The 49,532-nt window shown below is 63.4% G+C and carries 43 protein-coding genes; 25 read left to right on the top strand and 18 right to left on the bottom strand.

Annotated features, from left to right (window positions below; translation table 11 throughout):
- Positions 1-224, top strand: a 224-nt coding sequence (locus GSQ89_RS08310) for a hypothetical protein (protein ID WP_158923904.1), incomplete at its 5' end; no start/stop codon positions are given.
- 45 nt (positions 225-269) lie between these two features.
- Here GSQ89_RS08310 and GSQ89_RS08305 read toward each other — a convergent pair.
- Entirely contained in the window at positions 270-986 is a 717-nt protein-coding gene (locus GSQ89_RS08305) for a methyltransferase domain-containing protein (protein WP_216856061.1), read from the bottom strand.
- A 681-nt stretch (positions 987-1,667) separates the two neighbouring features.
- Here GSQ89_RS08305 and GSQ89_RS08300 point away from each other — a divergent pair.
- From GSQ89_RS08300 to GSQ89_RS08275, 6 genes are all read left to right on the top strand, one after another.
- The gene (locus tag GSQ89_RS08300; protein WP_371734233.1) at positions 1,668-2,072 is read left to right on the top strand and encodes a LamB/YcsF family protein; all 405 of its coding nucleotides are present in this window, start codon (positions 1,668-1,670) and stop codon (positions 2,070-2,072) included.
- A gap of 72 nt (positions 2,073-2,144) precedes the next feature.
- Entirely contained in the window at positions 2,145-3,008 is an 864-nt protein-coding gene (locus GSQ89_RS08295) for an oxaloacetate decarboxylase (RefSeq protein WP_158923898.1), read from the top strand.
- A 549-nt stretch (positions 3,009-3,557) separates the two neighbouring features.
- Positions 3,558-3,887: a helix-turn-helix transcriptional regulator gene (locus GSQ89_RS08290; RefSeq protein WP_158923896.1), complete on the top strand. Its 330-nt coding sequence runs from the start codon at positions 3,558-3,560 to the stop codon at positions 3,885-3,887.
- On the top strand, positions 3,884-4,366 hold the full coding sequence (locus tag GSQ89_RS08285; protein WP_158923894.1) for an SRPBCC domain-containing protein: 483 nt from the start codon (positions 3,884-3,886) through the stop codon (positions 4,364-4,366). Before GSQ89_RS08290 ends, GSQ89_RS08285 begins: the two co-directional genes overlap by 4 nt.
- A 78-nt stretch (positions 4,367-4,444) precedes the next feature.
- Complete coding sequence (locus GSQ89_RS08280) at positions 4,445-5,209, top strand: thioredoxin family protein (protein WP_158923892.1); 765 nt, start codon at positions 4,445-4,447, stop codon at positions 5,207-5,209.
- Between the two features lie 150 nt (positions 5,210-5,359).
- Complete coding sequence (locus tag GSQ89_RS08275; protein ID WP_158923890.1) at positions 5,360-5,677, top strand: hypothetical protein; 318 nt, start codon at positions 5,360-5,362, stop codon at positions 5,675-5,677.
- 499 nt (positions 5,678-6,176) lie between these two features.
- On the opposite strand, the gene GSQ89_RS08270 is transcribed toward GSQ89_RS08275, so the two are convergent.
- The 7 genes from GSQ89_RS08270 to GSQ89_RS08240 form a co-directional block, all read right to left on the bottom strand.
- Positions 6,177-7,961: an NAD(P)/FAD-dependent oxidoreductase gene (locus GSQ89_RS08270; protein ID WP_158923888.1), complete on the bottom strand. Its 1,785-nt coding sequence runs from the start codon at positions 7,959-7,961 to the stop codon at positions 6,177-6,179.
- A 65-nt stretch (positions 7,962-8,026) separates the two neighbouring features.
- A complete protein-coding gene (locus GSQ89_RS08265) occupies positions 8,027-8,710 on the bottom strand; it encodes an ABC transporter ATP-binding protein (RefSeq protein ID WP_158923886.1) in 684 nt (227 codons plus the stop codon).
- Positions 8,703-9,470, bottom strand: coding sequence for an ABC transporter ATP-binding protein (locus GSQ89_RS08260; protein ID WP_216856060.1), 768 nt, complete (start codon positions 9,468-9,470; stop codon positions 8,703-8,705). The genes GSQ89_RS08265 and GSQ89_RS08260 overlap by 8 nt, the downstream gene beginning before the upstream one ends.
- Positions 9,467-10,333: a branched-chain amino acid ABC transporter permease gene (locus tag GSQ89_RS08255; RefSeq protein WP_158923884.1), complete on the bottom strand. Its 867-nt coding sequence runs from the start codon at positions 10,331-10,333 to the stop codon at positions 9,467-9,469. The genes GSQ89_RS08260 and GSQ89_RS08255 overlap by 4 nt, the downstream gene beginning before the upstream one ends.
- Before the next feature lie 4 nt (positions 10,334-10,337).
- Complete coding sequence (locus GSQ89_RS08250; protein ID WP_158923882.1) at positions 10,338-11,267, bottom strand: branched-chain amino acid ABC transporter permease; 930 nt, start codon at positions 11,265-11,267, stop codon at positions 10,338-10,340.
- Positions 11,268-11,279: 12 nt separating this feature from the next.
- Positions 11,280-12,422 carry an ABC transporter substrate-binding protein gene (locus GSQ89_RS08245; RefSeq protein ID WP_158923880.1) on the bottom strand — a complete coding sequence of 381 codons (1,143 nt, stop codon included), beginning with the start codon at positions 12,420-12,422 and terminating at the stop codon, positions 11,280-11,282.
- A 163-nt stretch (positions 12,423-12,585) separates the two neighbouring features.
- Positions 12,586-13,785, bottom strand: coding sequence for an amidohydrolase (locus GSQ89_RS08240; RefSeq protein ID WP_158923878.1), 1,200 nt, complete (start codon positions 13,783-13,785; stop codon positions 12,586-12,588).
- A 131-nt stretch (positions 13,786-13,916) separates the two neighbouring features.
- On the opposite strand from GSQ89_RS08240, the gene GSQ89_RS08235 reads away from it, so the two are divergent.
- Complete coding sequence (locus GSQ89_RS08235; protein ID WP_158923876.1) at positions 13,917-14,801, top strand: polysaccharide deacetylase family protein; 885 nt, start codon at positions 13,917-13,919, stop codon at positions 14,799-14,801.
- Here GSQ89_RS08235 and GSQ89_RS08230 read toward each other — a convergent pair.
- A complete protein-coding gene (locus GSQ89_RS08230) occupies positions 14,798-16,180 on the bottom strand; it encodes an amidase (RefSeq protein WP_158923874.1) in 1,383 nt (460 codons plus the stop codon). The genes GSQ89_RS08235 and GSQ89_RS08230 overlap by 4 nt on opposite strands.
- 138 nt (positions 16,181-16,318) lie before the next feature.
- Here GSQ89_RS08230 and GSQ89_RS08225 point away from each other — a divergent pair, with 138 nt between their 5' ends.
- The 4 genes from GSQ89_RS08225 to GSQ89_RS08210 are packed head-to-tail and all read left to right on the top strand — an operon-like array spanning position 16,319 to position 21,378.
- Positions 16,319-17,452, top strand: coding sequence for a substrate-binding domain-containing protein (locus tag GSQ89_RS08225; protein ID WP_158923872.1), 1,134 nt, complete (start codon positions 16,319-16,321; stop codon positions 17,450-17,452).
- Positions 17,453-17,463: 11 nt separating this feature from the next.
- On the top strand, positions 17,464-19,014 hold the full coding sequence (locus GSQ89_RS08220; RefSeq protein ID WP_158923870.1) for a sugar ABC transporter ATP-binding protein: 1,551 nt from the start codon (positions 17,464-17,466) through the stop codon (positions 19,012-19,014).
- The gene (locus GSQ89_RS08215; RefSeq protein ID WP_158923868.1) at positions 18,977-20,008 is read left to right on the top strand and encodes an ABC transporter permease; all 1,032 of its coding nucleotides are present in this window, start codon (positions 18,977-18,979) and stop codon (positions 20,006-20,008) included. Before GSQ89_RS08220 ends, GSQ89_RS08215 begins: the two co-directional genes overlap by 38 nt.
- Before the next feature lie 20 nt (positions 20,009-20,028).
- Positions 20,029-21,378 carry an MmgE/PrpD family protein gene (locus GSQ89_RS08210; RefSeq protein ID WP_158923866.1) on the top strand — a complete coding sequence of 450 codons (1,350 nt, stop codon included), beginning with the start codon at positions 20,029-20,031 and terminating at the stop codon, positions 21,376-21,378.
- Here the strand turns inward: GSQ89_RS08210 and GSQ89_RS08205 are convergent.
- Positions 21,375-21,584 (bottom strand): hypothetical protein, encoded by a 210-nt coding sequence (locus tag GSQ89_RS08205; RefSeq protein WP_158923864.1) that lies wholly within the window; start codon positions 21,582-21,584, stop codon positions 21,375-21,377. The two genes, GSQ89_RS08210 and GSQ89_RS08205, sit on opposite strands and share 4 nt — an antisense overlap.
- 479 nt (positions 21,585-22,063) lie before the next feature.
- Between GSQ89_RS08205 and GSQ89_RS08200 the strand changes: the two genes are divergently transcribed.
- Together GSQ89_RS08200 and GSQ89_RS08195 are read left to right on the top strand one after the other, a co-directional pair.
- Complete coding sequence (locus tag GSQ89_RS08200; protein ID WP_158923862.1) at positions 22,064-22,873, top strand: CmcJ/NvfI family oxidoreductase; 810 nt, start codon at positions 22,064-22,066, stop codon at positions 22,871-22,873.
- Positions 22,874-22,877: 4 nt separating this feature from the next.
- A complete protein-coding gene (locus GSQ89_RS08195) occupies positions 22,878-23,705 on the top strand; it encodes a TauD/TfdA family dioxygenase (protein WP_158923860.1) in 828 nt (275 codons plus the stop codon).
- On the opposite strand, the gene GSQ89_RS40035 is transcribed toward GSQ89_RS08195, so the two are convergent.
- The gene (locus GSQ89_RS40035) at positions 23,699-23,962 is read right to left on the bottom strand and encodes a MetQ/NlpA family ABC transporter substrate-binding protein (RefSeq protein ID WP_158923858.1); all 264 of its coding nucleotides are present in this window, start codon (positions 23,960-23,962) and stop codon (positions 23,699-23,701) included. The two genes, GSQ89_RS08195 and GSQ89_RS40035, sit on opposite strands and share 7 nt — an antisense overlap.
- 294 nt (positions 23,963-24,256) lie before the next feature.
- Here GSQ89_RS40035 and GSQ89_RS08185 point away from each other — a divergent pair, with 294 nt between their 5' ends.
- The 5 genes from GSQ89_RS08185 (at position 24,257) to GSQ89_RS08165 (ending at position 29,510) form a co-directional block, all read left to right on the top strand.
- Complete coding sequence (locus GSQ89_RS08185) at positions 24,257-24,412, top strand: amidase family protein (RefSeq protein ID WP_371734232.1); 156 nt, start codon at positions 24,257-24,259, stop codon at positions 24,410-24,412.
- Positions 24,413-24,939: 527 nt separating this feature from the next.
- Complete coding sequence (locus GSQ89_RS08180) at positions 24,940-26,052, top strand: ABC transporter substrate-binding protein (RefSeq protein WP_158923855.1); 1,113 nt, start codon at positions 24,940-24,942, stop codon at positions 26,050-26,052.
- 4 nt (positions 26,053-26,056) lie between these two features.
- Entirely contained in the window at positions 26,057-26,977 is a 921-nt protein-coding gene (locus GSQ89_RS08175) for a branched-chain amino acid ABC transporter permease (RefSeq protein WP_158923853.1), read from the top strand.
- A complete protein-coding gene (locus GSQ89_RS08170) occupies positions 26,974-28,809 on the top strand; it encodes an ABC transporter permease subunit (RefSeq protein WP_158923851.1) in 1,836 nt (611 codons plus the stop codon). Before GSQ89_RS08175 ends, GSQ89_RS08170 begins: the two co-directional genes overlap by 4 nt.
- The gene (locus GSQ89_RS08165) at positions 28,806-29,510 is read left to right on the top strand and encodes an ABC transporter ATP-binding protein (protein ID WP_158923849.1); all 705 of its coding nucleotides are present in this window, start codon (positions 28,806-28,808) and stop codon (positions 29,508-29,510) included. The genes GSQ89_RS08170 and GSQ89_RS08165 overlap by 4 nt, the downstream gene beginning before the upstream one ends.
- 13 nt (positions 29,511-29,523) lie before the next feature.
- Here the strand turns inward: GSQ89_RS08165 and GSQ89_RS08160 are convergent, their stop codons facing one another.
- Positions 29,524-31,596, bottom strand: coding sequence for a mechanosensitive ion channel family protein (locus tag GSQ89_RS08160; protein ID WP_158923847.1), 2,073 nt, complete (start codon positions 31,594-31,596; stop codon positions 29,524-29,526).
- A 210-nt stretch (positions 31,597-31,806) separates the two neighbouring features.
- On the opposite strand from GSQ89_RS08160, the gene GSQ89_RS08155 reads away from it, so the two are divergent.
- Positions 31,807-32,037 carry an AbrB/MazE/SpoVT family DNA-binding domain-containing protein gene (locus GSQ89_RS08155; RefSeq protein WP_158923845.1) on the top strand — a complete coding sequence of 77 codons (231 nt, stop codon included), beginning with the start codon at positions 31,807-31,809 and terminating at the stop codon, positions 32,035-32,037.
- Positions 32,027-32,236: a PIN domain-containing protein gene (locus GSQ89_RS08150; RefSeq protein ID WP_158923843.1), complete on the top strand. Its 210-nt coding sequence runs from the start codon at positions 32,027-32,029 to the stop codon at positions 32,234-32,236. The genes GSQ89_RS08155 and GSQ89_RS08150 overlap by 11 nt, the downstream gene beginning before the upstream one ends.
- Positions 32,237-32,377: 141 nt before the next feature.
- Here GSQ89_RS08150 and GSQ89_RS08145 read toward each other — a convergent pair whose 3' ends face one another.
- The 3 genes from GSQ89_RS08145 to GSQ89_RS08135 form a co-directional block, all read right to left on the bottom strand.
- Complete coding sequence (locus tag GSQ89_RS08145) at positions 32,378-33,112, bottom strand: DUF2971 domain-containing protein (RefSeq protein WP_158923841.1); 735 nt, start codon at positions 33,110-33,112, stop codon at positions 32,378-32,380.
- 615 nt (positions 33,113-33,727) lie between these two features.
- A complete protein-coding gene (locus tag GSQ89_RS08140) occupies positions 33,728-35,041 on the bottom strand; it encodes an LLM class flavin-dependent oxidoreductase (protein WP_158923839.1) in 1,314 nt (437 codons plus the stop codon).
- Entirely contained in the window at positions 35,041-35,457 is a 417-nt protein-coding gene (locus GSQ89_RS08135; protein ID WP_158923837.1) for an OsmC family protein, read from the bottom strand. The genes GSQ89_RS08140 and GSQ89_RS08135 overlap by 1 nt, the downstream gene beginning before the upstream one ends.
- A gap of 237 nt (positions 35,458-35,694) precedes the next feature.
- On the opposite strand from GSQ89_RS08135, the gene thiM reads away from it, so the two are divergent.
- The gene (gene thiM / locus GSQ89_RS08130) at positions 35,695-36,516 is read left to right on the top strand and encodes a hydroxyethylthiazole kinase (RefSeq protein ID WP_158923927.1); all 822 of its coding nucleotides are present in this window, start codon (positions 35,695-35,697) and stop codon (positions 36,514-36,516) included.
- A gap of 262 nt (positions 36,517-36,778) precedes the next feature.
- Here thiM and GSQ89_RS08125 read toward each other — a convergent pair whose 3' ends face one another.
- Together GSQ89_RS08125 and GSQ89_RS08120 are read right to left on the bottom strand one after the other, a co-directional pair.
- Positions 36,779-37,225: a hypothetical protein gene (locus GSQ89_RS08125; RefSeq protein WP_158923835.1), complete on the bottom strand. Its 447-nt coding sequence runs from the start codon at positions 37,223-37,225 to the stop codon at positions 36,779-36,781.
- A gap of 453 nt (positions 37,226-37,678) precedes the next feature.
- The gene (locus GSQ89_RS08120; protein ID WP_158923833.1) at positions 37,679-40,063 is read right to left on the bottom strand and encodes a Hint domain-containing protein; all 2,385 of its coding nucleotides are present in this window, start codon (positions 40,061-40,063) and stop codon (positions 37,679-37,681) included.
- 395 nt (positions 40,064-40,458) lie between these two features.
- Here GSQ89_RS08120 and GSQ89_RS08115 point away from each other — a divergent pair, with 395 nt between their 5' ends.
- A complete protein-coding gene (locus GSQ89_RS08115) occupies positions 40,459-40,686 on the top strand; it encodes a hypothetical protein (RefSeq protein WP_158923831.1) in 228 nt (75 codons plus the stop codon).
- 169 nt (positions 40,687-40,855) lie between these two features.
- Here GSQ89_RS08115 and GSQ89_RS08110 read toward each other — a convergent pair whose 3' ends face one another.
- Complete coding sequence (locus tag GSQ89_RS08110; RefSeq protein WP_158923829.1) at positions 40,856-41,170, bottom strand: hypothetical protein; 315 nt, start codon at positions 41,168-41,170, stop codon at positions 40,856-40,858.
- Between the two features lie 450 nt (positions 41,171-41,620).
- Here GSQ89_RS08110 and GSQ89_RS08105 point away from each other — a divergent pair, with 450 nt between their 5' ends.
- Both GSQ89_RS08105 and GSQ89_RS08100 read left to right on the top strand, forming a co-directional pair.
- Complete coding sequence (locus tag GSQ89_RS08105; RefSeq protein ID WP_158923826.1) at positions 41,621-43,345, top strand: tetratricopeptide repeat protein; 1,725 nt, start codon at positions 41,621-41,623, stop codon at positions 43,343-43,345.
- Between the two features lie 335 nt (positions 43,346-43,680).
- A partial coding sequence (locus tag GSQ89_RS08100; RefSeq protein ID WP_158923824.1) for a filamentous hemagglutinin N-terminal domain-containing protein occupies positions 43,681-49,532 on the top strand: 5,852 nt, incomplete at its 3' end.

Below are 49,532 nucleotides of genomic sequence, written 5' to 3'. Positions count from 1 at the left end.
CGCAGAGCGAATTGCGGATAATCGGTGCGGACGCCAATGCGAAGCTGGTGCGTGCACATGACCTGCACCAGCCGGTCGGCACCAGTGCCGATGCAGGTGTGTTGTGCGGCGGTGCGGGCCTGATCGAGCAGACTGGCGAGCGACGCGTCCGCTGGCTGGATGGTGGCGGACAGCGTCGAAAAAGATTGACCGAAGACAAGAATGCCGATCAGCAAACCAAATAACAGGGATGGCAGCGGGCACCGGCCTCGAGACAGATTACGACGCATTCATGCGCGACTTTCGGTGCGCCGAAACTCAACGATAGACATTTCCCCGAAACTGCACGGGCCGTACACATGAATTGTGCGGCCTTGCTGCCTCTGTCGGACACTGTCTGTCATGGTGCGGAGCTTTTCCGTTGGAATGTAGACGAGAGAGGGGAGAACGACGCGAAGGGCAAAACCATACCGTGCCGCGAGGTCGCGCGAACAGTCGAGATCGACAAAGGCATTGTGGGTCACCAGCGCCCGTCCCTCCGTCCGGAGGTGCTCCGCGAGGCCCTTGATGAATTCATCAAGGAATTTGCGCCCATCGGGTCCGCCGCAGCTCCAACTGGGCAGCCTGTCGCCGACCGAACCGTTTTCCGTCGGGAAGTGCGGCAAATTGGCAACGATAAGATCGAACCGCCGGCCGGCGACCGGCAACCACATATCGCCTTCGAAAAGCTCGCAGATGGCGGCATAGCCGAGATCGGCGAGCATCCTGGAGGCGGCGTCGGCGGCCTGCTGTTCGATATCGACGCCGCAGAGATGCGCCGCCCCGAGGTCGCCGAGCGCGGCAAGAACGACACCGCTGCCGAACCCAATCTCGAGAGCGCACGCGCCTACGATTGTCTGAGGGTCAGCGCGTAGTGCCTGGATCAGCAGGGTGGTATATTCGCTTGGCCGAAGCTGACTGCTGACGGCATTGGTGGCCCGGGCGGGCATGTCGATGGGTTGCTTCACGATCGGCAGATGGCACGGTACGTTCACGGATAATTTCCTGTGGCTTCTGCGCATAGCGTTTACGCGGTTTGCTACGTCCGGGTAAATAATTCGTGAACACGCGCGGCACAATTGACATATGAAGCGTGGCGCATTTCGTTACGGTTGTAACCGGCCACGCTTTGAGAAGCGGTGTTCGGGAAGACGGTGCCGGCCTGCGTGGCCAAGACGACAGGGGACCCCGGCGCAATGGGTTGTCCCCCCAGGTTGTCTCTCGCCCCTGCATTTCCTGATCCGCGCGCATCGATCCGCAAACCCGCGGCGTGCCCGGGCTGGGCCGGCTCGGCTTTGTCCATCCAGGCGAGGCAAACCGCGGTTTCCGCTACCTGCATGCGGCGCAACGACCGGTGGATTGGTATGTGAAACACGCAGTTTCAGGTTGGGTGCCGCGTTACGATAACGACGATCCTGACCTCGCCTTTCTGCCCGACCACACCGAGCGTTAGCGGAGCGTCGCCCAGGGAATGTTGCAGCTTATTTATAATCTGAAGGTTATGATATGTATTATGCTGTACTGGATAATGGATCGTATGAAGTACATCGAGAAGGGAAGCCTTGTCTTGATCGGTTCTCTCGCAGCAGCGACAAGCACAATGTCGACCCGGTCGTGAACGGAGACAGCCCGACCGAGACACCGCTGGCATCGCCAACCCCGCCCCCGCCAGCCCGGCGCGCCGGATCATCGTCCGCAACCTCATCGTGTTCTCGATGCCGGATACGCAGGTGGAGCGCGCCGCCGATCGGGCCGGCATGCGCGTCCTGACGCTGTTCCTGGCGGACCGAGCCTATACGCCGCGCGGCGAGCTGGTTTCCCGCAAAATGCCGGGATCGGTCATCACCGACGTCGATGCGGTCCGAGCGCGGGTGCGGCAATTCCTCGACGATGGTTCGGTCACCACCGCCGACGGCACGCGCCGGTCGGTCCGCGCACGATCCATCCTGGTGCACAGCGACACCCCCGGTTCGGTCACCCTCGGCAAGGCGGTGCGGCAGGAAGTCGAGTCAGGCGGCGGCCGCGTCGTCGGTGCCGCCGAACTGCTGGCATAAACCACTCCATCTTGAGGCTCGGGAGCAATCATGCTCCTGTCCGCCACGATCACACACCGAGGGAAACGCACCATGACACCGCCCACCCGTCTCAGAGCCTTGCTGGCAGAACCCGGCTTCGTCGTCATGCCGGCCGTCTGGGACGGGCTCAGCGCCAAGCTCGCCTTCGCCGCCGGCTTCAAGACCGCCTTCCTGTCCGGGTCCTGCGTCGCCGCCGCTCGGTTGGGTGGACCTGATCTCGACCTGATCTCCTTCGCCGAGATGTTCGATTCCTTCAACATGGTGCGCGGCGCCGCCCCCGACGCGCTGATCCTGGCCGACGGTGACCACGGCTACGGCAACGCCATGAACGTGCAGCGCACGGTGCGCGCCTACGGCCGAGCCGGGGCCGCCGCCATCCTGATCGAGGACAAGATCACCCCACGCGCCTTGACCGCCGCCGGCAAACCCTGCCTGCCGCGCGAGGAAATGCGCATGAAGATGCGCGCCGCCGTAGAAGCCGCGAAGGACTCCGGCATCCTGATCATGGCCCGCACCGACAGCCGCCCCACCCAGGGCATCGATGAAGCCGTGGCGCGCATCGAAATGTATGTGGAGGAAGGCGCCGATATCCTGTTCCTCGATTCGCCGAAGGACGAGGACGAAATTCGCCGTGCCGTGGCCGCTGCCGCCGGTCGTCCATCCTTCGCCGTCCTGTCCCCCGGCGCTGCCCGCGAGACGCCCACCAATGCTCGTGCGGAAGCACTTGGCCTGAAGATCGGCACCTATCCCACCGGGCTGCTGTCGCCGGCCGCCGCTGGGCTGAAGGCCGGCCTTGCGGCACTGGTGGCCGGCAAGGCCCAGGCGGACAGTGCACTGCCGCATGCCGAATTCCGCACCACGATGGGCTACGGCGATTACGACGCCGTAGCCCAGCGCTTTACGTTGCCGGGCTGACCACGCTTCGACTGCAATCGGATCGATGATCAGGACGCTCGTTGTCCGATCCCAACGCTTGGTTCCCGGGCGTTGGGTGATCCGGTCCACCAACGGCTAGTGGACGTTATTTTTTTTGTAACTACTCGTGACGTAGTCAAAACGGTGGCTTCGAATCGCATCAACCAATTGATGACGAGATCGCTGCAGCATAGTTGCGAATGCAATATGGCGGGTCAATCGCCGCCATAAAGCGCCGAACGGCGATCGGCAGTTGGGCGGCGATGGTCGGGGCGATGATCCTGGCGCGTGTGACCGATGACCCCGCACTGTCCGGCGAGGTGCTCGATCAAACGCATGCCTGGCTGGAGACCCAGCGCAGGGATCGTGGGCAGAACAAAACGAGGAACCGGTCGACCAAGGTGGGCAGACCCGCCTGTTGATGACGCCGTGGCGGATCGCACGGTCCGGCCCCTCCATCAAGGACACACCAATTTATCATCAGAGGGCCGGAGGCATTCGATAAAATTAGTGTTGACTAATGCATTAGTGATAACTATTGAATTAGATATGACCGAAGCCGCCGCCATCAACGCCGTTATGCGAACCCTTGCCGACCCCACGCGGCGGGCCGTGTTCGAGCGGGTCGTCAAATCCAATGAGATCACGGTGGTCGAGCTGACGCGGGGAAGCGGCGTAACGCAAGGTGCCATCTCCCAGCACCTCAAGTCCTTGAAGTTGGCCGGCCTGGTCGCCGAACGTCCCGAGGGTCGCAACGTCTACTATCGCGCCGAGCCGGAAGGCCTCGCACCGCTCGTTGATTGGATGAGCCACTACGGCGTCTTCTGGCGCGAGCGGTTCGCCAACCTCAGAACCCTCTTGAAGGAGATTGATCCATGAATGACGGCGCGTTGAAGTCCGGTACGCAAGACATCGTGGTTGACGAGGTCTTCCCGCATGCGCCGGAGACGATCTGGAAAACGCTGACGACCGGCGAACTTATTGGCCGTTGGCTGATGGCGCCGACAGGATTCGAGGCCGTGCCGGGCAAGCACTTCACGTTCCAGACAACGCCGGCCGGCGCCTGGGACGGTGTCATCCGCTGCCAGGTGTTGGAAGCGGTGCCAAACGAACGCCTCGTCTATTCCTGGAAAGGTGGACATGAGGAAAACGTCGGATACGGCTCGCGGCTGGACACCGTCGTCACGTGGACTCTTTCCAAGGTTGGACGTGGCACGCGGCTTCGCCTTGTCCACACCGGCTTCGTGCTCCCGAAGAATGACACTGCGTTCAGGAGCATGAGCGAAGGTTGGACGAAAGTTGTTCGAAACCTTGACGCCATCGCCGCGGAACAGGGCGCGTCGAACAAGCCGCATTAACGGGTGCCGAAGATCTGAACGTAGGCGTCGACGTCAAAACTGGAAAAAGACAAGAATCTCAACAAACAGGAGGCTACCATGCAACATCAAATCGTTTCGCGTGATGAGTGGCTTGCGGCCCGGATCGGGTTGCTCGAGGAGGAGAAGGCATTAACGCGGCGTAGCGATGAACTGGCACGGCGACGTCAGGAACTGCCGTGGGTCCGGATCGACAAGGAGTACCAGTTCGAGACCGATGGAGGCCGAGCCTCGCTGGCAGACCTGTTCAGTGGGCGCTCGCAGCTTCTCGTCTACCACTTCATGTTTGGGCCCGACTACACGGCGGGGTGCCCGTCCTGTTCGGCGATCGCGGACGGCTTCGACGGATTCGTCGTCCATCTCGCGCAACGCGACGTTACGCTTTCGGCGGTGTCGCGGGCGCCGTTGGCAAAACTTCAGGCGTACAAGCAGCGGATGGGATGGACGTTTCCCTGGGCATCCTCGGTCGGCAGCGACTTCAATTTCGACTTCAACGTCGCGTTTACCGAAGAGCAACAGCGCGAGGGGACTGTCGATTACAACTATCAGTCAGGCGGCCACGCGATGGACACGGCACCGGTCCCGACGCCCGTCGCCCGATTCGCGGCCACATGCGGAACCGACGCACCCACGTACTCACGCGATAGGCCGGGTTTGAATGCATTCGTTCTCGAGGACGGCGTCGTCTACCACACCTATTCCACCTACGCGCGCGGCGTGGATGGTCTATGGGGCGCATATCAGTGGCTCGACCGAGCGCCTAAGGGACGCAACGATACCGGGCTGGGGTTCCGCCGCCATGATGAGTACGCCAAGGGCGGCTAGATCGCCCATGGCGGGCGCTAACACGCGGCGAACAGCAGCAACAACGCGCATGGCCGACACGCTCCGCTCATTCGGGCGAGCGCGGGAATCAGGGGATTCCTCTCCGGGGTTCTTCGCGGTCCAACCGCATTTTATTGCAGGGTAGAAATCATGAGCCAGACTCATACTGGCGGAAGTGCTCGCGGCGTCATCTATCATGAAAGCGGCGACGCGGCCGCCATTGGGATAATCGACTGGCTATGCTTCGCGGCTGCGCCGACCTTCGCGATCATGGCGCTGCTGACCGGTGTTCTCGACGGTGGCGCGCCGGAGACGCTCTGCTCGGCCACGCAAAATACGTCGCCGTTGAGCGGAATGATCCCGATGTACTTGCTGATGAGTGTCTTCCATTCGGTACCTTGGCTGAAGCTGATCTTCAGCCGAAGAAGGGGGTGCCTACCGATCCCGCGATCTCCGCGCCAAGCCTGAGGCAATACACGATCTCGCGATGGGCTTCCCGTTTGGCGCATAACTCCAATGCTGCAGTGCAGCATTATCATCCGGCCCCATCGGTCCATCTATGCACCCATCGAAGGCGGACATTTCGCCCGATAGACGATGGAGAATTCCGATGAAAAAGATGTTTTTTGCCGCCCTGGCCGTTCTGAGCCTCAGCGCCGCGGTCGCCCCGCTGGCCAATGCGCAGTCGTCAGGCCACGGCTGAACGGCTCAGCATTCCGGCCCATACGACAACACCGCCAACAGCCTGAACCGCAACGTCATCGGCGGCCAATAATCCCGCTTCAGTCGGTGGACAGCGGCAGAGGCCGGGATCACTCCCGGTTTCCTGCTGTGCACGGCCACCCGGGCCTCGCTGTTCCCCCGGACGTCATGAGGTCATGCCGGCCGATGTGTTAGGAATAGCTCGGCAATGCCGCGCCCATGCGGCAGCTGCAGTCACGGCTGAGGCGCCAGACTGCAGGCCTGTTCAGAGCGGCCCGAGTTTGCCGAGTTCCATCGCCTTGATCTGAAGGGCCAGGTACTTTGAGTTGATGCGGCACACGCCCAGGCCACCGGCAATGAACCATACGCCTTGTTGCGGTGTACGCCTGAACATGTTGTTGAGCTGACCGTCCGCACCAAGGCCCCAGACCGGGCCGATGCGCTCTGCCGTTTCTTCACCGAGTGCCCGGCGGACAAGTTCTTTTTGCGGGAAGTAGCCGGTGGCGAGAACGATCAGATCGGCCGGCACGGTCGTGCCGTCTTTCAGCAGCGCGCCGTCGGCACTGAAACGCTCGATCCTGTCGTATTGCAGCAGACCGATTTCGCCCTTGATCATCAGCATCGAACTGCCGGCATCGAGATTATAGCCGCCGCCGCGCCGGAAGTACTTCATCTGATGGCCAGCTTCGTCTTCACCCATGTCGTGCTTGAAGCCGATGCCCTTGAGGCCCTCGATGATCTCTTTGTCCAGTTCCACCATCCGCTTCACGACGGCTTTGTAGCCCTTCAGGACCAAGGGCGGTGTCGCAGACGCAACGATAAGGTCGAGGTCCTCCAGCAATCCACCTTCATCCCAGATCGCCTCATTCAACCTGGCGCTCGGGTCGATCGACACGACCGTTGTGGAACCGCGTTGAATGAGCGTCGTGTTCACGCCGTGGCTGTGCAGATCGAGCGCGATGTCGTTGGCGCTGCTGCCGGTGCCCAGGATCAGCGCGTTCTTGCCCTCCCAGCCCGCGCCGCTGTTGAAGCCTTCGGAATGGATGACCTGTCCCTTGAAGTCCTCTAGACCCGGCAGGTCTGGAATCATGGGGTAGGAACTGACGCCATTGGCGAACACCAGATGCTTGGGTCGCACGACGCGTTCAGTGCCGTCGCCGCGTTTCAACCGAGCGGTCCAGCGCTTTTCAGTTTCGTCCCATGTGCCGCCGACGAATTCCGTATCGGTCCAGCAATTGATCTCCATGACGTCGGCGTAGAATTCGAACCAATTCCCCAGCATGTCCTTCGGGATGTATTTCGGCCAGGTCGGCGGAAAATCCATATACGGCAGGTGGTTCAGGTGGATCGAGTTGTGCAGCGCCAGCGAGTGGTAGCGTTGGCGCCAGCTATCGCCGATGCGCGGCCATTTCTCCACGACAAGTGTATCGACGCCCTGCTGGTTGAGGCGGGCCGCGGTCGAAAGGCCCGCCTGGGCGGCCCCGATCACTAGGACCGTGGGTTCCCGGTCTTCATAGGCGGAGGCCTTCCGGCGAACGTCGGCCCAGTTGTCGCCGCCGAAATTCCGCGAATAGGCGGCGCCGGTCGGGCGATTGGCGCCGAGCTTCTCCTCGTGGCCGTCCAGTGATTGCAGTGTTGTGGACAGCAGCCACGCTTTCATCGCACCGGCGTCGGGGGACAGGCGGATGATGCCGGCGCCACGACCCTCGGCGGTCTTGAACTCGAAGATTGCCTCGACGCTGTCGGTCCCGAGGCGCTTGACCCTGCGGGGCGCTCTCCGGCCTGGGGGCAGGTGAAATCCGTGGGCGCCGGTGCGTGCCTGTTCGGCGGCGAGGCGTGCCGCGATGGTGTCCCGGCCAGCGACAGGGGTCAGGTCCCAGGTGAAGGCCAGGACGTCCCGCCAGTGGCTGTCCTGGTGGAACAGCGCGCCAATCCGCACGACGTCGCCGGACACAAGGGCGGTTTCAAAGGCAACCAGCCAGTCCTCGGCGGAGCGCCTTGTCTCTTGTTCAGCTTGAAATTCCAGGAAGGATTGGTCGAAATCGTTCATTTTGGTCCGCTCCGAGGGAGGCTGCTACCGGCCAGTATGCAAACCTTTCCGCCGGTGTCCATGGTTTAGAACCAACTCCACAGATCCTCGTGCCGAGCGAGGTCGGCGCTTTGCCCGTCGAAGATGATGCCGCCGGTCTTCAGCACGATCGCGCGCTCGACGATGCGCAGGGCCGCGGCGACGTTCTGTTCGACCAGCACGATCGCCGTGCCGGTGGTGCGGTTGATCTCCATCAGGCTGCGGAACATGTCCTGCACGATGATCGGCGCCAGCCCAGTCGTCGGTTCGTCCAGCATCAGGGTCGTCGGCTTGGTCATCAACGCCATGCCAACAGCAAGCATCTGCTGCTGCCCACCGGACAGGGACCCGGCGATCTGGGTGCGCCGTACCAGCAGCATGGGAAACAGCCGATAGACTTCGCTGATATAGGCCTGGTCGTGCAGCAGGCCGGCGATCTTCAGGTTCTGCGCGACGCTCAGGTCGCGGAACACGTTGTGCCCTTGCGGCACGAAGCCGAGGCCACGGCGGGCATTGCGGTAGACCGAACCGGGGACGATCGCCTCGTTGTTGTAGGTGATCGTACCGGCGACCTCATCGACGTCACCCAGGCCGCAGCGCAGCAGTGTCGTCTTTCCGGCTCCGTTATGGCCGAAGATCGCCACACGCTCGCCCGGGCGCACGTTGAAAGTGATGTCGCGCAGGGCGGTGAAGCCACCGTAGCGGGCCTCGACGTTGCGGAACTCAAGCATCGGCGGTGCCGAAATAGAGTTCGGTCAGTTCCCGCGAGCGCGTCAGGTCATCGACGGAACCGCGCTTCAGGATCCGGCCGTAGGACATGAATATCGCCTCGGTGCAAAGATCCTTGATGAAGCTGACATTATGCTCGACCACGCAAACCGCTCGGCCCGCGGCAGCCTCGTCACGCACGATCCGCTGCATCGTTTCGTAGTTGGAGCCTTCCACGCCGGCCATCGGTTCGTCGAGCAGCAGGCAAGGCCCGTCGTTCATCAGCGCACGAGCCAAACCGACCAGTTTCTGCTGACCAAAGGGGAGGTCGACGACGATGGTGCTGGCCGTGTTCGTGAGGCCCATGCGTTCCAGCACATGCATCGCCCGGTCGCGCGCGGCGGCTTCGGCGCGGTGGACGGAAGGGGTGCCGATCATGCTGCGCAACAACGACTCGCCGGGATAATTCCGCGGCCCCACAAGCATGTTTTCAAGCACCGTCATGGTGCGGAACAGGCGCATATGCTGCCAGGTGCGGGCGACGCCGGCGCGCGCCCGGCGATGCAGCGGACCAGTCAGCGCGTGCCCCTGCAAATAGATTCGGCCGGCATCTGGTTGGATCAGGCCGGAGATCAGATTGAACAGGGTCGTCTTGCCGGCGCCGTTCGGACCGATCAACCCGAGCACATCGCCGGCATGCAGCGACAGACAGATATCATCTGCGACGACAATACCGCCGAAGCGCTTGCAGACATTCTCCAGCCGGAGGATTTCCTGGGTCAATGCGCTGCCCCCGGCGTGCGTGTTCCGACCAGGCCGTGCGGGCGGAGGAACAGGAACAGGATCACCAATGACGTGAAGATCAGGCCTTGCAGCGGCCCAACCAGGCTGGATGGCAGTTGCAGGAAGGTGATGACCTGCGGCAGCGCCACCAGGACGAAAGCACCCAGCACGGGGCCCCAGATCGTGCCGATGCCGCCCAGCACGACCATCGTCAGGATCGTTGCCGATTGCGCGACGTTGAACTGCTCCGGGCTGATATATTGGAAGTAGTAGGCGTACATCCCGCCGGCGAGGCCGGCGGTGCCGCAGCCAAAGGCGAAGATCACCACTTTCATCGTGAACAGACCGCGTCCCAAGGCGGCACAGGCCACGTCGTCGTCACGCATGGCGCGCACGGCGCGGCCGAACGGGCCAGACATGCCGCGGTGAACCAGCCAGATCACCAGCAGGGCAAGGGCCGCGGTAATCATCAGATACAGCCAGCCTCGCGCCGGTCCACTCAACGTCACCGGAATGTTCGACAGCCCGGACGGACCGCCGGTGAAATCCAGGTTGTTGATCGCCTGCAACAGGCCAAGCTGGAAGCCCAGGCTGGCGATCAGCAGGTAGTCGCCGGAAATGCGCAGCGTCGTAACGGCAAGGAACACCGAGGCAATCACCGCCACGCCGATGCCGGCGGCGATGCAGATCACCGGCGGCAGGCCGGTGCCGATGGCCAGCAGAGCGGTCGTGTAAGCGCCCAAGGCGAAGAAAATCGGATGCGCGATCGTATTGAGGCCGCCGTAGCCGATGATCAGATTATAGCCGGCGGCAAGGATGATGTAGATGCCGATCAACACGCCGGCGCTGGCAAGATAATCCATACCGTCAGCCCTCCGCCTGCACGGGCGCCGCCGGTTTTGGCGCCGGTTGGATACGGCGCGGGCGCCAAGCCGGGATGCCGCGCGGGAACACCAGCAGGGCGAAGAACAGGATGCCGTACAGCAGCAATCCCTGCCATTTGGACGCAATGAACAGGATGCTGAAGCTTTGCAGCAGCGCCAGCCCGACCGCGACCATGCCCGCCGAGAAAACGCGGCCCAATCCGCCGATCAGGGTGGCAATCACCGCCGTCAGGATCAAATCGACCGGCACGTCCGGCGTGACCCCGGCGCGCGTACCATACAGCCAGATGCCGGCGACGATCAGCAGCGCGGAGATAACGCCGGACAGGATGTAGGCTCGGCGCGCGCTGATGCCGTAGATTTCAGACAGTTTCTCGTTGTCCGCCACAGCAAGCATGAACTGGCCATCGCGGGTAAAACGGATCAGCAGGTAAAGCGCGATCAGCAACGCCGCGGTCAGGCCGACCGCCTGCAAATCCCAGTCACTGACGGCGATGCCGCTGACAATACGCACCGGCGACATCACGCTGGGGAAGATGGTTTCCGGTTCGGTACCGAACAGAAGGGTCAACAGGAAGGCGACGAACTGGGAGAAAATCAGGGTGAAGATGAAGAAGATCAGTCCGCTGGAATGACGCCGGCGCAGCACATCGATCGCCCAGATTTCCATGCCGATTGTGACGCCGATGGTCAGCAGGACCGATGCGACGATGCCGGCCCAGGTCGGCCAATGGGCCGCGTTCAACGACCAGAACATGGTATAGAACGCGATGCCCATCAGTCCGGCCTGGGCGAAGTTCCACAGCTTCTCGACCTTCAACGTCAGTGCAAAAGCCACGGTGAACAACACGAAGTATGAGGACATCGCGATCCCGGTCCACAGGATCTGCAACAGGATGACAGGATCGGTCATTGAACGTTGAGGTCAGGCGATCGTGTCAAGCAAGGTGAACTGCCCGTTCTTCACCACATACAGATAGACCGGCTTGTCGACCCGATGGTCGTTGGTGACGACCAGTTTGCCGGTCATCGGCAGGTCGAAGGTTTTGATCTCCAGCAGCGCCTTGCGCATATTCTCGCCTGTCACCGGCAGCTTGTTCTTGTCGACCCAGGCGAACAGGTCCGCGACCACCACGGTGGAATCCCAGGCGTATTGCAGATACGGCAGGCCGTTCGGCGCCCGTCCCACCTGTTTCCACAGGTCCAATAGCTTCGCCACGTTGGGATTGGTACCCGCCGTCGGCGCCAGGGAGGTGACGATCAGTCCCTCGGCCGCCGCACCCAACTGTGCCAGCAACTTGGGATTGTAGCCGGCGGAGTAGCTGGTAATTTGTTGCGGCATGCCCAATTGGCGCATCTGCGCGATCACCTGCGGCAGTTCCGACAGGCCGTGGATATGCACCACGTCCGGGTTGCCGACGCGGGCTTTCAGCAGCACGCCGGTGAAGTCGGTGGCCTTCGGGTCGTACGCCTCGAATGCAACGATCTGCCCGCCGGCGGCGGTGAACACGTCGCGATAGATTTTCGCACCGCCAATACCGGTGTCATTATTGATGTAAAGCACGGCCGCCCGGGATTTGCCGAGTTTCTCGCGCGTGTATTTGGCGAGAGCGGTCACATCGACCTCGGCCAGCGGGAAGACGGTGTAGACGTAATCGCCCAAATGGGCGATGTCGGGCGAATTGGCGCCCATGTTGAGTTCCAGGACGGAGGTCCGGTTGGCGATCGGAGCAACGGCCTTCACCACGGAACTCCAGGCGGTGATCACAACCGCAACCTTATCCACATCGATCAGCTTGTTGGCGCCGCTGATCGCCAATTCGGGCTTCGCCTGGGTATCGAGAACGATCATCTCCAACGGCCGGCCGGCAACGCCGCCTTTGTCGTTGATGTCCTTGACGGCCATTTCGTAGGTCTTGACAAAATCCAGCCCATAGCCGGCCTCGGGGCCGGTGGTGGGCATCAGGGCGCCGAAACGGAAGGGTTCCTTCTGTTGTGCGAACGCCGCGCCAGCCCAAAGGGCGGCGGGTGCCGACAATACCAGCCTGCGGGTCAGTTGCTCGATCATCGTTTTCCCTCCTGTTTTTGGTCAGGTTCGGGGGATCATGCGCCGCCGTCAAGGCGGGTGGGTGCGCGTGCAACGGTCTCGTGCTTCAAAGACCTCCTGACGAAGTCCTTCTCGACGATGAGGATCCCGTATGGCGTGATTGCCTCCCTCTGTGCCGGTCGCGTCAGGGCTGGTTGAAGCCAAGCTCCAGGCTGACGATGTTTGTCCAATAGGCGATGCCGTCGGGGATGATTGCGTCGTTGAAGTCGTATTTCGGGGTGTGCGGGGCGTTGTAGCTGCCATCGGCGGCGACCCCGTTGCCGATCCGCATGAAGGCGCCCGGCCGAAACCGCATCATTTCGGCAAAGTCCTCACCGCCCGTGGTCGGCCGCAACGTGCCATTTACGCGATCAGCGCCCACGCTCGCGGTCGCGGCTGCCAATCCTACCTTCGTTTGCTCGGGCTGGTTAATCAGCGCGCTGGGGCCCAGGTCGTATCTGGCCTCGGCCCGGCAGCCCCACGCCGCGGCGGTGCTTTCGGCCAGTGCGATGATGCGCTGCTCCAGCAGGGTCCGCACCGCGTCCGAGTAGCTGCGCGCGGTGCCGGCTATCACCAGTTCCGCCGGGATGACGTTGGGTGAGTCCACCGAACCAGCCGAAATGTAGCCGACGCTGATGACGGCGGTGTCCAGCGGGGCGACGTTGCGCCCGACAATACCTTGCAGGCCCAGGACAAAATGCGCCTGTGCGTAGGTGATGTCGGTTGACAGATGCGGCGCCAGACCGCCATGGCCACCGACCCCGCGGAAGGTGACGCTCCACGCATCGGCGGCGGCCAGCATGGGGCCGGAGCAACTGGCGAAGGTGCCGACCGGCATGCCGGCGGTGTTGTGCATCCCGTAGATCGCGTCGCACGGGAAACGGTCAAACAGGCCGTCGGCCAGCATGGCGAGCGCACCGCCGCGGCCTTCTTCGGCGGGTTGGAAGATCAGGTGCAGCGTGCCGCCGAAATCGGGGTTTTCGGCGAGGTAACGGGCGGCGCCGAGCAGCATCGTGGTGTGGCCGTCATGGCCGCACGCGTGCATCTTGCCCGGGACGGTGGACGCGTAGGGCGCGCCGGTCTGCTCATGGATCGCCAGGGCGTCCATGTCGGCTCGCAGGCCGACGGCCCGCTGGCCGGGGCGGCGCCCGGTGATCGTGCCCACGACGCCGGTGCCGCCGACGCCCTCGGTGACGGTGACGCCCCATGCGCGAAGCTTTTCCGCGACGAGGGCGGCGGTCCGGGTTTCTTCCAGCCCGAGTTCGGGGTGGGCGTGGATGTCACGCCGGATCGAGGTGAACTCGGAATGATGGCGGTCGAGCCACTGGTGCAGGCTGGGGTTCATAGACGTCTCCACGTTGGCAAGGACGGCTACAGCCTAAGCCGCCGACGTTGGCTGCGCCAACCAGGCGGCTTGTGCCGCCGCACCAGCCCAGCGCAGGATCGCCCTAATCCCCGAACCGAAGGCACAGGCTGATGTCGAACCCCCGTATTCCCTACCAGATGGCGTCGGACCGCGCGCCTCTGCCGCCGCCCAAGCCGAACAAGAGGCTGATCGTACATGTCGTGGTCAACGTCGAGTACTGGCCGTTCGAACAGCCGATGCCACGCAAGCTGCTGCCTGGCCCGCACGGCAACGACAAGATCCCCGACGTACCGAACTACTCCTGGGTCGAATACGGGATGCGCACCGGCTTCCCCCGCATCGTGAGGGCGATGGAACAGCGCGGCTTGCCCGCCTCCACCACGATCAACGCCAGTGTGATCGACGTCTATCCCCGAGCGGCTGAGGTGATGCTGAAAGCAGGCTGGGAGTTCATGGGCCACGGCTGGACCCAGAAAGCGTTGCAAAGCGAACCGGATGAGGAAGCCGTCATCGACAAATGCCTCGACCGAATCCACCGCTTCACCGGCACCAAAGTCCGAGGCTGGCTCGGTGCCGGCCTCAGCGAGACGATGGACACGCCGGATGTGCTGAAGTCACGCGGCGTCGATTACGTCTGCGACTGGGTGATCGACGACCTGCCGACCTGGATGCGAACCAAACACGGACCAATGATCGCGGCACCCTATTCGCTTGACCTGAATGACGGGCCGCTGTGGGCTGGCCTGGGCATGCCCTCGAACGAACAGCACGAGCGGGTGGTGTGGACGCTGGAGACGTTCGAGGAGGAGCTGAAAACAAATTGCCGGGTCATGGTCCTGCCGTTGCATCCGCATCTTGTCGGCGTGCCGCATCGCATGAACTGGTTCAACCGCATCCTGGACATGTTGCTGAAGCGCGACGACACCGTGTTCATGAACGGCGGCCAGATCGCCGACTGGTACGCCTCGGTCGAGCCGCCGCCGGCCGGCTTCTAGCCAATTGCGATGTTTGGCCGCGGGCCCGCACCAAGCAGACTTTCCACGGTCGCCGCGATGGACAGCAGCCGGCGATCCTGGTCCAACGGCGCGACGATTTGCAGGCCTATGGGCAGCCCGTCCGTAGTCATTCCCATCGGCAGGCTGATCGCCGGATAGCCGCCGACATTCGCCAGCACGCAAAACGTCCCGGCGTTGTCAGGTGGTATCGTATCAAACGACGGGGCAGCCTGCGGCGTGGTGGGCGACAGCATCACATCGAACCGATCCCAGCAGGCGTTCAGGGCGCCCGCCGCTTCTTCCATGATCCGGTCAGCTTGCAACAAACGGGTCGCCGAAAGGCGTAGCCCGTAATCGAGGTAGCCGCGCATGGCGGCGGAAAACCGCCCCGGCTCCTGTTGATATAAGGTGCCGTGGACAAATGCTGCCTCCGCTTCGACCCGCACGAAACAGGCGCGGCGGACTTTGACCGGATCGAACGCCGGCAGGGTGATCGTCTCCACGCGCGCGCCGGCGTCGCACAGCCGCGCAAGTGATTGGGCGAAGGCGTCGGTGACTTCTTGCTCCACTGTCTCGACAGCAAAATTCGTCAGTACGGCGATCCGTAGGCCCGACAGGGATGGTTGAGTGGCGTCGCCGGGTGACGCTCGTCGTGACTCAGGACAAAGCGGATCGTAACCGGCCAGAACGTCCAGCAGCAGGGTGGCATCCGCCGCGGTTCGGGTCAGCGGGCCGACATGATCCAGGCGATGACTCAGGGGCACCACGCCGCGCGTGCTGATCAGTCCGTAGCTTGGCTTCAGGCCGACCACGCCGCACCACGATGCTGGGATGCGCACCGAACCGCCTGTGTCCGTGCCCAGGGCCGCGCAGCACAGGCCTGCGGCGACCGCGGCACCTGATCCGCCGCTCGATCCGCCAGGCGAGTGGCCGTGGCGAAAAGGATTATGTGTCCTTCCATGATGCGGGTTATCTGTGGTCGCTCCCAAAGCGCCCTCATGCATCGTCAGTTTGCCCAGAATGACCGCGCCCGCGTCTCGCAGGCGGCGGGTGACGGTGGCGTCCTCGCGGGGAACGCGCAGTGGGCCGCCGCCAAAGCCATTGGTCGTTGGAATGTTGGCGACGTCGATGTTGTCCTTCAGCGCGACGGGGATCCCATCCAGCTTCCCAAGCCGCTGTCCCGTTGCGGAACGGGCGTCGGCGGCACGCGCCTCCGCCAGGGCGGTGTCCGGACACAGCGTGATAAAACAGTTCAGTGACCGTCCCACGCCTTCCGCTCGGGCCAGGCACTGCCGGGTCAGCGCCTCTGCCTCGATCCGGCGCGCATCGAGCAATTCGGACAACGTTCCAATCGACAGAGAGGTCAGATCGTCGGTCATGATCCGGCGGAGTTTAGACCACGTCCCGCAACCCGCAAACAACACCTTGCGTCATTGGTCACGTTGCCAATACCCAACGCGGGCGCAATAGTTGCGGCAGGGATCAATTGGGATCCAGGCCAGCGTGAGGGATCGCACATGATATCGTGGAGACGGACGGGCATCGCATGTGTCGTCGCGTTGCTGATGGGGCTCATCGATATCACGGGCTCGGCCAGGGCAGACGACACGGGGCTGACATCGGTCGCGCGTGCCGATCTGGAGGCCATGCTCGCCGCTCACACGGGAGAGACACGCTTTACGCCGCCCGGGCCGGCGATCGATCCGGCTTCGCTGAAGGATAAACTGATCTTCACCATCCCGACGTCGACGGCGATCCCGTTTTGCGACGTCGTCGACAAGCAGATGGACGAATTCGCCCATAAACTCGGAATCCGGCACGAAGTCTGGCAGACCACCGCGCAATTGGGTCAATGGGTCCAGGGCTTCAACACGGCTTTCGCGCACAAGGCGGACCTGATCAATGTCGCGTGCGGCCTGGACCCCGCGACCGTCGCGCCGCAGATCAAGGAAGCGATCAGCAAAGGCATTCCCGTTGTCGCCGCGCACACCCACGCCAACGGCCAGACTCAGTTGGAGGATCTGACCGGCATCGTTTACGGCGCCTATATCGACGCGGCAAAACTTGAAGCGGCCTATGTGATCCTGAAGACGGATGGCAAGGCCGACGTGCTGGTCATTACCGCACCCAGCACGGCGAACAGTCCCTATATCGAAAAGGCGATCATGGGGATGTTCAAACAATACTGCCCGACCTGCAAAGTGCGGAGCGCCGGCGTCAACGCGGCCGACTGGGCATCCAAAATTGGCCCGACGGTGCAGAGTGCCATCCTGGCCGATCGTTCACTCGACTACGTGATCCCGATCTATGACGGGATGGTCCAGCCTGTGATCCCGGCCATCATCACCACGGGTTCCTCGGCTCGGGTGAAGGTGGCGACGTTCAACAACACCCCCGCGGTGCTGGACATGCTCCGCACCGGGGACATCGTAACGTTTGAGTCCGGCGAAGACACCACATGGCTCGCCGGCGCGATCCTGGATCAGGACATGCGCGTGCTGCTGAAACAGCCGTTGGTGAAAAACTACGTCGTCGGTATACGAGCATTCACGAAGGCGGATGTCGCGGCGGCCGGTGTGCCCGCGAAGTTCGGTGTCGGATACGGCGACGCCGCGCGCAAAGGGTATGAGGCGCTATGGGGCCTGAAATAGAAGGATCGCCGATGCCGCCCGCGATCCCGATCCTGGAAGCGCGGCACTTCAGCAAGCGCTTCGGTGGCACAACCGCTTTGGACGACGTGTCGCTGACGATCGACAGCGGAACGGTTCATGGATTGGTCGGCCATAACGGATCCGGCAAGTCGACGCTGATCAAAATCCTGGGCGGCTATCACGCGCCGGAGCCTGAAGCCGAACTGATCATCGATGGCAAGCCAGTGCGGCTTCCACTGGCACCGGGTCTGTTTCGCGGCCTTGGCATGGCGTTCGTGCACCAGGACCCCGGGCTGATCGGCTCTCTCTCCGTCGTTGAAAACCTGCGGATCGGCGCGATCGCGCAAGAACGCCTGAGGCCGATCCGGTGGGGTGAGGAAGCGCGGCGTTGCGAAGCACTGCTGACCGAGTTCGGTATGGATGTCGATCCGCGTGCCACCGTGGAAACCCTGCGGCCCTGGCAGCGGCCAATGCTGGCGATCGTCCGCGCGGTGGATGAAATCCGGCAATTGCAGGGCGAAACGGGCATCCGCCGCGGGCTGTTGGTGCTGGATGAGCCGACCGCGAATCTGGCCGATTCGAACGTGCATCAGTTGTTCGATGTCGTGCGGCGCGTGCGGGACGCCGGGTTTGGTGTACTGTTTGTCTCGCACGACCTGGACGAGATTCTGTCGGTCACCGACCACGTCACCGTATTGCGTGACGGCCGCGTCGTCGGTAGCGGTCCGACTGCTGGTTTCGTACGGAACGATCTGGTCCGGTTGATCGTGGGGTATGATATACCGCCGGCTACGCCGCGTACCGTCGAGACTCGGCGCACTGATCATCTGGTCGAAGTGCGGGATCTGTCTGGTTCCGGGGCGCGCGACGTGAATCTGTCGATCGCGCCTGGTGAGATTCTGGGAGCGTCGGGCCTGATCGGTTCAGGCTTCGCCGAAATCGGCCCCATGCTGATCGGCGCCCTGCCGGTTCGCAGCGGACAATTGCGTCTTGGCGCCACAACGATGGAACTGTCCGTGATGACACCAGCCGCGGCAATCGCGGCCGGCATCAGTTACGTGCCAGGGGAGCGGCTGCGCGAGGGCTGCATCGGCGAATTGACGGTCGCCGACAACGTCACCTTGCCGGTCTTGCACCGCTTCTTCCGGGGGTGGTTGCGGACACGCGCCATCGACGACCACGCCCGCTCGGAATTGCAACGATTTGGCGTGCGTCCGCCCGACCCGACCTTGCCGCTGGAAGCACTGAGCGGTGGCAACCAGCAGAAGGTCCTGTTGGCGAAATGGCTGCAACTGTCTCCTAAACTGCTGGTACTGCAGGAGCCGACGCAGGGGGTGGACGTCGGCGCGCGCGAACAGATCTTCGCAATTATTCGCGATTTCGCATCGCGTGGCGGGGGTGTGCTGTGCCTGAGCGGCGATCATGAGCAACTGGCGTTGCTGTGCGACCGCGTGCTGATTTTCCGTCGCGGCCGGATCGCCGCGGACCTCGCCGGACCGGATGTGACAAAGGATCGTATCGCGCATGAATGTCTCGGGTCCGACCTCTCCAGCGCCGCGTGAGGTGGCTGCGACACGTCAGAATGCCGTGGCGCGGTTCTGTCACCGGTTCGCCCTGCTGTTCGCCTGGGCGCTGACCATCGTGCTGTTCGGCGTGCTGGAACCCGACAGCTTCCTGCAGTTGCAGAACTTTACCTCGATCTTCAATTCGCAGGCGGTTCTAGTGGTGCTGACCTGCTCGCTGGTCGTTACCCTGACCTCCAGCGAGTATGATCTGTCAGCGGCATCGGTGCTGTCGTTGTCGGCAATGCTGATCGCCATATTGAACACCCAGCAAGCCGTGCCGATCGGTTGGGCCATCGTGGTTGCCCTTTTGGCTGGGTTGGTGGTGGGCGCGATCAATGGCATTCTGGTTGTTGTGATCGGGGTCGAATCGATCATCGCGACGTTAGGTATGGGATCCCTGGTCAGCGGGATCACGCTGTGGATCAGCCACAGCAATCTGGTGTCGGGCATTTCCAATACGCTGGTCGAACTGGTGATCGTGCCGCGATTTTTTGGCATCTCCCTTGGCTTTGTCTATGCGGTGGTGATCGTTGCCGCGCTGTGGTTCTTCCTGACCTATACGCCTTTGGGCCGGCAGTTGCTGTTTGTCGGACGTGGCCGGCGGATCGCACGGTTGTCGGGGTTGCCTGTGGGAAAGCTGAGGTTCGGCGCGTTGATGGCGGGATCGTTCCTGGCCGCGGTCGCTGGCGTGCTGTACGCAGGCACCAGTGCGTCCGCCGATCCGAACTCGGGAGACAGCTTTATGCTGCCGGCGTTTGCGGCGGCGTTCCTGGGTTCGACCGCGATCGTGCCGGGGCGGTTCAACGCCTGGGGTTCCTTCGCGGCGGTGTATTTCCTAGTCACCGGGATTTATGGTCTGTCGCTGATGGGGATTCAGGTCTTCATCCAGAACCTGTTTTACGGCGGGGCCCTGATCATCGCCGTCGCTTTGTCCATCATGGTGCGGCGATCGGAAACGCGGGAGCCTGACATCGCGAAGGAAGGGAACTGATCGGCGGAAGGAAAGTTATCGTGGGACGGCAGATCGAAGAATTGGCAAAATTCGTTGCGACCGTGACGTGGGACGATGTGCCCGACCCGGTGCGGTACCATACCAAAATGGTGCTGCTGGACACGCTGGGTGTTATTCTGGCCGGTTCGGCGCGCCCCGAAGTGAAACAATTGCGCGAGCGGCTCGCAGGTGGTGCTGGGGCGACGGTTTTTGCTTCCGGTTGGCCATCCAGTGACGTGCGAACGGCGGCGTTGTTGAATGGCATCGCCGGCCGGTCAATCGAGTTGTGCGAAGGCCTGCGCTTCGTCTCCGGTCAGGCTGCGATGCAGGTACTGCCAGGCGCACTGGCGGTCGGGGAACAAACGGGCGCCACTGGCCGCGATATGCTGATGGCGCTGCTGCTAGGATACGATGTCGCGGCCCGCCTCGCCGAGGGGTTCACACCGCGGCCACTGGCACATCAAAACGGACAGGTGTCGCTGCTCGCATCCGCGGCGGCAGGTGCTCGTTTGCGAGGGTTGGACGCCGCCGGCATCAATCGTGCTATGGGCATTGCAACGACACTTTTGTTGACACCGAGCTATACAAATGCGGTGGCGGGCGCGACCGCCTTGAACGTTGCTGGCGGAATGAGTGGATTCGCGGCGGCATTGGCGCCCGATCTCGCCCTCGCTGGCTTCGAACCGCAGGAAGATGCGATCGAATTGGCCCTCGGGCAGTTGGTGGGGGACGGTTTCAGGACAGATGGCGTGCTGGATGAACTCGGCAAGACCTGGCACATCACCCAAAATTATTTTCGACTGTATGCATGCTGCAACCCTATTCACCCCGCGCTTGATTGCCTCGTGGCGGCTTTGGCCGAACTGAAAGCGCGACCCGAGGAGATCGTCCGGATCGAGTGCGTGACCTATCGCTTCGCGTCCGTAATGCGCGATCCGAACCCGCGAAACTACTTCGCCTCGAAGTATTCATTTCCACATGCGGCCGCAACGCTGGCGGTGCGAGGCAGTGCCGGGTTCGCGGCACTAGACGATACGGCAGTGCATGATCCCTTCATCACTGCGCTGCGTCAACGGGTGACCGTCGCGGAGGATCCGGCGATGACCGCGCTTGCCCCTCGGCTGCGTCCCGCGCGCGTGACCGTTGAGTTAAAGGACGGCAGGCGTGCGACCCATGACCGTGATAGTCACCGCGGCGATTTTCAGGACCCATTCTCTGAAGCGGAGTTGCGCGAAAAATTCCGTGAACTCGCCGTCGTGGTACTAACGCGTAAAGGCGCTACATTGGTCGAGCAAGCCGTCGATCGATGCGAAGAATGGGATGACGTGGGCGTGCTGACAACGCTCTGTCGTGCCAACGGTCGCGCTTAATAGCTGCACCGCACATGGCAGCTTCCCGGGGGATCGACAACGCAAAGCAATGACCAGGCGTTGAACTCGTTCGGATCCTCGGTGGCGATGTTCGCCCGCACCTCCGGGTCGCGCATCGCCGCGACACGTTGCGGCAACGGCAAATGCGCGATCGAATGACAGGTGCGGGTGCCGGCGAACAGGTTCTGACTGCCAGATAGCCCCAACGATGCACCGGCAGGCCTGCGGATGCGGCCTGGCTGAACGGGCCACCGCCGAAAAGCACGATCTGCTCGCACGTCTTCAGATCGCCTGGAAAAAGCCTTGCTGTGGGGCCGGACAAACGTCAACGCCGATGCTGCCGCCTGGGCGAACGAAGCCGGCCTACCCTACGAAATCTCCCGCCAGACCTTTCCCGTCCGGGGCGTCACACCTGCTCCGATCGATGCGGGGCACGCCGTTGACGTCTATTTCCATGAGGGAGTCCTGTCGGTCCACGGCGATGCGGCTGCCGAGTTTTGCTGCTCATATAACGTGTAAGTATCGTATAACATGATTGACTCACGTGATGATGACGTGTGACCATCGCCACGATCATGAGTGACCGAAAGATCGAGGGATGAAGCGATCGGGATTTCGCGGCATCACGAAACTGGATGTTGATCCCGCGAAATTCGTCCGCCAGTTTAACGCAGGAGGAACAGACGTGAGCGCGACCACCGCCGAACTGAACTACATCGTCCCGACGCAGGAGCGCCCACGCAGCTTTACCTACGATCCCGGTGATGGCTCCCCTCGCACGACCGTGGCGACGGCGCCGCACAGATTGCCGGTGCATGACCTGCGGGAGGAGGAACACGCATTCACTCTGGATGGTGAGGGCTTCGCGGTGGTCGAACATCGATCCGCCGTCACCGATTTCCAGGATGAGGCTCAGGTTCGGGATACATATTACGCGGAAGCACAACGTCTGCTGAAGGACGTGACGGGCGCTGACCGTGTGTTCATTTTCGATCATACGTTGCGTCGCCGTGTCCCTGGCCAGCAGGATTATGGCGATGGTCCGCGCCAGCCCGCGACCCGCGTGCATGTGGATCACACGGCCAGGTCCGGTCCGCAACGGGTGCGCGACCTGCTGCCGGACGAGGCTGATGAACTGCTGAAAGGTCGTGTCCAGGTCATCAACCTGTGGCGCCCGGTCAACCATCCGGTCTATGACGCGCCGCTCGCTGTGGCCGAAGCTCCGTCGGTGCGCTTCGAGGAACTGGTTCCGTCCGATCTGATCTATCCAAATCGGGTGGGGGAAACCTACAATGTCGCGTTTAGTCCCGACCATCGCTGGCACTACATTAAGGAGCAGCGGCCGGACGAGGTGATCCTGATCAAGTGCTATGACTCGCGCACGGATGTCGCCCGCTTCGCCCCGCACACCGCGTTCCTGGTGCCCGACGCGCCAGCCGGTTCGCCAGCGCGGGAAAGCATTGAACTGCGCACTCTCGTTTTCCATAAGGAATAAACCGATGAGCTATGCCACCATACAAGTGAAGCCGGTGACCCCGCAGCTGGGTGCCGAGATTTCCAACATCGACCTGACCGCGGCACTGAGCAACCAACAAGTCGAAGACCTGCACACCGCCCTGGCGGAACACCAGGTCCTGTTCTTCCGCGACCAGAAGATCAACCTGGAGCAGCAGAAAACCCTTGGCCGTCATTTCGGAGATCTGCACATTCATCCGAATACGCCAGGTCCGGAGGGGCATCCCGAGATCCTGCCGATCCACGCCGATGCGAATTCCAAGCGTGCAAACGGCGAAAATTGGCACTCCGACGTTTCCTGCGACGTGGAACCGCCGTTGGGTAGCATTCTCTACCTCCACACTGTTCCACCGACCGGCGGCGATACGATTTTTGCCAGCCAATCCGCGGCGTACGATGCCCTGACCCCGGCGTTCCAGAGTTTTCTAGACGGATTGACCGCCACACATTCGGGCGACCGGTCGTATCGCCGGACCAATCGCTTGCTGGGCATCGATGACCGTAACAAGGTCTTTCCGCAGGCGGTGCATCCGGTTATCCGTACCCACCCAGTGACGAAGCGGAAAGGGTTGTTCGTCAACGAGAACTTTACCATGCACATCAATGAATTGTCGGCGGAAGAAAGCCGGTCGGTGCTGGACTTCCTGTACGCGCACAGCACGAAGCCGGCGTTCCAGGTACGCTTCAGTTGGCAGTCAGACTCCATCGCGTTTTGGGACAACCGAGCGGTGCAGCATATCGCGATGTGGGACTACTTCCCGCAGACCCGTTCGGGCTACCGCGTCACCATCAAGGGGGATCGGCCCTACTGATGTGGGACGTTCTGTACCCGGGACGGCTTTGCGACCTCGCCGCATTCTACACGACAGGGTGGCCGATCCGGTTGGGGTGAATGGATCGCAGACGGCCTGGATATCGGGACCGGCCTGGGATTTTTGGCGATCCGGGTCCACGGCGGCGGCCGGCTGACATGGCGGCCATTCACCGGGTCGTTGACGATCGCGACCGTGGCATCGGCGGATACCTGGTCAAGCGATTTTATCTTGTGTGAGAACAGCGCGATCGGCATCGTCGTTGTGGGATGATTTAGTCAGATCAGCGATAACACCCGACCCGCTTGAGAAGGGCTAGGCCGGCCTCCCTTCGTGATAGGAGCCGGATCATGGCCTCCGTCACACTTATTTTACGTCTGTAGAAAGTATATAATGAGTTTCATGGAACCCTTTGCAGACCGTCGGCACAACAACATTGGCCGCGACACCACCGAAGTGCTCGGCGTTCAGGGCGGGTCCGATTGACGGGGGGATATGTCAGGGCGACCTGAACATCATAAGCCGCACCGCGGCACAATTTGGTACCAGCGGTGAGCGCCGACATTCGCGTGACACGTAATCCATGGGACCTTGCATTTACTGCTGGCGGATCGTCCTCGGGCAATGGCGCCAGCGTGGCGGCGGGCGTAATGCCGGTTTGGGCAACCACGGACGGCGGCGGGTCGATCCGCCCCCGGCATGGATAAGCCAATGAACCACGGAATCCGAGAATACGGGATCGACATGCCCCGAACCGCGCGCGTAGAAGTACGGTTCGCATGCAACACGCTGTTGAGCGGATTCGGTACATTTCTCTAGAACTGGGACATCATACTGACGCCGATCTCGACATTCGCGAAGCACACGATCGGTACGCTGGACTATACCACGCTGAAAGACACCAACGCTGTGCTCGACTGGCACCATAATATGCGGGGCATATATGCCTACATGCAGCCTGCGGATCCGCCGGGTCGTTCGCTTCCGACCGCGACGCACGAGCGTGGTCGGACGCCGGGCATACAGGCGTTGTCCGGTCACCCCAATGTCGGGCTGTTGGTGCCGTTCGCGGCACAGCGCCAGCGGTTGCCGGCCGGCAAATGGGATGGCGGGCGGATGCCCAGCGTTCACCAGACTAGGGATTAAAGCGATGCAAGGCGATCGTCGGCTCGGCAGTCCCAAGAAGGGTCTCACAAATGCGCACCATGCTGGCGGTTTGGGGTACCTCTTCGGGATGGCGTTCGCCACCCTCGTGCTATTCGGTGGCCTGCCCGTCGCACACACCGCCGAACCTGCGCCGGATGTTCCGGTGCTGGTGCCGATCACCGGGTTCCTCGCCGCGGAGGGCAGCAGCCAGCGGAACGGTGCGTTGCTGGCGTTGCAGAATCCGCCGGCCGGTGTGCACCCGCGGTTCGCGGTGACCGACACGGGCACGTCGCCGGAAGGGGCGGTCAACGCGCTGGAACGCGCGCTGTCGGATGGTGAGGTGACTGTCGTCGTCGCCTCGATGCTGGGCACGCAGATGCTGGCGATGCTGCCGATCGCGCAGGCGCAGAAAGTGCCGCTGATCACCATGTCGGGCACCGCCGACATCACCCGCAAGGGCAACCCCTACATCTTCCGCTTCTTTCCCGCCGACAGCGTGGTGAAGGGCGCACAGGTGAAATACGCGATCGAGGCGCATCACATCCAGAAGCCGGCGGTGATTTATCAGACCACCGCCTATGGCCAGAGCGGGCATGCCGAGATCCTGACCGCGCTCGCCGCCGCCGGCATCAAGCCGGTGTATGAGGATGCGCTGGACGTCGGCGTGAAGGACATGCGGCCGGTGATCGCCAAGGCGGTGGCGTCCGGCGCGGACTCGTTGCTGCTGCAACTGCATGGTGGGCCGACGGCGCTGTTCCTGAAGGCGGTCGCGGCGATGGACGTGCACCTGCCGATCGTCGCGGGGTCGGGGCTGTCGCAACCGGCGACCGTGGCGCTGTTGGAACCGGCCGAGCTCAAGGGCGTCTGCGGGGAAACCGGGTCGTCGCCGATCTCGGGCGAGACGCCGGCGGCGCGGGATTTCCTGGCGCGCTATCGGGACGCGTTCCACACCGATCCGGACGGCTTCGCGCTGGGTCAGTACGACGCCACGATGATGGCGCTGGAAGCCGTGGCGAAGGGCGCGACCTCGGCGGAGGCGGTCACCAAGGCGCTGGCCACCGGCAGCTATCAGGGCGTGGCGATGACGTACAAATCGAACGGTCACGGCGATATGGCGCATTCGGCGGTCATCGTCTGTTTCGATGGCACGTCGCGCGTGCCGGCGGTCGTCCGGCACTACGACTTCCCGATCTCGCCCTGACTCGATGGCCATTGCGCAGCTTCTGGTCGAGGTGCTGGCGCTGGGCGCGGCCTATGCGCTGGTCGCACTGGGGTTCGTGCTGATCCTGAACGCGACGGGGGCGGTGAATTTCGCTCAGGGCGACCTGGTGATGGCCGGCGGCTTCGGCGCGGTGCTGCTGGCCGACCGGTTGCACGTGTCCGGCCTGGTGTTGTTGCCGGCGCTGCTGGCCGGCATGGCGGTGTTGGGCGTGGTGGTCGCGCTCGCCGCCTACATGCCGCTGCGCCGCCGGCCGCCCGAGGCGGTGTTCATCAGCACTATCGCTGTTGGGATCATCTTGCAGAACGTCGCCAACCGACTGTTCGGTGCGGAGCCGGTGGCGACTCCGCCGCTGTTCGGTGCGGGACGGGTGCGCTTCGCCGGGGTGGACGCCAGTGTGCAGTCGGTTGCCATCATCGGCGTCGCGGCCTTACTGATCGCGGCGCTGTATACGCTGTTCACGCACACTCAGTTCGGCCGCCGGCTGCGTGCGACGGCGTATGACCGCGACATGGCGATGGCGATCGGCATTCCCGTCGACCGCATGATCGCCGGCACTTTCGCCGTTGCCGCGGCGTTGGCCGGTGCGGCGGGATTGCTGCTGTCGAACACGTTCTTCGTCACACCGAGTTCCGGCAGCGACTACATGATCAAGGCGTATATCGCCGTGGTGATCGGCGGCTGGGGCAGTATCCGCGGGGCGGTCGCCGGCGCGCTGCTGATCGCGGCGTTCGAGGTGCTGTATCCCAGCCTGCCGCTGCTGGTTCCGGCCTTGCTGTGGATGCCGTCGTCCGATGCGGTGTTCTCGCAGACGACGTCGACGATCGTCCTGGATGTCGCGGTTCTGCTGATCCTAGTCGTTCGGCCGCAAGGTCTGTTCGGCGAGGCGGCTCGGCAGCGCCCATGAGGCGTTGGGTCGCGCACGGCGGGGTCGCGTTGCCGCTGGCGGTGGCGGCCTGTGCCTATGGCGTGTTCGTGCTGCCGCATGCGTCGGATTATGCGCTGCGGGTGCTGACGGTTGCCGGCGTGTATGCGCTGCTGGCGCTGGGGTATGGCTTCATCTTCGGCCAGGCGGGCGCGCTATCGCTGGCTCAGGGCACGTTCATGGGGGTCGGCGCCTATGTGTCCGGCATCCTCGCGGTGCGGTATGGCGTGGCGTTCGATGCGGCATTACCTGTCAGTGTTGGGTTGCCGGTCCTGCTGGCGTTGCTGGTGGCGATCCCGGTGCTGCGGTTGCAGACGCATTATTTCGCGCTGGCGACGTTGTTGATCGGGCAGGTCGTTCTGCTGGTGGCGACTCAGTGGGAGAGCGTGACCGGCGGCGCCAATGGCATCGGCGGCGTGCCTCCGCTGTCGCTGCTGGGGCATCCGATCGAAGGGCGGCTGCCGCAGTTGCTGCTGGTCTGGGCGTTGGTGGCGGCGGGCGCGGTGCTGGCGTGGCGGATCGTCAGCGGGCGGCTGGGGGACGCGTTTGCCCTGACGCGGCTGCATCCGGTGGCGGCGCGGGCGATCGGCATCGATACCGGGTCGTTGCGGCTGGCGGCGTTCCTGCTGAGTGCTGGGTTCGCCGGGCTGGCGGGGTCGCTGTACGTGCATGCGATCGGCGTGTTGTCGCCGGATGTGCTGGGCTTTCCGGTGATGATCACCTGCCTGACCATCGCCGTGGTCGGCAGCCGGCTGCGCGTCGCCGGCGCCATCGCCGGGGCGGTGGTGATCATCGAACTGCCGGAATGGGCGAGGTTCCTGCGCGACGACTATCTGCTGGCGTTCGGGTGCATTCTGTTGCTGGTGGTCGTGGCGCTGCCTGGTGGGCTGGTGGAGACGGCGGAACGGTTGTTGGGTTGGGTTGGTTCGCGGGCGGTCCCCTCCGTCATGGCCGGGCGCGTCCCGGCCATCTTCGCACCGGCGGACGAAGCGCGGATGGCCGGGACGCGCCCGGCCATGACGGAGGGGGTGGGGCCGTTTATCGCGGCACGCGCTGGCGACGCCGACCTGCTGACGCTGGTGGGGGTGAGTCGTCGGTTCGGTGGGGTGTTGGCGCTGGACGATGTTGCGTTGACGGTGCGTTCGGGCGCGGTGTTGGGGCTGATCGGGCCGAACGGGTCGGGGAAGACGACGTTGTTGAATGTCGTTACCGGGATTTTTCCGGCGGATGCGGGGCGGGTGCGGCTGGGCGGCCGCGACATTGCCGGGCGGGCGCCGCATGCGATCGCTCGGCTGGGCGTGGCGCGCACGTTCCAGACTGCGGCGCTGGCGGCCGAGCTTTCGGCGCTCGACAATGTTGCGGTGGCGCGGGGTGCGGCTCGTTTGGGTGTTGGCAGTGCTTTGCGGGCGGGGCGGCGTGACCGGGCGGTCGTTCGGGGCGAAGCGATGGCGCTGCTGGAGCGGATGGGGGCTGGGGCGTATGCGGCGGAGGCGGCCGGGACGCTGCCGCCTGGCATTGCTCGATTGGTCGAGATCGCTCGGGCGCTGGCCACCGAACCGCGTTTGCTGCTGTTGGACGAGCCGGCGGCCGGGCTGAACGAGACCGAGCAGGCCGATCTGGGGCGGCGATTGCGGGGCATCGCGGAAGACGGTGTCGGACTGCTGGTGATCGAGCATAACATGCCGTTCCTGGTGCCGCTGGCGGACCGGATGGTGTGCCTCGATCAGGGGCGGGTGATCGCCGAGGGCACGCCGGCCGCGGTGCAATCCGACCCTCGGGTGATCGAGGCGTATCTGGGCACGCCGCCGCCATGACCCTGCTGTCGATCGAGGCGCTGGAGGTCCGTTACGGTGCGGTGCCGGCGCTGCGCGGTGTCTCGGTGACGGTGGGTGCAGGGGAGGCGGTCGCGCTGCTGGGGGCGAACGGGGCGGGGAAGTCGACGCTGATGAAGGCGGTTATCGGCCTGGTGCGTCCCGCCGCCGGCCGCATCCTGTTCGACGGCAGGCCGCTGGAGGGTTTGCGGGCGGATCGCCGAGCGCGGATGGGGGTTGGGTATTGTCCGGAGGGGCGGCGGGTGTTCGCCGGCATGACGGTGCGGGAGAACCTGCTGGTTGCCTGCTGGGGTGGCGGGCGGCAGCGGGCGCAGCGGATCGATGCGATGTTTGCCATGTTCCCGGCGCTGGCGGCGCGGCAGGGGGTGCTGGCGTGGCAATTGTCCGGCGGGCAGCAGCAGATGCTGGCGATCGGCCGGTCGCTGATGGATGCGCCGCGGTTGCTGCTGCTGGACGAGCCCTCGCTGGGGTTGTCGCCGCTGCTGACCGACGAGGTGCTGGGACGCATTCCGGCGATCGTCGCCGGGGGGACGGCGGTGCTGCTGGCGGAGCAGAATGCGGCCAAGGCGCTGGGTGTGTGCTCGCGCGGGGTGGTGCTGAAACTGGGGCAGGTGGCGGCGGAGGGACGGGCGGCGGATCTGGCGGCGAGTGATGAGGTGCGGGCTGCGTTTTTGGGTGGGTGAGGGGGCGGGAATCTCAACCAGGTGGGCCGGCGGCGGGCACGGGGGTTTGGCCGAAGAACCGAACGCCATCGGCATCGAACGCTGATTTCAGGCGGTTGAACAGGACGGCTCGCACCCTGAACTGCTGGCCCGGCCGGGTGCGGACGATGATCCCGACATGGATTCCGTCGGCAGACATCGCGGTCACGCCGATCGATCGCGGGGGCGTAATGATCCCGCTGGCGAGCGACAGGTCCTGCATCACGTCGTTGGAGACCCGTTCGATGGCGCTTTCTATCCGTTCCAGGTCGGCCTCGAAGACGACGGCCACGTCCAATACTTCGTTCACCCAGTCGCGCGAGTAATTGGTGATTGCCTTCAGGTCGCCGAACGGCACGGTGTGCAGGGGTCCCTTGTAGTGCCGCAGTTTGACCGAACGGAGCGAGAAGGTTTCGACCGTGCCGCTGATGCCGCCGCTCTCGATCAGTTCGCCCACGCGGAAGGCGTCGTCGAGCAGGAAGAACACCCCGGACAGCACGTCGCGCACCAGGGTCTGGGCGCCGAACCCGACCGCGATCCCGACGACGCCGGCACCGGCCAGCAGCGGCCCGATCTGCAGTCCCATCGCGGCCAGCGCGCTTAGTGAGGCGATGATCAGCACGAAGATGAACAGGAAGTTCCGCAGCACCGGCAGCAGGGTGCGGATGCGGGCGCGCCGGCGCAGTTCCTCATCGTCCAGGTCGTCGATCGGCACCACCGCGCCGGTCAGCCGCATATCGATCACCGCGCGCAGCACCAGCCACAGCAGGTCGGCGCCCATCAGGATCACCAGCGCCTCGAACGTGCCGCGTCCGATCCGAGTCATCGCTGTTTCACTGCTGGCGACCGAGGCCATATCGATCTGCCAGATCTCGATCAGCGCGAAGGCGGCGGCGACCACCACCACTGCCTGCATGCAGCGATCGGCGATGGCGCCGACGGCGGAGACCTCCTCGCCCTGCAGCAGCCACTGGCCGCGGATCACACGCGCAGCGGCGTTGCGCAGGACATACAGGCCGATCGGCACGGCACCGATCACCAGCAGCGACAGGGCGGCCTGGGTGGCGTGGGTCAGGAACAGCAGCCAGATCAGCAGCAGGGCGAACGATACCAGCAGCCGCAAAGCCGCGCGCCGCGGGCTGAGCAGGAGTGGCGTCTGACTGTCGCGCCGCGTCCAGACGATGGCGATGCCGCACAGCGCGGGCGCGAGCAGCAGGATCTGACGCAGCAGTTCCTGGCTCTCGGGCGGCAGGCCCAGGCCGCGCAGGACCACGATCGTCTGCCAGCCCAATGCGCCGATCACGCTCAGCACCCCGATCCAGCGGTGCCAGAACCAGGCTCGCCTGGTCGTCAGCGGGACCAGGCGCAGCCGCTCCGTAGCGGGCGCCAGGAAGAAGCGCGACACTGTCAGGTTGAACCGGATCAATAGTGACGCCCACAGGTAGCCCAGGATCATCGAGCCGCTGGAGGCCGGCCAACTGAACAGCAGGAATATGCCCATGCTGCCCGCCGCGAAGGTGCCGAGCAGGAGGATGGCGAAGGCGAGGCGCTCGACGAGGACCGTCAGGCGGTGTTCCAGCGTGTCTATGTCGAGGCGGTCGAAATGGGCCAGCCATGGGCGCGCGGCGAACCGGAATAGCCGCTGGGCTGCGATGCCGCCGGCGATGAAGGCGACCAGGTAGATGAACATGTGGGCCGTGTCGGACGCCGGCATGACGGCGCTGACCCGATCCCAGCAGGCGTGCAGCGCGTCCGGCAGTGCTCGTAACTGGGTGCCGAGATCGATGAGCCGCTGGCGGGTGTTGCCGAGCTTCCGGTCGAGCATGAAGCCCATGGAGCCGGTCATGGGGGCTGGTGGATGCGCGGCGGTGGGTTCGGCCATCAGGCGGTCCCGCACGGCTGGGTCGCCCAGCAGGTCCATCAGGGTCGCGCCCTGCGGGGTGTCGAGCAGTGTCCGGGCCTGGGCGGCGCGTTCGGATGCGTCCTTGGGGGCGGCGTGCGCCCAGGGCGCGCTGAGCAGCAGGACGCATAGTAGCGTGGATGCAAACCTGCGCCCCAGAGGCCTCATCTGATGGTACCCGTGTTGGCGTTGCGGTCTGCCGCGACGCGATGCGATCCCCGCCGGCGCCAGCGCTGCCTGCATGGCGGAGGGACGCAGGCTGCATACGGTATGGGGTGCGGCGCTGGTTGGTGCAACGGGCCGGATGGCGGGTTTGCCGTTGACTTGGCGTTCTCGTGGGATAGACGTGCTGGAGAACGTATATCTATGAGGGGTGTTATGCGGGTTGCCAAATGGGGCAATAGCCTGGCTGTTCGCATTCCCGCTGCCGTGGTCGAGGTGCTCGAGCTTAAGGAAGGCGATGAGATCGACATCCATATTGCCGACGCTCGGGAACTGGTTGTTGCGCGCAAACCGAACCGCGAGGACTTGCTGAAGCGGCTTCGGGCGTTCCGGGGCCGCCTGCCGGCCGATTTCAAGTTTGACCGCGACGAGGCGAATGCCCGGTAGGGTCTTCGATACCAACGTTCTGGTTTATCTCGCGTCCGGCGATCCGGTGAAGGCTGACCGCGCGGAGGCGATCGTCCGCGAGGACGGTGTGATCAGCGTGCAGGTGCTGAACGAACTGACCAATGTCGCTCGGCGTAAGATGCGGATGACGTGGGCGGATACGCGTGCGTTGTTGTCGACGGTGGACATAGCTGACTAGTCCGCTCCCTGCCTCGAAAGACAAATACGCGGGTGGCTATTTTATTTGAAGCATTCGATTTCCAACCGCATCCAGCGCTCTCGAGTCGGTCTTGATTACGTCTGGCCTGCTAATTGTCAGCTTGATCCAAGGCTGGGGACTTCATCGATTCAAGTTGATGATCAGCCGAGGCGCATCGTAGAGATGAGATCTATCAATATCATTCGTGTAGCCAAAATTCGCAATCACCGAGCTAAGCGCAGCTACTATCCGCATGTCCAGGCGAGGATCGAACAAAACGCTTTCGATCAGGTTAGCTGCATTGAAGTCAAAGGATACGGTGTCATCACCAAGGTGCTCCTTGTCCACATCACAGAACAGGATGCGAACCTCGCGCTCGTGCTCAAATTCCGACCTTTTCACCAGCAGTGTGCGGGCAAAGCGATTGTTAGTTCCTCCGCCAGCCAGATCCATAAAACTAAGATCTTTGGCCATGGAAACGGTATCATTCTTCTCCTTATAGACAACTCGACCGATGAACATTTTCAAAGCAGATGTCGAGCTGGTTTCGTCATAAAAGCTGCCGAAGAGCTTTCCAACGGTAGTCCCTACGCATACCCCCTCCTTGCTTGGGCTGTAAATCCGCCACATCGCGTCACTTTCTGCGAGCGTTGTCCAACATTGTCCGTACCAGCTTTCCTTGATACCATTTATATCTATTGGGCTAGTTCCACTGAAAGCCTGAGCGCTAAGGAAGAAATTCTCGAACGGGTCGTCCCAAAGTTTCGGCCTGACAAGGACATTTCTGCTGTTTTCAAAAAGGTCTAGGACTCGAACCAAGGGAAAGACCCTGTAGATCTTCGTGTCCATGTCCAAGTCGAACACGTTGGCGGTCATCTCATGAGGCATTCGCCAAATACCTCAGGTCGGTAGCGCGAAAGATGAGCCGGTCCCGGCCGTGCAGCCGGTGGGGCATCCTCTGATCGCACCCTTTACGTAACCTCTCGCAACGAGATGCTCGGCGACGATAGATCCTGCGCTCATCAACATTTGGTCGTCGCCCTTGGCATAATCGACAATGATCTGCGTGAGCAGCGGGTCCACCCCACACAGCGGTGGGTGGCCGTCAGCTATGGCCTTCAATATAGCTGCTTGGCCCTCTTGCGAGCCGATCACTGCCCGCATCGCCAAATAGCGTGCACTTGCCAAGCCAACCCCGTCACCTTTAGCCATAACCAAACCTCGAATCGTTGCCTCGTCAATTTAGCACAATGATTGGAATGGCGCCACTCCTCAGCCCCGACCGATGGGGGCATAACAGGCGTCGGCAGGACTCCGCTTTTTGCGGGCACCTGTTCTATAGTCGGTAGTCCGCTTCTGGCCAATCTCGATCATTCTGGCCGTGGTCGGGAAAGACCATTTTGGATCGGAGAGAAAACAGGCGGTCGGTTCGCCCCCGTCAAGATCCCCTACGGAGGCATGACAAGCCGCCGCCCCTCAAGCCGCCGCCCCTCAAGCCGCCGGCCGCGTCAGCCCCAGATTATCCCGCAGCGTCGTCCCCTCATATCCCCGGCGGAACAACGCCCGCCGCTGCAACTCCGGCACCACCAGCCGCGCAACATCGTCCAGTCCCCCCGGCATATACGGCGTCTGGATCATGAACCCGTCGCACGCCCCCGCTGCCAGCCATTTCTCCATATTATCGACGACATCCGTCGGCGAACCTGTGAAGCCCGCGGCCGTGCGGCCCACGCCGTAGCGGCGGCCCAGTTCACCCAGCGGAATGCCGCTGCGGCGGGTGAGTTCGGCGACCTCGCGGTAGTGGCCTTGCACGCCGGGGACGTCCATCTCCGGCAGCATCTCGTCCTGGGGGAATTCCGACAGGTCGATGTCCAGGTGATACGACAGCGTCGACAGCCCGGCTGTCGGGTGGGCCAGGCTTTCCAGCAGCGCGCGGCGGTCCTCGGCCATCGTGCGGGTCTCGGCGACCACGGGGACGATGCCGGGCATCACCTTGATGTCGTCGGGATTGCGGCCAAAGCGTTCAGCACGAGCACGCAGATCGTGGCGAAAGGCGGCGGCGGGTTCGGGGGCGGCGTGGGTAACGAACACCACCTCGGCCCAGCGCGCGGCGAAATCCTTGCCGCGGTCGGACGCGCCGGCCTGCAGCAGCACCGGGCGCCCCTGCGGCGAGCGGCTGACGTTCAGCGGGCCGCGCACCTTGAACCAGCGGCCGTCATGGTTGATGCGGCGCACCTTCGCCGGATCGGCGAACAGCGGCGCCGCCGGATCGCGCACCAGCGCATCGTCGGCCCACGAATCCCACAGCTTGCACGTGACTTCCAGGAATTCGTCGGCGCGGTCGTAGCGTTCCTCGCGCGCGAATTGCTGGGTTCGGCCGAAGTTGCGGGCCTCGGAATCCTGGAACGAGGTCACGATGTTCCAGGCCGCGCGGCCACCGCTGAGGTGATCCAGCGTCGCCATCGCGCGCGCCACCGCGAACGGCTCGAAATAGGTGGTGGAGATGGTGCAGGCCAGGCCGACATGGCGGGTCGCGCCGCACATCGCCGCCAGCACGATCATCGGGTCGAGGCGCAGCGAGCCCAGCGCGCCGTAGCGCAACTGGCTGTCCATGCTGTCGTGCAGCCGGTCGGGGACGGCCAGGATGTCGGCCATGAAGACGAAATCGAAGCAGCCGTCTTCCAGGGTGCGGGCCAGGCGGGTGTAGTAGCCCAGCGAGGTGATGTCGTGGTCCGCCCCTGGATAGCGCCAGCCGCCATGGCTGCCGGACACCGGGCCGGCGCTGACGAACGCGGCGAGATGCATCAGGCCGTCTCGCCCCAGACCTCGGTGGGCGTGGTGCGGGCGATGGTGTTGTAGATCGGGCAGCGGCTGGTGAAGGCGTGCACCAGCGCGTCGGCCTCGGCCTGGCCGATGCCGGCGAAGCGGAACTGCATGGCGACGCGGCTGAAGCGGGTGCTGTCCTGCGGATCGACGGTGTAGGTGGTGTCGATCGTCGTCGCGGTCACCTTGTCGCCGAGCTTGCGGGCTTCGTCGGTGACGATGGCGAGGCCGCAGGTGGCCAGGGCGGACAGCATGAACTCGGCGGCGACGAACGCCTCGCCGGTGCCGCCGCGGGCGGCGGTGGCGTCGCCGACGGTGTGGACGTTGCGGGCGCTCACCAGGAAGCGGCCGGGCTGGCCGGTGGTGCGGGCGATGACGCGGGGATCGGCGGCTGCCATGCGAATTCTCCTGTATCGCACCGGGTCCGGGACGATGGTTGGCGCTGAAACGACAGACTACCGGGTGGCGGCGCGGGTGCAAGGGCCGCGCGCCGCAACTCGGCATGGCGCCACCGCTGCCGAGGATTGCTGGCGATCCGAGGGCAGTGCGCGATGCCTCCGCGGCGTGGCAGGCTTATCCGGGCGCTTGAGACGCGCTAGACTAGATCCGCCTGACCGGACTCGCGACGCATGACAATGCCTGCTTTCATAACGCCCGCCTCCCTGGCCGCGACACTGGCGCTACTGCGCAGCCGGCGGCCGTTGGTGCACAACCTGACGAACGCCGTGGTGGCCAATTTCACTGCCAATGCGCTGCTGGCACTGGGTGCCGCCCCGGCGATGGCCGAGGGAGCGGACGAGGTCGCCGATTTCGCTGCGTCGGCCGACGCGGTCGTCATTAACCTCGGCATGCTGTCGCCTGAACGGGCCGCGGTCATGCGTGTAGCGGTGGTTTCGGCGGCGGCGGCCGGCAAGCCTTGGGTGCTCGACCCGGTGGGGGCCGGTGCGATACAGCGGCGTACGCGGTTCGCCCAGGACCTGTGCCGCCTGCGGCCGACGGCGATCCGTGGCAACGCGTCCGAGATACTGGCGCTCGCCGGTGAGGCCGGTGGCGGTCGTGGCGTGGATAGCGGCGCGCAGTCTGAAGCGGCGGTCGCGGCGGCGCGTCGTCTTGCCGGCACCGCGGGTGCCGTTGTCGCTGTCACCGGCGCGGTCGACTACATCACCGACGGCGCACATGTGCTGACGCTGCATAACGGCCACGAACTGATGACCCGTGTCACCGGCATGGGCTGCGCTGCGACCGCGATCGCCGGCGCGTGTATGGCCCTCGGCGGCTCGGCACTGGCCGGCGTGTCACATGCGCTGGCGATAACGGGGATCGCCGGCGAGATGGCGGCGCTGACCGCGCGGGGGCCAGGCTCCATGATGGTGGCGTTTCTCGACGCCTTGGCCGCACTCGATCACGAGCGGCTTCGCACCGGCGTTGGTGCACTCGGCCGATCGGAGGCGAAATGATCCCGGGTTCAGGTTTTTTCTGCGAGAACCGCTTGGTTGTGGGCAGATGATGGACGTCTGCACCTGCCCGGGCGCGTCGTGCCGTCATGTCTCGATCTTCCAATGCATTGACGGCCGGATGTGGCGCACTCCCTCGGGACGTGCCGCCGCCGCATTGTTGTCGAGGGGCCAGCAGGTCCGATCTCGCTCCTCAGCGAATCCGTCCGCCCGTAATTTTCAGGCGTGAACTTTCAGCCATGGCCGGCGTGGGGTTAGCTTCCGGCTACCGATCATCGGGGCGGGACGGGACCGACCAGTCCAGTGCCTGCAGGAACGGGATCGCAGCCCACGCCGCATTGTTGTCCGCCGCGTGCCGAATGCGGAACTCGTAAACCATTCCATCGTCAACACAGCAGAACATGTAGATGTCGAGGTCTATCTTCTGCCGTTGACCGGCGAACAGGTCTTCATATCGTAGCGTCGCGGCTCGGCCGCTCTGCAACACACCACGTTTGACAAGATACACGGCATGAACATCGCGCAGGGCCGCGTCAGGGTAATAGTGCCGCACTTGCGTGATGGCGTCTTGCAGCGGTTGTGCCGAGGCGGATGAATCGGCTACCCGCTTACCCCCCAGCAGCGGGATAAGGCCAGCGCTGGCGACGGCATGAACGCGCACGGTGGCGATGATCGCGTCAGCACCCTCTCCAAGCGCATACCCTGCGGTCACATCAGTGTTGTCGTTTCTTCGAAGGATATCCATTCGCTTGAAGCGAGCCACTTGCAGCGGTGTGTCGATGGCAGCGGGATCGGCCGATGTAGCTGATTTGTTCGTTGCATCGCCGTCAGGTGGGCGTGTCGCGCTGCCGCAGCCGGTAATGCTGCCTGCAACCATGGCGAGGCCTATGCAGATGCGCAGGACACGTCGCGCGTAACGGCTGTCGGACGAGGCACGCTTTTTCCAATGTCTCTCCAGATTGCCGGACCCCCGCGGCCGGGCAGGGCACTGTGGATCGTTTGAGCGATGAACAATCGGCATCATGGATGCATGCACCAACGTGCAGGGGCCGCCAGCACCGATATATCAGCGCCCAATAGACTCCAGTCACACCGGTTCACTGTTGGCGGAAAACGCAGGTCATGAGGTTGGTCAGCTAAACCGCCAAAGACTGGCAACGAACCGCTACGCGGCCTGCTGGTTTGCATCGCCGTCGGCGATGTAGCGTGCCGTGCTCCAGAGTTCCAGGATCAAGATCGCGGGTGTGGCGAAATCACTGAGCAATTCGACCGGAAGAACCGAATCACCATCTGTCCAACGGAAGCCGTTATCCGGTTCGAACGCGTGAAAGCCGAGCGTCAACTGGGGGTCTTCCGCTTCGATTATCCGGAGTTGGGCGGCCCGCCGGACAACGATACGCCGCAGGGCAACGCCAAGGCTGCGCGGGTCGCGAGCCAAACCCAGTTCCTGCGGCGCGGCGGCGCGCGAGACGATCCTTATCGTGGAAGGCATATTGAGCAAATTGAAGGTGTACGTTGTCGCCGTCCGCTCCACGGCATCCAGTCGGATGCCATCCACCAACAGATGAAGATCGGGATCATCCGTCAGGGGAAAGCCATTGCGGATGCCGGAGCGGTCGAGGAGACGGCGCCAGGCCTCATCGACAACGGGGCCGCCGGTTAGGACCGGTGCATAATGTTCTTTCGGTGCTAGGTCCCAACCGGCATTGGCATTCTGAAACAACCAACGGTTACCGTCATCGCGATAACTTTCGAGCGGGGCACCATTGGCGAGAAGCACATCGTGGGCTTCAAGTTCGATATGGTAAAGCGACACCATCTGAACCTGGTCATCCCACAGAATAGAGCGGTGGTTGACCAGAAATTCGACTGGGATCAACACGCTATCCAGGTAAACCGAATGCCCTTTGGTCACGTGCAGATCACGGTGCGGCACGTTGTCGGCCAAGGCGTTCCTCCGCACGATGACGGGTGTCGCGGCGCCACGCTTGCCGCGTGTCGCCAGGACCTGGCCGACACCGATCCAGACAATCGGCCGAACCGTTCCATGCGCGGTCAGGACCTGGTCTCCGACGGCAAGTTGCTCGACTGGCGTTTCGCCGGCTGGTGTGGCGATCATCGTGCCAGCGCAAAAGCAGAGTGTTGTCGTAACGATATCACCGCCGCTGCCGTCGGGTGTTGCGGTGAAGATGGTGCCGGCGAAGTTCTGGCCTGGATCGAGTTGCACCTCGGCCAGCAGCGTGCCGCCGCTGGTCAGCGTGAGTTCGTTGGAGCCATTGACTCCGGCGGTGATGCTGCCGCTGCTGCTGACGGTGGTGAAGTCGATCGCATCGCCGGGCTGGAAGCCGAACACCGTGGCGGCGAAGCCGGTGGGATCGGCCAGGCCGAGCGTGCCGCTGTTGGCGGTGAAATCGACTGGTGCCGAGGCTGCCTCGGCACCGGTCAGCGTCAGGTCGCTGCCGGCGGCAATGTCGATCGTGCCGCCGGAGACGGCACCCGACACCACCCACCGCGCATCGGTGTCGACCTCGACTGCGCCGAAACCCGAGAAACTGGTGCCGATGCCGGCAATCGTCCCGGTGCTGGCAGCGGAGGCAAGTTCCAGTACGTTGCTGGTGCCCTGCGCCACGACGCTGCCGCCGAACACTGCACCAGGATCGACGATCAGCCGGTTGGCCGTGGTCCTGGCGAAGGCCACCGCCGTGCCACCGCTGCCGATGATCGAGCCGGCATTGACGACCGTTCCGGCGCCGCCGGCGATATAGACGCCGACAGTGCCGCTGATCAGGCCGGATCCGCCGTTGCCGACATAGCCCCCCGAGAGGAATTTGACGCCGTAGTACTCCGAGGCGGCCGTAATGGTACCGAGGTTGGCCACCGTTCCGGCGCCATTGGCGATCTCAACGCCGTTCTGCTGGCCCGTGATCACGCCGGAAACGCTGTTGGTGACCGAACCGCTGTCCTCGATCTTGATGCCAGACCCCGAGGTCGCCGTGATGCTGCCAGCGTTGTTCACTTCTCCGATGACGCCGTTGCCAAAGTAGACGCCCTGTCCACCGTTGATCGCGGCGTTGTCGGCATTGGTGACCAGACCGCCACCGTAGAGGTAGACCCCGCCGCCGATGCTGCCGGCATTCACCACCGTGCCGGCGGCGGTGCCATTGACGTATACTCCTTGGCTGCCGCCGGTGATCAGCCCGCCCGTCGCATTGGTGATCAAACCGCCCTCGACGAGATGGACGCCAAAGACTGTCCCGATCAGGCTGCCGGCGTTGACCACCGTTCCGGCCGCGCCGTTAACGTAGACCGCCTGCTTGTCGCTGATCACGCCGGGGCCGGCATTGGTGACGTAGCCACCGTTGTATAGCGCGACCGCGTCCTTGTTCTGGCCGATGATCCGCCCGTAGTTCACCAGCGTCCATGCCGTCGGCGAGGCACCGTCAACGACGGTCTTGCCGCTGGTGTTGGAAATCGACACCCCGCTGGCGATCGTCGTGTCCAGGGTGGAAAGGGTAATGCCCTTGGTACTGTTCGTGGTGATCGTCGTCATCGTTTCTATATCCGATATAAATGGTTGTCTCGGAATCACGCACAGGCCGAAGAGAGGCCGTCGCGTCCTCATTCGCCGCGGCGGTCTCTCTTTTGCGATACCTGTCGTTACTGCGGACTCGCGATTTTGTCCACATGATATCTTGCCTCTCCGGTCTATTGTAATAGTCTCTTCTTCTGTTGGTAATAGTCCAGCCGGCGTATGGGCAGGTTTTGCCCGTGTGGATGCCCGGCCAAGATGTTCCTTGAACGTCGCGCCATGATGCCGAAAATCAGGAAGGGGGTCCCATGGCGGTCAGTACCGCGATATTCATTTACTTGTAAGAAACACGCGCTATCAACTGCGCGCGGTCTAGTGCCAATGGGACCCTCGTATCAGTACTGGCAGGTCCACCCATGCTTCTTCCGCCCAAGCCTGTCGTGACCAGTTGGGATGTTTTTGACACGCTGGTTGCCCGTTCCGTACCCAACCCGAATTTAATCTTTGGTATGGTGCGGATATGCGGCGATATCGCCGATTTCGTGCAACGGCGAATGAATGCACAGGCTGTTCTGGACCGTATCGGAAACCCCTATGTACTGCACGACATCTATCGCCAGATGACCGTCGACGGTTTGCCATAGGATAAGGCACGTATCCTCCTCCGTGCGGAAGTCGAGATCGAACGCAATCTGCTGATCCCAATTCGTGCCAATGTTGCCCGCGTCGACGCCAGCGACCTCATCATTTCCGACATGTATCTCCCGCCGGAGCCGCAGCGCGGACGATCAGGCCCGCGTGTTCGGCGCACGTTTATCTGGCATCCCGGCACGAATCGTCGACATCAGCCGCCTCACACAGGATGTCCGCCTGGATCCGATATTCGCCGCCGCCATCATGCCCGCTACGGTCGCTGTCGACATGGTTGCCACCGGACACTCCTTCTTCCGGCTCGCGGAACGCATTGGCGATCCGGGCCGAGGCCTCATCACGTTCGCATTCCTTAGCATTCTTGACCGAAACGAGCGTGGTCGGGTGGAGCACCTCATGGCGCACGACCGCTTCCACACCATCTGTCGGGTGTCGGACACAAGCCTGAATTGCTGGCCTTTCGAGCACCTGCTTCAATCACACTCTCCACCGATGGCCGATGTCGCGCTCGATCGGCGGTCCGGTAGTGTTCTCCGTTCCTACGGCGCCGGCGATCTGGGTGCCGATGAAGTCGCGCTTGTCGGCTGCAAATCCAACGCCGTCACCGCACGAACCCGAGCGTTGGATTGGCGACCCGAATCAGACATCGGTCGCGCCAGCCATGCAAGCGGCGTTCGACGACATCGTCGCACAACCGGATATCATGAGCCCCTTCAGTTCGTTCAGCGCCCGCGAGAGCATGGATCACGCTAGAGATTGTGCCGCCGCGGGAAAATGCCTCATGGCGCAGCGATGTCGCGCCAGTAGCGCTGGCTGTCATCAATACTTCACTGAGACAGATACGATTGATGCGAACCGCCCGACGTATGGTAGCACCATCAGGCATGCACCGGGTTCACTCTTGAGGAAGGCGCCATCAGCAATAACATGACCTGGATTGAAGACCTGTTAGACCGAGCCCTTGCGGATCATCAGGCTGGACGGCTGGACGCGGCTGAACAAGGCTATCGTGAGGTCCTGACTGCCGACCCCGTGCATGCTGACGCACTGCATCTGCTCGGTGTCCTGGCACACCAATCCGCACGGACCGAGACGGCTATCGAACTGATCGAGCGTGCCATCGCGTTGCGGCCGGATACGATGCATTTCCATAACAACCTTGGCAACATACTGCGGGATACCGGTCGTGCGGCGGACGCGGTCGCTTGTTATCGGCGAGCGCTGGCCCTTAACCCCGATACCTCCGAGTTGCATCATAATCTTGCGAAGGCGCTGCTGGCACTCGGCACTTTTGCCGAGGCCGAGATCGCATTTCGCCGCGCCTTGGACCTGGACCCCGACCGTATCGATACGTGGAACGATTTCGGCAACCTGCTTACCGACACCGGCCAGAATGAGGCGGCCATTGCTTGCTTCTCCGCCGTCCTGAGCCGGCGTCCCGACGATGCACGCGCGTATAACAATCTTGGGCGCGCTTTGGTCGGGCAAGATCGGTATGCGGAGGCAGTTCAGCAGTTCAGTGCCGCATTACGCGTGAAACCTGATTATGTAAACGCGTGGTTCAACCTCGGCAGTGCACTGGACGTGTTAAGGCAATGGGACGGGGCGGCGAACTGCTGGCAAAAAGTACTGGAACTGGCACCTGATGACGCGGAAGCACACGTTTCAAGGGCATTGATGCTGCTGAAAGTTGGGCGGCTGAAAGAGGGCTGGCCCGGGATGCAATGGTTCCGCTACCTGCGCTGGAAGAATGACGATAATTTGGACATGGAATTCCCGTTGCCGACATGGAATGGGGAGGATATTGGCGATCAACCGCTTGTTCTTTATGCCGATCAAGGTCTGGGTGATGCCATTCAATTTTGTCGTTACGTGTCGTTGTGTGCGCGTTACGCCCGCATCATCCTCGTCGTGCCCCGCTCGCTGCACCGGCTTTTCACCCAACTGGAAGGGGTTTCGGACGTCGTCAGCGGACCGCCGCTGCCCCAATCCTATGTCCATTGCCCACTGAGTGAATTGCCGCGTATTTTTGAAACCGACCTCGGCAACATTCCCACTACTGTGCCTTATCTATGGGCTGATCGGCAGCAATCGACGGCTTGGCGTGAACGGTTCGCACCCTTGACCGGTCTGCGTGTCGGGCTGGTCTGGGCCGGCAACCCAAAATATCTCGGTGATCGCAAGCGATCGATTCCGCTTGAGCGCCTGGTGTCAAGTGTCAATCTGCCCGGTCTTCACTTGATCTCGCTACAGAAGGGTGAAGCCGCACATCAAATCCAACCTTTGCAGGGACCGGTCACAGTACATAACTGGATGGATGAAGTTGAGGACCTCGCTTCGACCGCGGCGCTGATCGATGGGCTTGATCTGGTGGTCGGCGTCGACACTGGGGTGATCCATCTTGCAGCCGCTCTTGGCAAGCCGGTCTGGTTGCTCAACCGTCTCGACACCGATTGGCGCTGGTTGCTCGATCGCGAAGACAGCCCATGGTATCCGACCCTGCGCCTGTTTCGCCAGGCTCGCGCCGGTGACTGGGAAGAACCGCTGCGGCGATTACGTGAAGAGCTCAGGCGGCTGGCCGCACGCGGCGAAATGCAGCCTCCATCACGTCAGGCTCGGGATGCCAGTGTGTTGCTAGGGAGCAGTCGTTGATGAAAAGTCCTCCTATAATGCGGCCGGCAACCCTGGATCGAGTTAAAAACAAGTTGATACGGCCATAAGTCTGAAAGAAAAAATTCATGACATTGCCCAATCGCTAATTGTACAAACGCGCGATCAATGAGTATAGAATGCCCTGATTGGCAGACATTTAAGCGTCCCATCGGGACGGCGGTAAAGTCGGTACGGCAGCGGTGCTACCGGGCAAGACGCCATTTGGGCATTGGGCGGCGCACTTTCAGCACGGATCATTAACCATGTCTCGCACGCCTCAGCGCAACCGGCAGAAGCAGTCCAGTCGTTGTCCCGAACCAACCCGGAAAGAGGCCTTGCGCTTTCAGCGAGCCAAACTGCTGTGCGGTGTCAGTGCCTTCGCCATTCTGGGGACCATGGCTGCCGCACCCCATGCGGTCGCGGGGACGCCGACACAGTTCTCCCCTGCATGGTTCGCCGGCAGGTCCGCGTCCGGCGTCGGTACCAGCGCGACGGCGGCCGCGCTCCCGTCGATGCAGGCCGTGCAGCAGTCGCTGGCCAATCTGCAGACCGCCGCGCAATCGATTGCCGCCATGCAACGTCTGCAGGCACAGGCCCGGTCGGTCGCGGCAACGGCGTCGGTGCCAAACGGCCTGACCATCGGCGGTTTGCAGCCGGCTGCTGGATCCGCGACCCCCGGATCCGCCAATGTATGGACAGGTGCCAATCAACCGATGCAGACCGCCAGCAGCGGCCGCGCCACCGTCACGATCAAGCAGACGGCGAGCACCGCCTTCCTTAACTGGCAGACATTCAACGTCGGCGCCAACACGACTCTCAATTTCGACCAGAGTTCCGGCGGCGCTTCAGCCAACACATGGGTCGCGCTCAACCGTGTCAGTGATCCGAACGCACAGCCCAGCCAGATCCTGGGGCAGATCAACGCCCCGGGTCAGGTCTATATCCTGAACGGCAATGGCATCATCTTCGGCGCCACGGCGCAGGTGAACACCGGCGCGCTGATCGCCGCGACCGGCGCGCTGAGCAACGCTCAGTTCACGAATTTCGGTATCTACAACCCGTCCGGCCCCAGCTTCTCGGGCGCGACCGCGCCGGTGATCGTGCAGGCAGGTGCGCAGATCACCACCAACACGCCGTTTTCCGCCGTCGAAAGTGGCGGCTTCGTGATGCTGCTCGGCAGCAGCGTGCAGAATGCCGGCCAGATCACCACGCCGTCCGGCCAGACGATCCTGGCCGCCGGCCAGGATTTCACCCTTCGCAAGGGCTACAGCGTCACCGGGCTGAACGCGACAACAGGCTACCCCTCCGGGTATGTCACCTCCACCACGCTGGGCAGTGAGGTCGCCGTCACCGGCGGCGGCGCGGCCAGCAACACCGGCCTGATTCAGGCCACCACCGGCGACGTGACGATGGTGGGTGAGGCAGTGACCCAGGCCGGCGTGATCCTTTCCACCACCTCGGTCGCTCAGCGCGGCACGATCCACCTGCTGACCGAAACCGTCGATTCAAACGGCAACCCCGATCCAAACGGCAGCGTCACGCTCACGCCTGGCAGCCTGACGTACATCGCACCGGACAGCAGCGACGCCACCGCATCGGATGCGCAGCGCGCCACCGCTATCACTGACTCCGCGGTGGCCAATGAAATCCCTGTGTCGGAGTATGCCTTTCCGTTACTCAACGATCAGGTTCGCCTGCCGGATCAGCAATATGAATCCCGGATCGAGATCACCACTGGCGGCGTGGTGGATTTCCAGTCGGGTTCGCTGACCGTCGCCAATGGCGGGCAGATCGCGGTCAGTGCCGGCACACCGGGCACCGCGACCAACCCGGCAACCGCGGGTCGCATCCTGGTCGAGACCGGTGCCATCCTCGATGTCTCCGGCCTGGTCGGCGTCGACCTGCCAGCCTCGGCGAACGATCTGGCTGTCACCATCGAGCCCTATGAACTGCGCGACGCGCCCGTTAACAGCGAAACGACATTGCTCAACAACGACGATGTCGAAGTGGACATCCGTCAGTTGACCGAAGTGCTGGCCAACGCCGCCGACCCGGAGAACCGCGACTACACGCCGGGCGGCCTGTTGGAGGTGAGCGGCGAACTCGGCAATGTCACCCACGGTATCGCCGAATGGAGCACATTGGGCGGCACCGTCACTTTACAATCGCCACAGGTCGTGGCGCAGCCAGGGGCATTGTTCAACCTGGCCGGCGGCACGGTTCAGTACCAGGCCGGCTATGTCCAGCAAAGCTATGTCGTCGCCAGCAACGGCGAAATCTACAACATCAACACCGCGCCGGCCGGGCTTCTCTACACCGGCGTGTACGACGGCTTCACCGTCACGCATCCCCGCTGGAATGTCACCCAGACATTCAGAAGCCCGCTGATCGCGCCGAGCGAACTCTGGGAAACGGGCTATACGGTCGGACGTGACGCCGGCAACCTGGTGATCGATGCCAACACCACGCTGATGGAGGCGACGATCACCGCCGGTGTCGTCAACGGGCCGTTCCAGAACACCAGCCCGGCTGGCATCAACAACACACCGTTTGTGCTCAACCCCACAACCGCGGCCACGCTGGACCCGTTCCTGTTGACACAGACCACGGTCCCGCTGGGCGGTTCGCTTTATATCGGCGACTACGACTCACAGGGGCTGCAGGGCGCTTACACCACCACCGCGCTGATCGGCGACGACGTCGTCCCGCTCGCGGCCTCGCTCTCGACCACGACACCGATCCCCCCCGACCGTGCCGGCACCACGGACATTCCGGCTTCGGTGCTCAACGGTAGCGGACTGGCCAGCCTCGCCGTCGCCGCCAACAGCACGATCTTCGTTGATTCCTCGGTCCAACTGGCGCCCGGCGGGCAAATCAACCTGCTCGCGGCGCAGACCCAGATTTCCGGCACGCTCGGCAGCCCCGCCGGCAGCGTAACGATCAGCAACGTTTTCACTGGGGCGGGCGGTGAGCAGAACGCGCAGGCACTAACCGTCGGTTCCGCCACACCCGCGATCGTGCTGACCGCCGATGGCGTGATCGACACCAGCGGGTTGTGGACCAATCTGCTGCTCGATCCGACCAACAATCGGTCGGAGGCCTTCGCCGGCGGCGGTCCGATCCTTTTGGACACCACTGGCTCACTGACCCTGGCCGCCGGCAGTCTGGTGAACGCATCGTCCGGCGGCGTGCTGCTGGTCAACGGCAGCACCAAGGGGGCCGCTGGCGGCGACATCACGCTGATCGCCGACGACGCGCAATTCGACACGCCCGGAACCGCGCCGGTCATCCTGGCGGGGACGCTTCGCTCCCTGGGCTCAACCACCGGCGGGACGCTGACGCTGAGCGTTCCCGGCGTCGTCATCAGCGATAGCGTCCCCACCGGCCTGCTGCCGGCTGAGGTTGCCTTAACGCCTGCCTTTTTCCAGCAAGGCTTTTCTGATTACACCATCACCGGCTACGGCAATCTGACCGACACGTCGGGTAATCCGATTCCGGGGGTCGGCGTGGCGCCGGGCGCGGCGATCACCGTGGTTGAGCCGGTCTATCAGTTCAACGCGCAAAGCTGGTCCGTACCGACCGGCAGCGTCCCCGCGACAGCCTTTACCGTGGCACTGCCGCCGCTTTACCTGGCCAATCCGGTGACGGCGACGCTGACACAGCGTCAGGGCGCCAGCATCAGTCTCGTCTCCGAGAGTCCACAGGGCCAAACCACCGCACCGTCGGCCTTCGGTGACTCGCTCGATATCGGCCCCGGCGCCTCCATTGCCGTCGATCCCGGCCAGTCGGTCAAGCTGCAGGCGTACGGCCAAATCACCATCGACGGCACGATCACCGCGCCGGGCGGTACGATCTCGGTCATCAACGACAACTTACCAACCATACCGCCAAACACATCGGAGGATGACAGTTACAGCTACCTGCTTAGCCTGTCGATCTGGCTTGGGTCCGACAGTGTTCTGGACGTGGCGGGACAGGCGGCAACCGCGCTCGACCGGTTCGGCCGGCCCTATGGCGACGTGCAGTTTCTACAGGGAGGCACCGTCGACATCGGCAGCGTCGCCGCCAATGCGGACAGCGCCGCGACAGGCGCGTTTATTTTCCTCAGGCCCGGTGCGGTGATCGACGCATCCGGCGTGGCCGCCGTGATCGATCCGGCCGCCGGGTCGACGTCGATACTAAGCGGACAGGCCGCCGCACTGGGTGGCCCGCGTCAGGTCGCCGGCGGCGGCGGGCTTATCGAGATTGCCTCCGCCGAGGGCATGTATCTTGATGGTACGATGCTGGCCGCACCCGGCGGCCCCTCCGCCGCTGGCGGCACATTGAGTGTCGCACTACAGACACCGCTCTACGCCCTTTTGAATGTCAACGTCACCTACTCCCTTCCCAATTTACTCCGGGTACCGCTCGACATCGTTGTCAGCCAGGACACACAGCCCAGCCTGCTGCCCGCCGACATTCAGCCCGGCGACCAAAGCCTCGCCAATACGCCGGGCGCGGTCGGCACGGTTCAATTAAGCGCCGCGCAGATCAACGCCGGCGGATTCGGTACACTGCAACTGTTCGCCACCGATTCCGTGTTGTTCAACGGCGACGTAACCCTGAAAACCAGTCAAAGCATCCAGATCACGTCGGGGGAAATCGGGGCGACACAGAACGCCGGCCAGGCCACGATCGCGGCACCGTATGTACTTCTGAACGGTTCGGGCTCGGGCGCGCCGGCGGCGGACGGCCTCCATCTGGTTGAAACATTCGCGGACGCCCTCTCCAACGTGGCACCTTGCCTGTCCGGCGTGGCGGACTGCACCAGCGCGACGCTGACCGTCCAGGCGGATCTGATCGACATCGAGGGCAGCGTGACGTTCGGCGCCAACAACCTCGACATTCCCCTCAATGGGCCATTCCAGGACGGGAAACCGCCAACCCTGACCGTGGAACAGCCCGGCTTCAACATGGTCAATCTGGCCAGCAGCGGCGACATCCGCTTTCTGGGTGGGGGTCTGCAGTCGTCCGGCAACATCACCCTCACCGCCGCGCAAATCTACCCGGTCAGCGGTGCGGCAGCGACGATATCCGCCGGGTTCGATCCGTTCTACGGCAGTACGACCGGTGCGCTCTACAATGCTGCGGGCAGTGCGTTCTACCTGGACGGGTCGATCACCATCAACGGGATCGCCGGCGACGATCCCGCGCCGCCGCTGTCCGCGTTCGGCGGTCTGACCCTGTATGCCGGGGTCATCAACCAGGGCGGCATCCTTCGCGCACCCGAGGGTACGATCGTCCTTGGAGCACAGGAGGGTACCGGCCTCGGGTCTGGCTCGTCCAACGGTTTCACGACGGCGGTCAATCTCCTGCCGGGCAGCATCACCTCGGTTAGCACCGCCGGATTGAACATCCCCTATGGTGGCACAGCGGACGGCGTGAACTATTTTACTGCCGGCGGCGGCGTCGCCGCCACGGTCCTCCCTGGTGTGGGTGGCGGCGGAACGGGCATCGTGCTTGCCGGCCAGTCGATCAATATCGGCACGGGGGCGGTCGTGGACCTGTCCGGCGGCGGCGAACTGACCGGCGCCAGCTTCATCTCCGGCAGAGGCGGGTCCACCGACACCCTGACCACACCCCTGCTCAACTTCAGCCCGGAGGCACCCGGTGCGGTCATGAAGACCCCGACGCCCGCCCCGGTGATCTACGCGATCATCGCCGGGCCGCAGCCCGCATACGCCCCGCCGCCGCCCGATCAGCCGGGTGCCTCCGCCGGATCGCCCGTAGGCATCGGCCAGCAGATCACCATCCCGGCCGGTATCCCCGGCCTGCCAGCAGGCACCTACACACTGCTGCCGTCCTATTACGCCCTGCTGCCGGGCGGCTATCGCGTCCAGTTCACCCAGGGCAGCGCGACTCCCAAATCCACCGCCACGGTGGAACTGACCAATGGCTCCTATGTCACACCCGGCACCATCGGCATCGCCAATACCAACGTCGAGGCCACGCTGCCGACATTGCTCACCGTTACCCCGGGCGCCACGGTACTGGCATATTCGCAGTACGATGAGGAAACCTACAGCCAGTTTGTGCTGGCGCAGGCCGCCCAGTATGGCACGCCACGCACGCTGTTGCCGATCGACGCGAAATATCTGGAGCTGGTTTATCCCGACACGGTGGGCACGCAACCCGCGCTGACCGCCGC

This window comes from Acidisphaera sp. S103 (assembly GCF_009765975.1).
In the GTDB taxonomy this organism is placed as follows: domain Bacteria; phylum Pseudomonadota; class Alphaproteobacteria; order Acetobacterales; family Acetobacteraceae; genus Rhodopila.
Note: the sequence above shows the minus strand (reverse complement) of the source record. Positions and strands in the feature narration are given on the sequence as shown.

Coding starts and splice junctions, on each gene's coding strand:
- GSQ89_RS08295 (WP_158923898.1), top strand. CDS start 2,145: ATGACACCGCCCACCCGTCTCAGAGCCTTGCTGGCAGAACCCGGCTTC.
- GSQ89_RS08290 (WP_158923896.1), top strand. CDS start 3,558: ATGACCGAAGCCGCCGCCATCAACGCCGTTATGCGAACCCTTGCCGAC.
- GSQ89_RS08285 (WP_158923894.1), top strand. CDS start 3,884: ATGAATGACGGCGCGTTGAAGTCCGGTACGCAAGACATCGTGGTTGAC.
- GSQ89_RS08280 (WP_158923892.1), top strand. CDS start 4,445: ATGCAACATCAAATCGTTTCGCGTGATGAGTGGCTTGCGGCCCGGATC.
- GSQ89_RS08275 (WP_158923890.1), top strand. CDS start 5,360: ATGAGCCAGACTCATACTGGCGGAAGTGCTCGCGGCGTCATCTATCAT.
- GSQ89_RS08270 (WP_158923888.1), bottom strand. CDS start 7,961: ATGAACGATTTCGACCAATCCTTCCTGGAATTTCAAGCTGAACAAGAG.
- GSQ89_RS08265 (WP_158923886.1), bottom strand. CDS start 8,710: ATGCTTGAGTTCCGCAACGTCGAGGCCCGCTACGGTGGCTTCACCGCC.
- GSQ89_RS08255 (WP_158923884.1), bottom strand. CDS start 10,333: ATGGATTATCTTGCCAGCGCCGGCGTGTTGATCGGCATCTACATCATC.
- GSQ89_RS08250 (WP_158923882.1), bottom strand. CDS start 11,267: ATGACCGATCCTGTCATCCTGTTGCAGATCCTGTGGACCGGGATCGCG.
- GSQ89_RS08245 (WP_158923880.1), bottom strand. CDS start 12,422: ATGATCGAGCAACTGACCCGCAGGCTGGTATTGTCGGCACCCGCCGCC.
- GSQ89_RS08240 (WP_158923878.1), bottom strand. CDS start 13,785: ATGAACCCCAGCCTGCACCAGTGGCTCGACCGCCATCATTCCGAGTTC.
- GSQ89_RS08235 (WP_158923876.1), top strand. CDS start 13,917: ATGTCGAACCCCCGTATTCCCTACCAGATGGCGTCGGACCGCGCGCCT.
- GSQ89_RS08230 (WP_158923874.1), bottom strand. CDS start 16,180: ATGACCGACGATCTGACCTCTCTGTCGATTGGAACGTTGTCCGAATTG.
- GSQ89_RS08225 (WP_158923872.1), top strand. CDS start 16,319: ATGATATCGTGGAGACGGACGGGCATCGCATGTGTCGTCGCGTTGCTG.
- GSQ89_RS08220 (WP_158923870.1), top strand. CDS start 17,464: ATGCCGCCCGCGATCCCGATCCTGGAAGCGCGGCACTTCAGCAAGCGC.
- GSQ89_RS08215 (WP_158923868.1), top strand. CDS start 18,977: ATGAATGTCTCGGGTCCGACCTCTCCAGCGCCGCGTGAGGTGGCTGCG.
- GSQ89_RS08195 (WP_158923860.1), top strand. CDS start 22,878: ATGAGCTATGCCACCATACAAGTGAAGCCGGTGACCCCGCAGCTGGGT.
- GSQ89_RS40035 (WP_158923858.1), bottom strand. CDS start 23,962: ATGCCGATCGCGCTGTTCTCACACAAGATAAAATCGCTTGACCAGGTA.
- GSQ89_RS08180 (WP_158923855.1), top strand. CDS start 24,940: ATGGCGTTCGCCACCCTCGTGCTATTCGGTGGCCTGCCCGTCGCACAC.
- GSQ89_RS08175 (WP_158923853.1), top strand. CDS start 26,057: ATGGCCATTGCGCAGCTTCTGGTCGAGGTGCTGGCGCTGGGCGCGGCC.
- GSQ89_RS08170 (WP_158923851.1), top strand. CDS start 26,974: ATGAGGCGTTGGGTCGCGCACGGCGGGGTCGCGTTGCCGCTGGCGGTG.
- GSQ89_RS08165 (WP_158923849.1), top strand. CDS start 28,806: ATGACCCTGCTGTCGATCGAGGCGCTGGAGGTCCGTTACGGTGCGGTG.
- GSQ89_RS08160 (WP_158923847.1), bottom strand. CDS start 31,596: ATGAGGCCTCTGGGGCGCAGGTTTGCATCCACGCTACTATGCGTCCTG.
- GSQ89_RS08155 (WP_158923845.1), top strand. CDS start 31,807: ATGCGGGTTGCCAAATGGGGCAATAGCCTGGCTGTTCGCATTCCCGCT.
- GSQ89_RS08150 (WP_158923843.1), top strand. CDS start 32,027: ATGCCCGGTAGGGTCTTCGATACCAACGTTCTGGTTTATCTCGCGTCC.
- GSQ89_RS08145 (WP_158923841.1), bottom strand. CDS start 33,112: ATGACCGCCAACGTGTTCGACTTGGACATGGACACGAAGATCTACAGG.
- GSQ89_RS08140 (WP_158923839.1), bottom strand. CDS start 35,041: ATGCATCTCGCCGCGTTCGTCAGCGCCGGCCCGGTGTCCGGCAGCCAT.
- GSQ89_RS08135 (WP_158923837.1), bottom strand. CDS start 35,457: ATGGCAGCCGCCGATCCCCGCGTCATCGCCCGCACCACCGGCCAGCCC.
- thiM (WP_158923927.1), top strand. CDS start 35,695: ATGCCTGCTTTCATAACGCCCGCCTCCCTGGCCGCGACACTGGCGCTA.
- GSQ89_RS08120 (WP_158923833.1), bottom strand. CDS start 40,063: ATGACGACGATCACCACGAACAGTACCAAGGGCATTACCCTTTCCACC.
- GSQ89_RS08115 (WP_158923831.1), top strand. CDS start 40,459: ATGCTTCTTCCGCCCAAGCCTGTCGTGACCAGTTGGGATGTTTTTGAC.
- GSQ89_RS08105 (WP_158923826.1), top strand. CDS start 41,621: ATGACCTGGATTGAAGACCTGTTAGACCGAGCCCTTGCGGATCATCAG.